This window comes from Corynebacterium sp. ACRQK (assembly GCF_022345965.1).
In the GTDB taxonomy this organism is placed as follows: Bacteria; Actinomycetota; Actinomycetes; order Mycobacteriales; family Mycobacteriaceae; genus Corynebacterium.
Genome location: NZ_JAKRMU010000004.1, coordinates 115,344 through 173,014, shown reverse-complemented (window position 1 = coordinate 173,014; position 57,671 = coordinate 115,344). Strand labels below are relative to the sequence as shown.

45 protein-coding genes and 3 pseudogenes (2 of these 48 cut by a window edge) are annotated in these 57,671 nt (G+C 61.4%); 22 read left to right on the top strand and 26 right to left on the bottom strand.

Features of this window, described 5'->3' with window-relative positions:
* Positions 1–87 carry the 3' end of an N-acetyltransferase gene (locus tag MHX63_RS06210; RefSeq protein WP_239387716.1) on the top strand. It extends 546 nt beyond the left edge of the window, so 87 of the gene's 633 nt are visible here — the last part of the coding sequence; its start codon lies off the left edge, out of view; the stop codon is at positions 85–87.
* Positions 88–104: 17 nt separating this feature from the next.
* Here MHX63_RS06210 and metF read toward each other — a convergent pair whose 3' ends face one another.
* Positions 105–1,073, bottom strand: a complete 969-nt coding sequence (metF, locus tag MHX63_RS06205; protein WP_239387715.1) for a methylenetetrahydrofolate reductase [NAD(P)H] — start codon at positions 1,071–1,073, stop codon at positions 105–107.
* A gap of 186 nt (positions 1,074–1,259) precedes the next feature.
* Here metF and MHX63_RS06200 point away from each other — a divergent pair, with 186 nt between their 5' ends.
* Genes MHX63_RS06200 through MHX63_RS06190 form a run of 3 tightly spaced genes read left to right on the top strand, consistent with a single transcriptional unit; the run spans position 1,260 to position 5,863 of the window.
* Complete coding sequence (locus tag MHX63_RS06200; protein ID WP_239387714.1) at positions 1,260–2,429, top strand: polyprenyl synthetase family protein; 1,170 nt, start codon at positions 1,260–1,262, stop codon at positions 2,427–2,429.
* Positions 2,430–4,196, top strand: a complete 1,767-nt coding sequence (gene crtI, locus MHX63_RS06195; RefSeq protein WP_239387713.1) for a phytoene desaturase family protein — start codon at positions 2,430–2,432, stop codon at positions 4,194–4,196.
* The gene (locus tag MHX63_RS06190; protein ID WP_239387712.1) at positions 4,193–5,863 is read left to right on the top strand and encodes an alpha-(1->6)-mannopyranosyltransferase A; all 1,671 of its coding nucleotides are present in this window, start codon (positions 4,193–4,195) and stop codon (positions 5,861–5,863) included. Before crtI ends, MHX63_RS06190 begins: the two co-directional genes overlap by 4 nt.
* Here the strand turns inward: MHX63_RS06190 and MHX63_RS06185 are convergent.
* Positions 5,763–6,113 carry an Rv2175c family DNA-binding protein gene (locus MHX63_RS06185; RefSeq protein WP_239387796.1) on the bottom strand — a complete coding sequence of 117 codons (351 nt, stop codon included), beginning with the start codon at positions 6,111–6,113 and terminating at the stop codon, positions 5,763–5,765. The two genes, MHX63_RS06190 and MHX63_RS06185, sit on opposite strands and share 101 nt — an antisense overlap.
* Positions 6,114–6,405: 292 nt before the next feature.
* Between MHX63_RS06185 and pknB the strand changes: the two genes are divergently transcribed.
* Complete coding sequence (gene pknB / locus MHX63_RS06180; protein ID WP_239387711.1) at positions 6,406–8,664, top strand: Stk1 family PASTA domain-containing Ser/Thr kinase; 2,259 nt, start codon at positions 6,406–6,408, stop codon at positions 8,662–8,664.
* Between the two features lie 87 nt (positions 8,665–8,751).
* Here pknB and MHX63_RS06175 read toward each other — a convergent pair whose 3' ends face one another.
* The 8 genes from MHX63_RS06175 to MHX63_RS06140 form a co-directional block, all read right to left on the bottom strand.
* The gene (locus tag MHX63_RS06175; RefSeq protein ID WP_239387710.1) at positions 8,752–10,140 is read right to left on the bottom strand and encodes a class II 3-deoxy-7-phosphoheptulonate synthase; all 1,389 of its coding nucleotides are present in this window, start codon (positions 10,138–10,140) and stop codon (positions 8,752–8,754) included.
* Positions 10,141–10,249: 109 nt separating this feature from the next.
* Entirely contained in the window at positions 10,250–10,762 is a 513-nt protein-coding gene (locus MHX63_RS06170) for a polyadenylate-specific 3'-exoribonuclease AS (RefSeq protein ID WP_239387709.1), read from the bottom strand.
* 31 nt (positions 10,763–10,793) lie between these two features.
* A complete protein-coding gene (locus tag MHX63_RS06165) occupies positions 10,794–11,888 on the bottom strand; it encodes an acyltransferase family protein (RefSeq protein WP_239387708.1) in 1,095 nt (364 codons plus the stop codon).
* A 95-nt stretch (positions 11,889–11,983) separates the two neighbouring features.
* Complete coding sequence (locus MHX63_RS06160) at positions 11,984–12,712, bottom strand: 1-acyl-sn-glycerol-3-phosphate acyltransferase (RefSeq protein ID WP_239387707.1); 729 nt, start codon at positions 12,710–12,712, stop codon at positions 11,984–11,986.
* A 32-nt stretch (positions 12,713–12,744) separates the two neighbouring features.
* Complete coding sequence (locus MHX63_RS06155; RefSeq protein WP_239387706.1) at positions 12,745–13,713, bottom strand: ROK family protein; 969 nt, start codon at positions 13,711–13,713, stop codon at positions 12,745–12,747.
* Positions 13,714–13,838: 125 nt separating this feature from the next.
* The gene (locus MHX63_RS06150) at positions 13,839–15,041 is read right to left on the bottom strand and encodes a glycosyltransferase family 4 protein (protein ID WP_239387705.1); all 1,203 of its coding nucleotides are present in this window, start codon (positions 15,039–15,041) and stop codon (positions 13,839–13,841) included.
* A gap of 41 nt (positions 15,042–15,082) precedes the next feature.
* Positions 15,083–16,285, bottom strand: a complete 1,203-nt coding sequence (locus MHX63_RS06145) for an NlpC/P60 family protein (RefSeq protein WP_239387704.1) — start codon at positions 16,283–16,285, stop codon at positions 15,083–15,085.
* 223 nt (positions 16,286–16,508) lie between these two features.
* Positions 16,509–17,126, bottom strand: a complete 618-nt coding sequence (locus MHX63_RS06140) for a C40 family peptidase (protein ID WP_239387703.1) — start codon at positions 17,124–17,126, stop codon at positions 16,509–16,511.
* Between the two features lie 471 nt (positions 17,127–17,597).
* On the opposite strand from MHX63_RS06140, the gene MHX63_RS06135 reads away from it, so the two are divergent.
* The gene (locus MHX63_RS06135; RefSeq protein ID WP_239387702.1) at positions 17,598–18,278 is read left to right on the top strand and encodes a 3'-5' exonuclease; all 681 of its coding nucleotides are present in this window, start codon (positions 17,598–17,600) and stop codon (positions 18,276–18,278) included.
* A gap of 133 nt (positions 18,279–18,411) precedes the next feature.
* Here the strand turns inward: MHX63_RS06135 and MHX63_RS06130 are convergent, their stop codons facing one another.
* From MHX63_RS06130 to MHX63_RS06115, 4 genes are all read right to left on the bottom strand, one after another.
* Positions 18,412–20,046 carry a cytochrome bc complex cytochrome b subunit gene (locus MHX63_RS06130; protein ID WP_239387701.1) on the bottom strand — a complete coding sequence of 545 codons (1,635 nt, stop codon included), beginning with the start codon at positions 20,044–20,046 and terminating at the stop codon, positions 18,412–18,414.
* Entirely contained in the window at positions 20,043–21,248 is a 1,206-nt protein-coding gene (locus MHX63_RS06125; RefSeq protein ID WP_239387700.1) for a ubiquinol-cytochrome c reductase iron-sulfur subunit, read from the bottom strand. Before MHX63_RS06125 ends, MHX63_RS06130 begins: the two co-directional genes overlap by 4 nt.
* Entirely contained in the window at positions 21,245–22,144 is a 900-nt protein-coding gene (locus MHX63_RS06120; RefSeq protein WP_239387699.1) for a c-type cytochrome, read from the bottom strand. Before MHX63_RS06120 ends, MHX63_RS06125 begins: the two co-directional genes overlap by 4 nt.
* An 85-nt stretch (positions 22,145–22,229) precedes the next feature.
* Positions 22,230–22,841: a heme-copper oxidase subunit III gene (locus MHX63_RS06115; protein ID WP_034965190.1), complete on the bottom strand. Its 612-nt coding sequence runs from the start codon at positions 22,839–22,841 to the stop codon at positions 22,230–22,232.
* 407 nt (positions 22,842–23,248) lie between these two features.
* Here MHX63_RS06115 and trpD point away from each other — a divergent pair, with 407 nt between their 5' ends.
* Positions 23,249–24,352, top strand: a complete 1,104-nt coding sequence (trpD, locus tag MHX63_RS06110) for an anthranilate phosphoribosyltransferase (protein WP_239387698.1) — start codon at positions 23,249–23,251, stop codon at positions 24,350–24,352.
* Positions 24,353–24,449: 97 nt separating this feature from the next.
* Here trpD and MHX63_RS06105 read toward each other — a convergent pair whose 3' ends face one another.
* The 3 genes from MHX63_RS06105 to MHX63_RS06095 form a co-directional block, all read right to left on the bottom strand.
* Positions 24,450–24,881 carry a cytochrome c oxidase subunit 4 gene (locus MHX63_RS06105; RefSeq protein ID WP_239387697.1) on the bottom strand — a complete coding sequence of 144 codons (432 nt, stop codon included), beginning with the start codon at positions 24,879–24,881 and terminating at the stop codon, positions 24,450–24,452.
* A gap of 41 nt (positions 24,882–24,922) precedes the next feature.
* Positions 24,923–26,032: a cytochrome c oxidase subunit II gene (locus tag MHX63_RS06100; RefSeq protein ID WP_239387696.1), complete on the bottom strand. Its 1,110-nt coding sequence runs from the start codon at positions 26,030–26,032 to the stop codon at positions 24,923–24,925.
* Positions 26,033–26,325: 293 nt separating this feature from the next.
* Positions 26,326–28,086, bottom strand: coding sequence for a pyruvate dehydrogenase (locus MHX63_RS06095; protein ID WP_239387695.1), 1,761 nt, complete (start codon positions 28,084–28,086; stop codon positions 26,326–26,328).
* A 190-nt stretch (positions 28,087–28,276) separates the two neighbouring features.
* On the opposite strand from MHX63_RS06095, the gene asnB reads away from it, so the two are divergent.
* Positions 28,277–30,214 carry an asparagine synthase (glutamine-hydrolyzing) gene (asnB, locus tag MHX63_RS06090; RefSeq protein ID WP_239387694.1) on the top strand — a complete coding sequence of 646 codons (1,938 nt, stop codon included), beginning with the start codon at positions 28,277–28,279 and terminating at the stop codon, positions 30,212–30,214.
* A gap of 118 nt (positions 30,215–30,332) precedes the next feature.
* Here asnB and MHX63_RS06085 read toward each other — a convergent pair whose 3' ends face one another.
* Positions 30,333–30,677 carry an iron-sulfur cluster assembly accessory protein gene (locus MHX63_RS06085; RefSeq protein ID WP_034972061.1) on the bottom strand — a complete coding sequence of 115 codons (345 nt, stop codon included), beginning with the start codon at positions 30,675–30,677 and terminating at the stop codon, positions 30,333–30,335.
* Positions 30,678–30,861: 184 nt separating this feature from the next.
* Here MHX63_RS06085 and MHX63_RS06080 point away from each other — a divergent pair, with 184 nt between their 5' ends.
* A complete protein-coding gene (locus MHX63_RS06080; protein WP_239387693.1) occupies positions 30,862–31,590 on the top strand; it encodes a DUF3043 domain-containing protein in 729 nt (242 codons plus the stop codon).
* Between the two features lie 25 nt (positions 31,591–31,615).
* Positions 31,616–32,620 carry a nicotinate-nucleotide--dimethylbenzimidazole phosphoribosyltransferase gene (locus tag MHX63_RS06075; protein ID WP_239387692.1) on the top strand — a complete coding sequence of 335 codons (1,005 nt, stop codon included), beginning with the start codon at positions 31,616–31,618 and terminating at the stop codon, positions 32,618–32,620.
* On the opposite strand, the gene MHX63_RS06070 is transcribed toward MHX63_RS06075, so the two are convergent.
* Positions 32,587–33,762: a branched-chain amino acid aminotransferase gene (locus MHX63_RS06070; protein WP_239387691.1), complete on the bottom strand. Its 1,176-nt coding sequence runs from the start codon at positions 33,760–33,762 to the stop codon at positions 32,587–32,589. The two genes, MHX63_RS06075 and MHX63_RS06070, sit on opposite strands and share 34 nt — an antisense overlap.
* 198 nt (positions 33,763–33,960) lie before the next feature.
* Here MHX63_RS06070 and MHX63_RS06065 point away from each other — a divergent pair, with 198 nt between their 5' ends.
* Positions 33,961–35,664, top strand: a complete 1,704-nt coding sequence (locus MHX63_RS06065) for a leucyl aminopeptidase (RefSeq protein WP_239387690.1) — start codon at positions 33,961–33,963, stop codon at positions 35,662–35,664.
* Between the two features lie 66 nt (positions 35,665–35,730).
* Here MHX63_RS06065 and MHX63_RS06060 read toward each other — a convergent pair whose 3' ends face one another.
* Complete coding sequence (locus MHX63_RS06060; protein WP_239387689.1) at positions 35,731–36,126, bottom strand: oxidoreductase; 396 nt, start codon at positions 36,124–36,126, stop codon at positions 35,731–35,733.
* A gap of 197 nt (positions 36,127–36,323) precedes the next feature.
* Between MHX63_RS06060 and sucB the strand changes: the two genes are divergently transcribed.
* The 4 genes from sucB (at position 36,324) to MHX63_RS06040 (ending at position 41,387) form a co-directional block, all read left to right on the top strand.
* Positions 36,324–38,138 (top strand): 2-oxoglutarate dehydrogenase, E2 component, dihydrolipoamide succinyltransferase, encoded by a 1,815-nt coding sequence (gene sucB, locus MHX63_RS06055; protein WP_239387688.1) that lies wholly within the window; start codon positions 36,324–36,326, stop codon positions 38,136–38,138.
* A 538-nt stretch (positions 38,139–38,676) separates the two neighbouring features.
* A complete protein-coding gene (gene lipB / locus MHX63_RS06050; RefSeq protein WP_239387687.1) occupies positions 38,677–39,432 on the top strand; it encodes a lipoyl(octanoyl) transferase LipB in 756 nt (251 codons plus the stop codon).
* Between the two features lie 74 nt (positions 39,433–39,506).
* The gene (lipA, locus tag MHX63_RS06045) at positions 39,507–40,556 is read left to right on the top strand and encodes a lipoyl synthase (RefSeq protein ID WP_239387686.1); all 1,050 of its coding nucleotides are present in this window, start codon (positions 39,507–39,509) and stop codon (positions 40,554–40,556) included.
* Between the two features lie 51 nt (positions 40,557–40,607).
* Positions 40,608–41,387: a DUF4191 domain-containing protein gene (locus tag MHX63_RS06040; RefSeq protein WP_239387685.1), complete on the top strand. Its 780-nt coding sequence runs from the start codon at positions 40,608–40,610 to the stop codon at positions 41,385–41,387.
* 3 nt (positions 41,388–41,390) lie between these two features.
* On the opposite strand, the gene MHX63_RS06035 is transcribed toward MHX63_RS06040, so the two are convergent.
* Entirely contained in the window at positions 41,391–41,867 is a 477-nt protein-coding gene (locus MHX63_RS06035) for an RDD family protein (protein ID WP_239387684.1), read from the bottom strand.
* Positions 41,868–42,020: 153 nt separating this feature from the next.
* Here MHX63_RS06035 and glnA point away from each other — a divergent pair, with 153 nt between their 5' ends.
* Together glnA and MHX63_RS06025 are read left to right on the top strand one after the other, a co-directional pair.
* Positions 42,021–43,457: a type I glutamate--ammonia ligase gene (glnA, locus tag MHX63_RS06030; protein WP_239387683.1), complete on the top strand. Its 1,437-nt coding sequence runs from the start codon at positions 42,021–42,023 to the stop codon at positions 43,455–43,457.
* A 293-nt stretch (positions 43,458–43,750) separates the two neighbouring features.
* Positions 43,751–44,278: a hypothetical protein gene (locus MHX63_RS06025; RefSeq protein ID WP_239387682.1), complete on the top strand. Its 528-nt coding sequence runs from the start codon at positions 43,751–43,753 to the stop codon at positions 44,276–44,278.
* 48 nt (positions 44,279–44,326) lie between these two features.
* Here MHX63_RS06025 and MHX63_RS10505 read toward each other — a convergent pair whose 3' ends face one another.
* The 4 genes and pseudogenes from MHX63_RS10505 to MHX63_RS06005 all read right to left on the bottom strand — a co-directional run bounded on the left by MHX63_RS10505 (position 44,327) and on the right by MHX63_RS06005 (position 50,993).
* Entirely contained in the window at positions 44,327–44,878 is a 552-nt protein-coding gene (locus MHX63_RS10505; RefSeq protein WP_239387795.1) for a restriction endonuclease, read from the bottom strand.
* A 111-nt stretch (positions 44,879–44,989) separates the two neighbouring features.
* Positions 44,990–45,247, bottom strand: a pseudogene (locus tag MHX63_RS10500) (winged helix-turn-helix domain-containing protein); the annotation flags it as partial.
* A 15-nt stretch (positions 45,248–45,262) separates the two neighbouring features.
* Positions 45,263–50,239: a DEAD/DEAH box helicase gene (locus MHX63_RS06010; RefSeq protein WP_239387681.1), complete on the bottom strand. Its 4,977-nt coding sequence runs from the start codon at positions 50,237–50,239 to the stop codon at positions 45,263–45,265.
* Between the two features lie 96 nt (positions 50,240–50,335).
* A pseudogene (locus MHX63_RS06005) lies at positions 50,336–50,993 on the bottom strand (VIT1/CCC1 transporter family protein).
* A gap of 146 nt (positions 50,994–51,139) precedes the next feature.
* Between MHX63_RS06005 and MHX63_RS06000 the strand changes: the two are divergent.
* Positions 51,140–51,415: pseudogene (locus MHX63_RS06000) on the top strand (carboxymuconolactone decarboxylase family protein); the annotation flags it as partial.
* Positions 51,416–51,462: 47 nt separating this feature from the next.
* On the opposite strand, the gene MHX63_RS05995 reads toward MHX63_RS06000, so the two are convergent.
* Entirely contained in the window at positions 51,463–53,388 is a 1,926-nt protein-coding gene (locus MHX63_RS05995) for a DUF5133 domain-containing protein (RefSeq protein WP_239387680.1), read from the bottom strand.
* Between the two features lie 194 nt (positions 53,389–53,582).
* Between MHX63_RS05995 and MHX63_RS05990 the strand changes: the two genes are divergently transcribed.
* The 4 genes from MHX63_RS05990 to MHX63_RS05975 all read left to right on the top strand — a co-directional run.
* Positions 53,583–55,109, top strand: coding sequence for an MFS transporter (locus MHX63_RS05990; RefSeq protein ID WP_239387679.1), 1,527 nt, complete (start codon positions 53,583–53,585; stop codon positions 55,107–55,109).
* 220 nt (positions 55,110–55,329) lie between these two features.
* Positions 55,330–55,950 carry a VIT1/CCC1 transporter family protein gene (locus MHX63_RS05985; protein WP_239387794.1) on the top strand — a complete coding sequence of 207 codons (621 nt, stop codon included), beginning with the start codon at positions 55,330–55,332 and terminating at the stop codon, positions 55,948–55,950.
* 191 nt (positions 55,951–56,141) lie between these two features.
* Positions 56,142–56,966 carry an ATP-binding cassette domain-containing protein gene (locus MHX63_RS05980; RefSeq protein WP_239387678.1) on the top strand — a complete coding sequence of 275 codons (825 nt, stop codon included), beginning with the start codon at positions 56,142–56,144 and terminating at the stop codon, positions 56,964–56,966.
* Positions 56,966–57,671 carry the 5' end (the start) of a YhgE/Pip domain-containing protein gene (locus MHX63_RS05975; RefSeq protein WP_239387677.1) on the top strand. The gene runs 1,427 nt beyond the window's last position, so 706 of the gene's 2,133 nt are visible here — the first part of the coding sequence; it begins with the start codon at positions 56,966–56,968; its stop codon lies off the right edge, out of view. The genes MHX63_RS05980 and MHX63_RS05975 overlap by 1 nt, the downstream gene beginning before the upstream one ends.

The following is a 57,671-nucleotide window of genomic DNA, read 5'->3' as shown; positions in this document are numbered from 1 at the left end:
AAGGCCGGGTTTACGGATGTGCTGCGGAATTTTAAGTTCCCGGCGGACCCCCGGCCGTTCGGGATCCTGCAGCGCACGCGCAGCTAACACACCAATCCTGGCAGCTAACGCACCATGTCGTGCCCCAACCCCGGCCCCCATGCCGGAGCCATGCCTAGGTTATGCAGGACCTCCTGGGTGGCGCGCACGTTGTTCATCGTCATGAAGTGCAGGTCCGGAACCCCCTCGGCGATGAGGCGTTCGGCCATCTCGGTTGTTACCTCAATGCCGACCTCGCGGATGGCATCGCGGTTGGCCACCTCGTCTCCGGCTGCGGCATCCAGCAGACGCTTCTCCAACTTCGGCGGCAGCGCGGCTCCGGCCAGCTCCATCTGACGGTGCACGCTCCGCAGCGAGGTAATCGGCATCAGCCCCGGGATGATCGGCTTCTGGCCGTGCTCCGGATCCGCCTTCGCCAGGCGATCGCGCAGGCGCAGGTAGTGATCCACGTCGAAGAACATCTGCGTAATCGAGTACTGCGCCCCGGCGCGCAGCTTGGCCAGGGTGTATTCCGTGTCCTGCTCCAAAGAGCCCGTGCGGTAATGACCTTCGGGAAAGCTGGCGATGCCGATGTCGAAGTCGGCGCATTCGGGCATGTCGCGGATCATTTCGATCAGCTCGCTGGCGTAGTTCAAGCCACCGGGGGTGGGCACCCATTCGGCGTTCGGATCCCCCGGCGGGTCGCCGCGCAGCGCCAGCAGGTTCGTCAGCCCCAGCGAGGCATAGGTGCGCAGCATGTCTTGCAGCTCTTCCTTAGTGTGCTGCACCAGGGTCATGTGCACCAGGGTTGTTAGCGGCTTCGTGCCCAGGCGTTCGGCGACACGCAGGGTGCGTTCGCGCGTGCTGCCGCCAGCTCCGTAAGTCACCGAGGCGAAGCTCACGCCGAGGTCGTGGAATGCCTCGGCTGCGTTCCACAGGCGCTCTTCGGCCGCATCGTCGCGCGGCGGCATGAACTCCACGGAGAACGGCACACGCCCCGGAGTGTAGAGCGAAAGGGACTGGGATACGGCAACCTGCCTGCGGATACTAGCCATACCCAAAGATCATATAGACAGAGCTGTCCATTTCAAGGCTTTGGCCTACATTCGGCATTTTCTCTGCGCGCGGTCACCCCCGCGGGCTGTCCGTGCGTTGCCCCGTGCCGCCCGCCTGCCACGGTGGCGTCACCCCAGCACTACCGTTGTTCGCACTTGTCGCGCTAGCCCTTAGAATAGAGAGCCATGAGTACCGATGAGCTGGCCGCGCACCCCTGGCACCTCGATTCCCCGCTGTCCGCAGTTCCGACCGCCGTCGATGCCCAACTAAAGGAGTACCTGAGCCGCTCCCAGGAGGAGTTCTCCCATATCGGCTCCCTCGTCGGCGGCGCTATCACGGTGCTACGCGACTTTATCGTCAATGGAGGCAAGCGCGTCCGCCCGACCTTCGCTTGGGCCGGCATCCGCGCGGCGCTCGAAGGCGGCGGCGGGTCGCCGGATGCTCTTTGGGGAAAGGGAGGTGACGCCACGTCGTCCTCCACCGCAGATTTCAATCAAGGCGCCATACTGAATGCGCTGTCTGCCTTCGAGTTCATCCAGGCCTGCGCCCTCATCCACGACGACATCATCGACCACTCCGATACCCGGCGCGGCTTCCCCACCGCCCACCGCACTTTCGAATCGAAGCACCGCGAACGCGGCTGGCTTGGCTCCTCCGAGCACTATGGGGTCAGCCAGGCAATCCTCATCGGCGACCTCGCCTTCGCTTGGGCGGATGACCTGTACAACGGCTCAGGGTTGAGCACCACAGCGCTACAGCGTGCACGCCCGGCCTGGCGGGCCATGCGCACCGAGGTGATCGCCGGCCAGATCCTGGACATCGCCCTGGAAGCCAACGGCAGCGAGGACGTTGCGGATTCCTTTGCCGTAATCAAATACAAGACTGCCTCCTACACTGTCGCCCGCCCACTGCACATTGGTGCCGCGCTGGCGGGTGCCAATGAACCGACTCAGACCTTGCTCCGCAACGTGGGTCAGGACATTGGCGAAGCCTTTCAGCTGCGCGACGATCAGCTGGGAGTATTCGGCGACCCGGAGGTCACCGGCAAGCCTTCCGGCGATGATCTGCGCACCGGCAAGCGCACTACCCTCATCAACGAGGCGTTGCAGCGGGGCGACGAATCCCAGGCCGCAGCCCTACGCGAGGGGCTGGGCAAGGGCGAAGAGTCCGCAGAGGCGGAGATCGAGCGCCTCCGCGACATCATCTACGACACTGGCGCGCAGGCCGAGGTGGAAACGCTGATCGAGGCGCGCACTCAGCGGGCCATCGAGTCCCTGCAAGCGGGTGGTCTGGGCGCCGACATCACTGCAGAGCTGACCCAGCTGGCGGAAGAACTAACGCACCGGAGGTTTTAAATGCAGCTATCCACCCGCTCTGCCGACGGTCGCCGTCACCTGAGCCTGCCGAGCCCCTTGGTACCCATGACGCGCCCCACGTTGCGCCAGCGCCTGCCCGGCAACGGCGAGCGCGTAGTTGTGATCGGCGCCGGTTTGGCCGGGCTGTCCGCCGCCCTGCGGTTGCGTTCCGCCGGGAGGGAAGTCACTGTCGTTGAGGCCGCCGACGCTGTAGGCGGCCGCTGCCGTAGCGAGCAGCTGACCAGCGCACACGGGAACTTCGTGGCCGATACCGGTGCCACCGTACTGACGATGCCCGGCCTAGTCGAATCCGCCGTGGCCTCCGTCGGCATCGACTTGCGCTCCGAGGGCGCTGCCAAGCAGCTGGGCCTAGAGCGCCCGTGGGCTCCCCGGCGCCTGGCTCCGGCCTATCACGCACAGTTCGCCAGCGGCCGCCATGCTGAAGTCTTCGCCGACCGCGATGCGATGGTGGCAGAGATCCGCCGCTTCGCGGATTCCAAGGGCTTGGATCGCGTTGCCACCGACGAGCTGGCCGCCGGTTATCTGACCCACCGCGAATGGTCGCAGAATGTCTTCAGCGCCAGCTTCGAGAACTTCCTAGCCGCCGACTTCGACGGTGCGCTGGATTTGCTGTCCACGCCCGCTGCGGCGTCCGACCTTGGCCACCTCGGCTCCCTCGGCGCCTTCGGCAGCCTCGGCAAGACCGCGGCACGGCACATCCCCGACGCAGAACTACAGCGGTTGTTTACCTTCCAGGCGCTGTATGCGGGTGTGGCGCCGAAGAATGCGCGTGCCGTCTACACCGTCATTTCGCACATGGATACCTCCATGGGCGTGTTCTACCCCGGCTTTTCCATGAGCGAGGTGCCGGAGGTCATGGCCGCGGCACTGCGGGCCGCCGGCGGGCGCATCATCACATCGGACGCGGTCGAGCACGTGGACTTCTCGGAGGACCTCATTACGGGCGTGCGCACCAGCTCCGGCGAATACATCGACTGCGACGCGGTCGTGGCCACCCCGGATCTGCCGGTGGTGGGCGAACTTCTCACCCGTTCCGGCCGGGAAAGCGCGCTAATTTCCCGTTCCTTCGCCCGCCGAGTGTGGCGCAAGGTCGCCCCGCTGCGCTGGTCCCCCTCTGCCGTGGTAATTCACGGCAGCATTCCAACGGAAGTGTCCGGCCGGTGGGAGTCGCAGCGCCACCACACCATCAGCTTCGGCGAGGCGTGGGACGAAACCTTCCGCGAGATCACCGCCCCGCACGGTCGTGGCAAGCTAATGAGCGACCCATCGTTGCTGCTTACTCGCCCAGCGCGTACCGTTGCCGACCGTACTTTCGGCGATGTTGTCGGGGATGACGCCACGTCTCCTACCGCCGGCACCTACGAACCGATGAGCATCCTCGCCCCGGCCCCAAACCTGCGTTCGGCGAATATCGACTGGGAGAACGTCACGGACCCGTACGTCCAGGAGCTTCTGGGGGTACTGGAGGCCCGCGGCTACACGGGCATTGCCGAGCACTTCCGCGCCGCCCGGGTGGATACCCCAGCCTCGTGGCAGGCCGACCACGGTTTCGGCGCGGGCAGCCCGTTCGCGTTGGCGCACTCCTTCACCCAGACCGGCCCTTTCCGGCCCCGCAATGCCCGCGCGTTTGGTGTGGATAACCTGGTGCTCGCCGGCTCCTCGACCACGCCAGGCGTAGGTGTGCCGACCGTCATCCTCTCCGGCGCTCTGGCCGCCCGCCGCATCACCGGCGGTGGTGTGTTATGACGGCCGCTACGGAAAGTTTTGGGGACAAGACTCGTTCCTGGCTGCAGTCGGTGGGCTACCGCCGCGCTGTCTGGCTGGGGCTAGTCGGCAGCATCGTCTTGACGATCACCTCCCACAGCGTCGGCGCCGTGCGCTCGCGCGGCGGCATCATGCAGGTCATCGGCCTGAGCTCCTTCACCTTTGGCCACGCCGCAGGCATGGTGACGGTTGTAATGTGGTTCGCCCTGGCGGCGATGGTGCTCAGTTGGATTATCGTCGGGCGGCACATCCTCGTACACGGTGAGCCGCTGCGGCGCTCCGTCATCGCCGCCTGGATCGGACCATTGGTTCTAGCCGGGCCGCTGATGTCAAGGGATATTTACTCCTACCTCATGCAAGGCACCCTCGCCCGCGATGGCTTCAATGCCTATGAGGTCGGCGCTGCGGCCAACCCCGGCCCCCTGCTGTTCGAGGTCAGCGCCGACTGGCGAAACACCACCACACCCTATGGCCCGCTGCACATGGGAGTGGGGCATGCCGTCACTTCCATCACCGGCGACAACATCACCGCTGGCACCCTCGCCTTTAAGTTGCTCTCCATCGCATCCGTGCTGGTAATGGCCTGGGCGGTAGCGAAACTCGCTACGCATCTGGGCATCCGGCCTGACGTGGCCGTCTGGCTGGGAGTGTTCAACCCACTGAGTGTGCTGCACTTGGTGGGCGGCATGCACACCGAGAGCATGATGATGGCGCTGGTGCTTCTCGGCTGCCTGTGTGCGGTGAAGCTATCGCCGGTTCGGGGTGGTCTGGCCGCATCGGCTCTGATCGGGGTGGCGACTGCGCTGAAGGCCACGGCGTTTATCGCCCTGCCTTTCGTCGTGTGGATCATGGTTGCACGACTGGCAGGCCCGCTCCCCTACTCGGAAGGAAAGGCCCGCTGGCTGCGCCTTGCCGATACGTGGCGCCGCTTCGGCACACTGGTGTGGACTGGCCTGGTCAGTGTGCTGACCTGTGTTGGTTTGCTGGCGCTCGTGACCGTCCTGACCAATCAGACGTGGGGCTGGGTAACGGAGGTCACCGGCAACTCCAAGGTCATCAATCCCCTGGCGCTGCCGTCCTTCCTCGCATCCTCGGTAGAGCCGGTGCTGTCGCGTATCAACGACGACCTGACTTTCAACGTGCTGGTGGATGCAATCCGTCCGGTCAGCAGCGCCCTGATGATCCTCGGGCTGGTTGCCACCTGGTGGCTGTTCCGCCACGACGAGCGCACTGCGTTTACCGGCATGGCCGTCGCCTACGCGATCACCTGTGTGCTCAACACCGTGACGCTGCCGTGGTACTACACCGCACCCCTAGCGCTGGTGGTACTAGCCAGCCAATCGCGCATGGTCTTTTACCTCACCAGTGTGTTCTGCATGTGGGTTACCTTCATGTTCGACGGTGGCGGCAACAACCGCTTGTACGCCCTGTGGTGGGTACTCGGCTTCGCTGTGATCTTCGCCTGGGTGGTCCAGGCATGTCTGGAATTCCCACGCCGCCACCAGCAGGGGCAGCAGGACCAGCAGAGCCAGCAGCAGGTGCAGTGGGCTATAGAATTGCCATCGCCTGCGCCCGACGCATCACCTCGCGGGCGAGATGACCGTGCAGGGCGTCCACTGGGCGCCCCGGCAGAGAGTCATCTTCAGTAAAGAGGTAATCCAGAATCTCCGCGTCGGAGTAGCCACCGTCGCTAAGCAGGGCGATCGCCCCGGGGACAAAGCGGTTCAGCTGCCCGTCCTCGTCCAGGAAGCGGGCAGGCACGTGCCGCACGCGGTCGAGCTCGACGGCCAGCAGCTGCTTCTTGCCCAGCATGTCCATGACCTTGGTGACGACCAAGTTCATTCGCTCCGCTACTTCTGGTAGGGTCAAAACCTCTTCACCAGCGGGAACTCCGCTCACCGACTCCGCGAGTACGCACCCCTGCCCCTCCTCGCCAGAGCGTGCGCCAGAGTGTGTAAAGGTGCCGTGATCTTCTGCGTGCTTGTTTTCTTTACTCACGGTGGCCACTGTAGCGCGTGGGCGTCAATAAGAGTCAATAGGAAACGAGTAGGGCGCGCACCAGGCTAAACGTATAATGACACGAGTACCACTAGAATAATTGCGCAACACTGAACACAACTACGCACAAGAGCATCTCTTATACCCCCCCAGTGACCGAGAAACCCATTAGAAAACGAGGCTGAAACTAGACGTGAGCGAGCTACACCCCGGAGACCTACTGGAGTGGCGCTACCGCATCGGCGCCCAGATCGCCCGCGGTGGCATGTCCACAGTCTATGCAGCTATCGATACGCGCCTGGACCGCGAAGTAGCGGTCAAGGTGATGGATCCGACGCTCGCCCGCGAGCCTGCCTTCCGCACCCGTTTCGAGCGCGAGGCCCGCGCGGTGGCGAAGCTCAGCGACCCGTCGCTGGTGAACGTATTCGACCAGGGTGTAGACGACGAGTACGTCTTCCTCGTAATGGAACTAGTCGAAGGCGGATCGCTCCGCGAACTGCTGAAAGAGCGCGGGCCCATGCCACCCCACGCCGCGATCGCAGTGATGCGACCTGTACTCACCGCACTGTCGATCGCCCATGCCAAAGGCATGATCCACCGCGACATCAAGCCAGACAACGTACTGATCAGCGACCGTAATCAGGTCAAGCTCGCCGACTTCGGACTGGTGCGCGCCATCAACAAGGCGATGGGCGACCCCACGAACGCCACCACCTCCGTCAACGGGCAGGTCATCGGCACCGTCGGTTACCTCTCCCCAGAGCAGGTGCGCGGCGAGAACCTGACCCAAGCCAGCGACGTGTACTCCGCCGGCATTCTGCTATTCGAGCTGCTCACCGGACGCACGCCGTTTAAGGGCGGCGCTCCCATCGAGACGGCCATGGCGCGCATCAACCGCCCTGTACCCGCTCCCAGCACGCTGATGCCGGACATCCCGCCGAAGATCGACGAGCTGGTTTTGCGCGCCTGCCATCGCGACCCCACGCAGCGCTTCGTAGACGGCGCCGAGTTTCTGGAAGCCGTGGAGCAGGCCGCCGAGGACCTCGACGTTCCCGATTTCCAGGTGCCTGCTCCCACCGAATCCGCCGTGCGTAGCGCACTGGCCGGAACCGACTTCGGCGAGCGCACCCCGTGGGACGACGAATCCATGTCCACGCGCGCAGTCGTCCTGCCTAAGGATGATCGCACCCGACCGGAAACGCACCACACCGCCGTTACGCAACACCAGCCGCCGTACGCACCCCACAGCCCGTCTCCACACAGCCCGGCACCCCACAGCCCGTCGCCGCAGGGGCCAGCGCATCCTGGTCCACACCATCCCGCGCCGCACCGATCTGCACCGCACCAGCCGACTCCCGCACGGCAAGCACCGAAGCTCAGCAACAAGTCCCCTGTGGCGACGGTTTTCTGGATCGTCCTCCTCATCGCACTGGTGATTGGCATGGCCTTGGGCGGATGGTGGTTCACCACGGGCCGCTACGGCGAAATCCCTACTGTCATCGGCATGGATAAAGCCACCGCGCAGGCTACTGTCGAGGAAGCTGGTTTCAGTTCCACCTTGGACGAGCGCTACGACAATCAGGCAGAGAAGAACACCGTGATGGGTACTGATCCCGTCAAGGGGCAAAAGGCCGTGCGGGGTTCCGAAGTGGCAGTGCTGCTCTCACTGGGCAAGCCGACGGTGCCGGACCCGGGCACCAACTCGAGCCTGCAGTACTACACAAGTAAACTCACCGACCGCACGCTCAAGGTGAAGAAGGGCGATGATGTCTACTCCGACGAGATCGCAAAAGGCCATGTCGCGGAGGTTCAACCCGCCGCCGGAACCGAAGTAAACACCGGCTCCACCGTCGAGGTGCGGATGAGTAAGGGCAAGCGCCCCGTCACCGTGCCGGGCGTGAAGGGGCAGGACCGCGAGCGGGCGAAGAAGACCCTGGAGAAGGCTGGGCTGCAGGTCGCCGAGGAAACCGAGGAGTTCAACAAGGACATCCCCGCCGGTCAGGCCATCCGCACTGACCCGAAGGAGGGCGTGGAGGTCGAGTCCGGCACGGAGGTGACTCTGGTGCTCTCGAACGCGATCGAGGTGCCGGACGTGCAGGGTCTTTCTGTTGATGACGCCCGTAAGGCTCTGCGGAAGGCCGGCCTCAACCCGGTCGATGGCGCCCCTGTGGAGGACTCTTCCGAGGATGCCGGCGACGTGGCGGAACAGTCGCCTGGCGCGGGTGAACTGGTGGACCCGTCGAGGAACACGGACGTGGAGATCCGCGAGTCCACATCCCAGCGCGTGCCTTGGGTTTTGGGGCTCACTGCGGAAAAGGCTCGAAAGAAATTGGAGGGTGCGGGCTTCGAGGTGGAGATCAAGGGGGATCCCAATGGCTTGGTTCTGGGGCAATCCCCCGGCCCCAGCTCTCGGAGCCACCGCGGTGCCGTGGTCACGCTGACCACGGTCTAGAGGCTCGCGTGGGCCGGCGCTTGCGGCGCCAGCTGGGCGCTGGCTTAGGGCGCGCGCGAGCCTAGCCCCCCAGGCGCGCTTAGAACTTTAGTTGCGCAGCATCTCCGCAACCAGGAACGCCAGCTCCAGCGACTGTTGGGTGTTCAGGCGCGGGTCAACGGTGGTGGCGTAGCGCTCCGGCAGGTCCAGGTCTGTGATGGACTGGCCGCCACCGACAACCTCGGTAACATCCTCGCCGGTCAGCTCCACGTGGATGCCGCCCGGGTGCGAGCCGATCTTGCGGTGCACCTCGAAGAAGCCCTGAACCTCGTCGATGATGCGGTCGAAGTCCCGGGTCTTGTAACCGTTGTTGGAGGTGTAGGTGTTGCCGTGCATCGGGTCGCACTGCCAGATGACCTTGTGGCCGGTGGCCTCCACTGCCCCGACGATGGGCGGCAGAGCCGTGCGGATTTTGTCGTAGCCCATGCGGGTGATCAAGGTCAGGCGACCCGGGGTGTTGTTCGGATCCAGCTGGCGGACGTAACCGACGGCCTCCTCCGGGGTGGTTGTCGGGCCGATCTTCACGCCCACCGGGTTGGCGATCAGGGAGGCGAAGCGGATGTGCGCGTCGTCCAGGCCGCGGGTGCGCTCGCCGATCCACACCTGGTGTGCAGAAAGGTTGTACAGCGCGTCGTTGCCCTCTTCGTCGTGGGCCAGGCGCAGCATTGCGCGCTCGTAATCCAGCACCAGCGCCTCGTGGGAGGCGAAGATGTCCGCGGACCGCAGGCTCTCAGAGGTCACACCACATGCGGACATGAACTCCAGGCCGCGGTCGATCTCCGTGGCCAGGGCTTCGTAGCGGGCACCAGCCGGGGAGTTCGTCACGAACTCGCGGTTCCACTCGTGCAGCTTGTACAGGTCGGCAGTGCCGGAGTTAGTCAGCGCGCGAACCAGGTTCATCGCCGCGGAGGAGTTTGCGTAAGCGCGCACCATGCGGGATGGGTCGTGGGCACGGGCTTCCTCGGTGGCTTCCACGCCGTTGACCAGGTCGCCACGGTAGTTGAGCAGGCCGTTAGAGTCGCGGTCCGCGGAGCGCGGCTTTGCGTACTGACCGGCGATGCGGCCCATCTTCACCACAGGGGTGGAAGCACCGTAGGTCAGCACGACCGCCATCTGCAGCAGAGTCTTAACGTTGCCGCGCAGGTGCGGTTCGGTGTTCGTCTCGAAAGTTTCGGCGCAGTCGCCGCCCTGCAGCAGGAAGGCCTTGCCCATGGCCACGTCGGCTAGTTGCTTCTTCAGCTTCTTAACTTCTGGGGCCACGACGATCGGCGGCACAGATTCCAGGATCTTGCGCACGCGGCCCGCGTGGTCCGCGTCCCAGCTGGGCTGCTGCTTTGCGTCGCGGGACAGCGCGTCTTCTAACTTTTCCGCCATGTCCGCGGGCAGCGGCGGCAGATCGGGCAGTTCATCTAACGGTGCATCAATAGTCCAAGCCATAGGCAGATCATACTGTATGTGGCCTGTTCTATTGCCATTTAGGTCTCTTTCAGCTGCGCGGGCGCCACGGCTGCGGGCTTAGCTCTACTCTGGACCCCCGACTGCGCGTTTAGGACTGCAGGGCTTCCATAGACAAGCGGTACTTCACCACGTTGAAGCGGGCGTCCGCCAGCGCATCGTGCGCATTGCTCGGGCTCTCGGGGAGCCGGGGGCGGCCAGCCATCTCCCACAGCTGCTTGAGCTCGTGGGTAAAGCGCGGCAGGTCAGAGGGCAGACTCGTCATGTCGCCCCACAGTTGCGCCAGTGCGACGTGGTCGTAGGCGCCCACCCAAGCCCACAGTTCGGGTCGGTCGCTGGGCTTAGTGCGGCTCCGGGTGGCGCGTTCGGGAACTAGGAATTCATGCAATTTGGTGCGCAGCGTCGCGCGATCCATCCACGCCTTGTCGGAGCGCGGAGGCAGCAGCGGCAGCACGTTCTTCTTCACCCACTGCCCCGCCCGGTGTTCGTTGAATTCGGTGGAGACCGCGTAGAACTCGCGGCCGTCCTCTGCCACCACGCCGATGGAGATAAGGTCGATCGTGGAGCCGTCTTCGATGAATTCTGTGTCGTAGAAGTAGCGCACGGTTGTCCAGTTTAGATCCCTTTACCCCGGACTAAGCGGACGGGGCACAGTCACCGCCAGTGCGTGCGGTGTTGTGGGATTGTTGCTGCTGTTCTTGGGGACGCCGCAGTGCCGGTGGGAACAGCACCCAGCCCAGGTAGGGAGTCTTGCTGATCGCATAGCCGACTGCAGAGGCCACCACGCAGGCGCCGATGCCCCACCACAGCTGACCGGCCAAGGTGCCCAGGAAGGAGAGGGTATCCGGGTGTGCCTCGGCAAGCGATACGGCCATCCCGCCGAGCAGAAACAGGCCCAAGGGGTGGAAGACGTAGACCTGCAGGGTATTGCGGCCGACGAACAGGAACAGGCGGTTTACAACTGGGATGGCGCATATCCAGACGGAAACCACAATGGCAAACGGCAGAGCAGCCAGGGAACTGACGAAGCCCGTGCCCAGGGTCTGGGCCGCAACTGTGGGCGTCCAGTCACTAAAGATTGTCTTGGACAGCGTGCGCGTCAAGAACTCGGAGCCGAAGAACAACGCTGCGCTGCCGATAACCACCCAGGGGCGGAATGCCTCGCGGGCGAGACGGAAGAAGAAATCGCGGCAGTGCAGGCCGATGAAGAACATCGGGGCGTACGTCAGCACCTGGCGGAAGAAAAGGTTTTCGCCGCCTCCCAGGAAAGCTCCGATAACCAGCGGAATACAGGAAGCCAGGATTGCCAGCCATGGCGGCTGCTTACGCAGCGTCCAGGCGAAGATGTTGTAGAGCATCAGTGCGTAGAGGAACCAGAGCCCCACGTTGCCCAGCACCATGGCTTTGACCAGGCCGATCCAGGAGAAGTTGTTATCGATGCTCATGCGCGTCAGCGCGTGGAACGGGTTGAAGACCAAATAGGGCACCAGCAGGAACCATAGTCGGCGGTACCACAGGTCAGCGAAGGAACGTTCCAGGATGCGGTGCGCGAAAAGTCCGGAGACCAGGAAGAACAGTGGCATCCGCAGCGGGTCGAGGAAGCTGGAGAATTGGCCGAGAGCCGTTTCCCTGCCACCGGGAACACCAGTGACGACGTGCATGATGCACACGCCAATGATGGACAAACCCTTGGCTGCATCAGCCCATTCGACTCTCGCTTTAGTTGCCATAATTCTTATAACAGAATCAGGTTCACACCTGTGAAGTCAAACCGCTACGGGGCGCAAACGCCTGGTGAAAGCCCTATCGAATAGATGGCGAATAGCTAGCTGCGCGGTTCGGAGCCCGGCGGGTAGGCCTTGCCGGCCTCGAGGGACTTCTTTACATCGGCGGCGTAGAAGTCCTTTACGTACTCCTGGCCGGATAGCTCGTGCAGGGCTTCCATAATCGCGTCGGTTAGGGCTCTGGCCTGCGCGTAGTCATCGCCTGCATCGCGGAAATCATCCGGGTCGATCGGGTCTCCGACGTACACGCCGCAGCGGACGGGGCGCGGGATCCAGGTGCCGATCGGGTTGGCCTTGTTCGTGTTGATCATGGCCACCGGGTAGACCTTCTCACCGGATTCCAGGGCGATGCGCGCCAGACCGGTCTTGCCGCGGTACAGGCGCCCATCCGGGGAGCGCGTGCCCTCCGGGTATATGCCCAGCAGATCCCCGCGCTCCAGTACCTTTAGGGCGGTTCTCATTGCGGCGTTTTGGGATTCCCTATCCTCGCGGTCGATCGGCACCTGGCCGGCAGAGCTGAAGAAGAACTTCTGGATGCCACCGACCAGGCCTGGGGTGGTGAAGTACTCCTTCTTAGCCAGAAAGGTCAGCTGGCGCTTGGACACCAGTGGTAGGTAAAACGAGTCCATTACCGCCAAGTGGTTGGAGGCCAGGATGCCCGCCCCCTCCTTCGGCAATTTCTCCAACCCCTTGGTGAAGGGGCGGTTGTACACACGCAGCCACGGGCCGATGAGGATGTACTTAAAAAACCAATACGCCTTATTCTGCATGTTCTAAAACTTACCGTCCCTTGGTGGCTTCCTTATTCAGCGCCACGCTCAAGCTGCTTGCGCGCCAGCAGCGCCACGCCGATCATACCGGCATCACCACCTAGCTGCGCGGTTTTCACCTCTGCGACCGGGCGGTGGCCTGCGCCGACGATGCTGTAATTCATCATCGATTCCGCCTGGTCCAGGAATAGGTCCGCGTCGGAGCTGACTCCCCCGCCGATGACGATCAGCTCCGGGTCCAACACGTCCTGCACCAGGGACAGGCCGCGCCCCAGCCACAGGCCCATGTCCTCGATGGCGGCGCGGGCCAGCGGGTCGCCTTCCCGGGCCAAGCGCACGATGGCACGGCCCGAGATCTCCTCTGGATGCTGAGCATACTCGCGGGTGATGGCGGAATCCGGGTAGCGGCCAGTCGCGATCAAGTCCTGAGCCGTCAGCGCCAGCGCCGAGCCGGAGCAGTAGCGCTCCAGGCATCCCTGCTTGCCGCACGGGCACGCCCGCCCGCCGGGCATGACGGTCAGGTGGCCAAACTCCGGGGCGGTGCCGAATGCTCCGCGGTAGATTTCCCCATCCACCATCACGGCACCACCGATGCCGGTACCCAGGGCGAACAGAACCCACGTCCGTGCGTTCTGTGCGGCACCCAGGTAGTACTCCCCCAGCGCCGCCGAGTTGGCGTCGTGCTCCAGCTCCACCGGCAGCCCCAGCTTCGCGCTCAGCCGCTCGGTAACTTTCGCATTCCGCCACGGCAGGTGCGGGGCGAAGCGCACCGTATCGCGTTGGGAATTAATGAACCCCGCCACAGCCAGACCCACCGCAGCGATACCCTCATTGCGGCGTTGCAAGCAGCCTATTGCATGCACCAACGCGGTCTCCAGTGCGTACACGTTAGAGGGCGTGGGCAGCTTCTCGATGTCCAGGATCTGCCCGTCCGCGTCCACTACGGCAGCGCGCAGGTTCGTGCCACCGATGTCCACGCCCACGGTTAGGGTCCCAGTCACTAGGCGTTCCACCTTCTCTTCTTCTGTACTTGTCTGCGCTCTTCTGTACCGATCAACCCCCTTATTCTAGCCAGCCAGGCAGCGCATAAAAATTTTGCGGCTGCAGTCTCCGGCCAGCCGGGGTGTCAGGCGAAGCTGTGGCGCGGCGGAATCCCGCCCGTTCCCGCCATCACTGTGCGGCACTGGTGGCCGAGGACATCCCAGGTCCACTTCCCCGTCACATACTCCCTCGCTGCGGTCGATAGCCGCTGGCGCGTGGGGGCGTCACCAAGCAAAGAACAGATACGCTCCACAACGTCGTTCGGGTTCCGGGAGTCCACGACCAGCCCGGTCTCCCCGTTAATCACCGTCTCGGGAGCACCGCCACCGTTGCCGGCGACAGTAGCCACGCCGGCGGCCTGTGCCTCCAGAAACACGATGCCGAGGCCCTCCACCGACAGTCCGCCCAGCTGCGTGCGCACCGGCAGCGCAAATACGTCGCCGGCCACGAAATGCCCCGGTAGCTCCTCTACATCGACGGCGCCGGTAAATGTTGTGTTCTTTAGGACGCCCAACCGACGCGCCAGCTTCTCCAATTTCCCGCGGTACGTGCCGGGTCCGACGATCAGCAGGTGCGCATCCGGGTGCTCGCGCAGGATGGCGGGCAGAGCTCTGACCAGCGTGTCTTGACCCTTGCGCGGAACCAGGCGGGAAACGGCGACGATAGCCTTCTTGTCCTCCAGGCCGTAGCGGGCGCGCAGGGCTTGCCGCATAGCAGGGTCCGGGCGGAACAGGTCGGTGTTTACCCCGCCGGGCATGGGCTCCCAGGCAACGGCGGGGCCGAACGCGGCGGCCATGCGGTTGCGGGCGTAATGGGAAACATAGGTGAGGCAGTCCACGGTGTCGCCGATGCGCCGTAGCACCTGGCGGGAGCCGGGGAACATGGACCAGCCGACTTCATGGCCGTGCGTGGAGGCGACCACGCGGCGTGCCCCCGCCGCACGCGCAGCCTTTGCCATCAGTGCCAGAGGCGCGGCGGCGCCGAACCAGACGGTGTGAATGTTGTGCTCGCGGATCAGCTGCTGCATTTTCCGCGCGGTGGCCGGGGTGGGCAGCATTACGCTGCGCGGCCAGCGAACCACCCGGTAGGACTGCTGCGCATCGAAGGCGCGGGCATCCTCCGTGTTCTGCGTGGAGGCGAAGACAACGACGCTCTCCGGGTTCAGCGTGGAGAGGTAGTCGCGCACGTACGTCTGAATCCCGCCGAGGGTCGGCGGGAAGTCGTTCGTTACAACAAGGACACGCGGGTGGCTCTGCCGGTGTTCCTTGGGCTGATCTTCCTTTGACATACGCAAGGATGCTACCGCACGCGCCGTTACAGGCAGGTGCCTTAGTAGCGAGCCGCGCCCTGGATCGGCATGGAGTCCACCGGAACGACCTGGACGGGGATGCCGTAGTCGGAGGCGTGGACGATCTTACCGTCGCCGATGTACATGCCAACGTGGGTCACTCCCGGGTAGTAGCCGACGATGTCGCCCGGCTGCAGGTCGTTGACGGAAACGGACTGGCCGCCGGCGATCTGGGCGGAGGAGGTACGCGGAATGGACTTGCCCTCCTGCTGGTATGCCCAGAACATGAGGCCCGAGCAGTCAAAGGCGCTGGGGCCGGTGGCACCCCAGGAGTACGGGGAGCCCAGCTTGGACATGGCGGCCGCAACCACGCCGGTGGCGTTGACCGGGCCGTCGGAGCCGACCTTCTTCTTCAGGTCCCCGAGGAACTGCTCAACATCCACGTCGATCGGGCCATTGCGGTCGACCCAGCGGCGACGATCCTCCGGGCTCAGTCCGTCGACGGCCTTCATGACCTTGTCCTTCAGCGCATCCAACTGCTCGTTGCGCTCGTCCAGATCCTTTTTGCGATCGTTCAGGGTGCGCAGCTGGAAGTTGGCAGTGGCCTTTGAGCGGCTGGCATTGCTCTTTTCGCTGGCGGCGTCCTTGAGCTGTCGGCTCAGTGCGGTCACGGTATCGGCGCGCTGGTCGCCGATGGATGCCAGGTAGGAGGAGCGCTCAACTGCTGCTTGCGGCCCCTGCGAGCCAGCGAAGGCGGAGACCGGGTCCACGGTTGCGCCGCGGTACATGGCCTGGGACACGCCAGTGACGTTCTCGCGGGATGCCTTTACGTCGGTGTTGAGCTTGTCGGCCTTCTTCTGCGCGTCATCAGCGGACTTGTTGGCCTTGTCCAGGTTCCCCTGTGCCTGGTCGATATCGATCTTAAGCTGCTCGACCTCGTCGGAGGTTTCAGAGGCGTAGCCGGAGATCTTATCCACGTGAGCTAGCAGTCCGTCCACGTCCTTCGGGATCGGCGCGTCCAGCAGACGGCGGATCTCCTCGGCGCGCTTCTGCTCGGCCTTCTTGTCGTCCTTCTGCTCGTTACGTTGCTGCGGGTTGCCCTGCTGCTGATCCTGTTGCGGGTCCGCCGCCGCCTGCGGGAGGGACGCTCCAACGGCGAGGGTTAGCAGAACCGCGGTTGCGGTCTTTGCGACGGTGCGGGTGCCGACGAGGCGATCACGGGAAGAAGAAGACAACACGTTCACAACTGGACTTTCTTTAATTCTCACTAATTCTGGGCCGCCAAACGGCCAGACAACGTTTATCAACGTTTGATAACGATAGATATTCTGCCACAAGAAAGGGCAAAAGTGGGACTGGCCCCAACCGGGTTCCAGCCCCACTTAATCACATGCTCACCAGCTGTAACACCAGCCCCCATTGCATCTGTCGAGCTGGCGAAACGCCGGGTGGGCGTCACTAAAAAATTTAGAAACGCACCGCGTTGTAAACCGGCATCATGTGCAGGTTGTCGATACGCACCGGGTTGGAGGAGTTCAGTGCGTGGACGATCTTGCCGTTGCCGATGTAGATAGCAACGTGGGAAGGGCCGCCGTAGTAGGAGATGACATCGCCCGGCTGTAGAGCATTCAGGGAAACCTTCGTGCCTGCGGAAGCCTGTGCGGAGGAGGTACGCGGGATGTTCTTGCCAACCTGGCGGTGAGCCCAGGAGGTCAGGCCGGAGCAGTCGAAAGCGTTCGGGCCGGAAGCGCCCCAGGAGTACGGAGCGCCAACCTTGGACTTCGCAATGTTAGCGATACGCTGGCCCACAGAGGAAGCGGCTGGCTTCTTCTTAGCGGCCGGCTTGATAGCGGGCTTAGTCGCAGCATTCTTCTGGCCACCGGCGGTCAGGTTTGCCTGCTTGAAGTAAGGCTTGATAGTCGGCAGCAGGTGATCCGGAACATCAACGGTGACGCCGGACGGGGTGTGGGTAACCGGAGCAGCCTGGGCTGCAGCGGGGTTGAGTACAGCGGCTCCCACACCGACAGCGGCAATCATTGCTGCGTTGCGGGGTGCGTTGTTCTTCTTCAGGCTGTGCTTGCCCATATTGGTCCTCAATTACCTTTCAATCCGTTGTCTAGGGTTCGGAACTCTTCCTTCTCCCCTCGCCCGGTAGCCTCTGTGCGCTACCGCGGTGCGGTGAACTCTTTGTCGCTCACCTTCAAGGTCTCGAAAAGATTACGAAATGAACACAAGACATGTCCAGCTCTTCGCCAAAATTCCAGCAATTCAGCCCCCCGACGTGCCGTTGTTATGGAACTGAGATTTTCTAAACCCTCAAGAAGAGGGTGAAAGTTACCAAAGCTTTATAACCCTTTGACCTGCACCTTTAGAAAAACCGCCCCAGACAACTGACAGCGAACCCCCTTTAAGGAATTCTAAGGAAGCCGCATTTGTGACCCTTGTCACATGCAGTGTTTTTGGCGTGTTTTTGTTCTGTTCTTGACGCCCCCTACGGCCCCGCAGCACGCTACTTCAGCTCACCGCTGTCATACCCGCCCGCTAGACTTACTCCCCGTGTTCCCTATCGAGCCTTATTCTCCAGATGAAGCATCAGGTCTAAACAGTAGAAAGCTGCGCTTAGATCTGCAGCAAACCCTAGAGAACTGCATTGTCATCGACATCGAAACCACGGGGCTGCAGCCGCAGAATGAGCGCATCATTGAAGTCGCCGCCTTGCGAATCTGCAAAGGCAAGCTACAGGATCAGTTCACTACTCTTCTCAACCCGCGGCGCAGCGTTCCTCAGGCAATTACAGACCTCACAGGCATTTCCGACGGCCTGTTGGCGGACAAGCCCAGCTTCGCCGACGTAATGCCTGAGCTGCTTAGCTTCCTCCGGGATACGTCGAGCCCAAGTACAGCGGGGATACCGCGCCTTGTGGACACTCCACGTCTTGTAGGGCACAACGTCTCCTTTGACTTCTCCTTCCTCCAACACGAAATCCTCCGCGCTCAGCTGGGCGATGGGGCCGAAACTAGCCTGGCAAACCCAGCAGAGCTCACCACTCAGCCTTATACCCCGCGCCTGGTGTGCACTGCGGAGGCTTCCCGCACACTCATTGCTAGAAAGTCGGTGGGGCGCTACCGGCTGGGAAACGTGGCGTCATACCTCAAGGTCCCCCATCGCCCGCTACACCGCGCAATGAGCGACGCACTAGCCACCTACGACGTCCTCCGGGCGCTATCGGCGCAATAGGCCCTCTCTGCGCTGCAAGAGACCGATTAACGCTTAACTCTTAAGTTGGAACAGCAAAAATCCCGCCCACCGGGTGGTGGACGGGATCTTCTCGAGCCTTATGTGAGAGCAGTTGAGTCAGCTCGAGTGGAGACTACTGGTCGAGCTCCTCGTGACGACGACGGTTCTCCTCGTTCAGTCGCTCGAACATCTCCTTCTGCTCCGCGTGGTTAGCCTCCTCGATACGCTCGGCCTTCTCCACGATCTCCGGGGAATCCGGGCTGAAGAAGCTACCGCGACCAGGCTGCCCAGCTGCGCCGAGCTCGTTCATGGTCTTCGGAACGTATGCACCCTGGTACTCCAGCGGGATCGGGTGGCCGTGCTCGTCGACCGGACCCAGCGGCTGGTGGACCTCGATGAAGCCACCGGAAGGCAGCTGGCGGATGGTGCCGGTTTCGATACCGTGTTCCAGAACCTCTCGATCGTTGCGCTGCAGGGAGATGCACAGGTGGTAGGTGATGAAGTACGCGATCGGCGGCAGCAGCACCAGGCCGATACGGCCAACCCAGGTCATCAGGTTCAGCGAGATCGTGAAGTGCAGTGCAACCAGGTCGTTACCACCGGAGATGGTCAGCAGCACGTAGAAGACCAGTGCCATGACGCCCAGTGCGGTACGAACCGGTACGTCGCGCGGACGCTGCAGCAGGTTGTGGTGGGCGCTATCGCCCGTCATCTTCTGCTCGATCCACGGGTAAGCGAACAGCAGCACAACCAAGAGACCCAGCAGCAAAGCTACCCAGAACACAGCCGGGATGGTGTAGTTACCGAGGTAGAGCTCCCATGCAGGCATGACACGTGCGGCACCGTCAGTCCACAGCATGTAGATATCCGGCTGGGAACCAGCGGAGACCTGAGACGGGTTGTACGGGCCGAGGTTCCAGATTGCGTTGATCTGGAAAAGACCAGCCATCAGGGCGACGACACCGAAGGTGATCAGGCCGAAGGAAGCAGCCTTCAGACCGAACACCGGGAGAATACGGACGCCGACAACGTTGTTCTCGGTACGACCCGGCCCAGGGAACTGGGTGTGCTTCTGGTACCAAACCAGTGCCAGGTGAGCGGCGATCAGAGCCAGCAGGATGCCCGGGATCAGCAGCACGTGGGCGATGTACAGGCGAGGAATGATGATCTCGCCCGGGAAGTCGCCAGCGAACATGATCCAGTGCAGCCAGGTACCGATGATCGGCAGGCCAACGATGATGGCGGACATAATACGCAGACCAACACCGGAGAGCAGGTCGTCCGGCAGGGAGTAACCCATGAAGCCCTCTGCCACGGACAGCAGCAGCAGGACACAGCCGATGACCCAGTTAGCCTCACGGGGCTTGCGGAATGCACCGGTGAAGAAGATGCGCATCATGTGAACCATGATGGACACTGCGAACAGCAGTGCAGCCCAGTGGTGCACCTGGCGGATAAACAGACCACCGCGAACCTCGAACGAGATGTCCAAGGCAGTGTGGTAGGCGGCGGACATCTCCACACCGTTGAGCGGTGCGTAAGCGCCGTCGTAGATCACCTTCGACATGGACGGATCGAAGAACAGCGTCAGGTAGACACCGGACAGGATCAGGATGATGAAGGAGTACAGCGCGATCTCACCGAGCATGAAGGACCAGTGAGTCGGGAATACCTTGTTAATTTGCGGGCGGATCAGGCCGGAGGCAGTGTACCGCTCGTCGATGTTGTTGGCCGCTTTAGCAGCGCGGCTCTGTTGTTTAGTGGTCATGAACGACGCTCCCAGAATGCCGGGCCGACAGGCTCGATGAAGTTACGGTCGGCGTACATGTATCCCTCTTCGTCCACCGAGATCGACAGCTCAGGTAGTGCGCGGGCTGCCGGTCCGAAGATCGGCTTACCGTACTGCAGTGCATCGAACTGAGATTGGTGGCACGGGCAGAGGATGCGGTTAGTTTGCTGCTCATACAGGGACGTAGGGCAACCGATGTGGGTACAAATCTTCGAGTAAGCGAAGTAGTCGCCGTAGTGGAAGTCCTCCTGTCCTTCGCGCAGGATGGCCTTATCGCCATCCTCCGGGCGCAGGCGGATCAACATGACGGCGTTGCGCGAGCCGTGGATGGAGTGCATGTGCTCCTCGTAGACATCGCGGTCCTTGTCGAACTTGTCGCCATCGTTGACCATGTCCTCGGTCAGCGGGAAGACGGTCTCCATGGAAGCTGCGTCCAGATCCTCCGGGCGCATGCGAATCAGGCGAGACACGCCCTTGGTGCTGAAGTGACCGTCGTGCTCCTCGGCGATAGCGCCGGTGTCGCGGCCCAGGTAGACCTTCTCGCCCTGCTCCACCAGCGTCCAGCCGGTAGTCCAGAGCGTACCGTCGCCCTGAATGCCCATTGCCTTGGCCTTCCAGGGGTTCTTGACGATGCCGCCCAGCGGCAGAGCGATAACCAGGCCAGCTAGAACCGCACCGGTACCGGCCAGACCGGCGATAACCGGGCGGCGACCCAGAGTGGAGGTCTTCCAAGAGTCGTTCAGCAGAGCGACCAGGGTGCGGCGGTCAACTTCCTCAGACGGGCCGTCGTGACGGGTCTGAACCGAAATCTCTTCCGGAACAAAGTTCTTGGTGTAGGCAACGATGGCCGCGCCGAGCAGGGTGATGCTCAGACCGGACGTGATGCCCAACAGCGGGGTGTAGATCGAGTACAGCCACAGGCCGTCCTCTTCCAGACCCTTGTGCTCCCAAGGCCAGAACAGGTAGACACCGATAAAAGCGATACCGAACAGGATCGACAGGGCCAGCAGAATGGTGACCTTGCTGCTCGCACGCTTCTCAGCGGGATCGTTGGCGATCGGGAAGCGTTCCTTGCGGTATGCAACCGTCACGCCGTCGAGCTCGGTACCCAGGCGGGCGAGCTCGTCGTTATTCATCTTCGACAGCTCTTCGTTGCTGTACTTCTTGTTGTTCTCACTCATGACCGCGATCCAATCCACATAGCGAAGGCAACGAGAACCACGATGCCGATAAACCACATGACCATGCCCTCAGTCACCGGGCCGATACCGCCCAAACCAAAGCCACCCGGGTTCGGCGATTCCTCAGCCGACTTGATGTAAGCAATGATGTCCTTCTTCTCGTCAGCAGTCAGCTGGCGATCGGAGAACTTAGGCATGTTCTGCGGGCCGGTCAGCATGGCCTGGTAGATCTCCTGCTCGTTGGCCGGAGCCAGCGGCGGAGCGTACTTACCACTGGACAGTGCGCCACCCTTACCCGTGAAGTTGTGGCAAGATGCACAGTTCAGGCGGAACAGATCGGAACCGCGAGCAACGTCAGCCGGGTCGATCTTGCCGTCCTTGTTGTTAGCGCCACGCAGGGACTCCATAGCGATCTCACCGTTGGCGTCGCGGACGATGCCCGGGCCACCACCGTTAGCGTTAACGTATGCGGCCAGCGCCAGTGCCTGCTGCTCGGAGTAACGCGGAGGCTTGCGTCCTGCCTGTGCCTCGTTGCGCAGCATCGGCATGCGGCCGGAGTGTACCTGGAAGTACACAGAGCCTTCGCCGACGCCGATCAGGGAAGGACCGCGATCCTTCACGCCCTGCAGGTTTGCACCGTGGCAGGTAATACAAGCAACCTCGTAGATTTCCTTACCCTGCTGTGCCAGATCTTCCGCGTTCTGCTCGGCAACGGCGTTCTGTGCATCGGGGGTCAATGCGTTGGCGAGGAAGCCCGCGCCCGTGAGCGCGAACAGCAAAGCCAACGCGCCGGCGAAGGCCTTGCGGACCTTCCGGCGGCGGCGTGCCTTAGCGGCACTGCCCTTCGAACCACTGGAGGCTTGCTCCGTGGTTGCGTTGGTGGAGTTGATATCCATCTTGTTCCCTTATTTGTTAGTCAATGGAATTGCGATGGGCTGTAGGCCGACTCTCTTCTTAAAGAGAAGAACCGACCTGGCCGGCCTACTGAATGAAGTAAATGGTGATCCACAGGCCGATCCACACGACGTCGACGAAGTGCCAGTAGTAGGACACAACGACAGCGGCGGTGGCCTGTGCCGGGGTGAACTTCGACTTCGCGGTCCTTAGCAGCACCACGAGGAAGGCGATAACACCGGCGAGCACGTGCGCACCGTGGAAGCCTGTCGTGATGAAGAAGACCGATCCGTAGACGGATCCAGGGATGGTGGTTCCGTGCTGCACCAAGTGAACGTACTCGTAGCCCTGGCCGATGAGGAAGATAGTTCCCAGCAGTGCGGACAGTGCGTACCACTTGCGTAGCGCGAAGACGTCACCCCTCTCCGCCGCGAAGACGCCCCACTGAGCAGTGAACGAAGAACTGATCAGGATGACCGTAATCGTTGCCGCAAACGGCACGTTCAGCTCGGTGGGCTCGGACGGCCAATTGCCGCCAGAGTTGGCCTTGGACACGAAGTACATCGCGAACAGGCCAGCGAAAAACATCAATTCCTGAGACAGGAACACAATCGTGCCGACACTGACCATGTTGGGTCGGTTCAGTGTCGCAACACGTTGTGGTGCTGCCATACCTGGGTTTTCAACTGCGCTCGTCACGCATAACAGTATGGCCGTTTCGAGCCCGATAGTCGATTCACCTCAGCGGTTTTCTGGAAGCAATCTGTAAAATCGCAGGTGAAACCTTGGATAAACCTGAAAGCCAACCCCGTTAGGGGCTAGTGGGAACTTTTCTGCCCCCACATCCGACGAGTTACATAACGACAGGTCAAATGCCACTTTCGTCAAGGGCTGACACACCGACCACCCCACTATGGGGCTAACCGCCCCGTCATCCCCCGGTGCTCCCCCAACGGCCTTTTCTACGGATTCGATCTCTAGGGGCGCGCCTCCCCAAAGGCGTCCGCGCCCCCACGCACCTAATAGACTGGGTAGTGCAGTATGTATTTACTCAGTGTGCCGATGCGTGGCACAGGTTCCTGACAGGAAGGTGCGTCGAAGCAGCTATGTCCCCCACTACCCCACGTTCCGTAGAAACCAGCGGCCTTAGCCCAGAACAGCTACCACCCAGCTACTTCACGTGGCCGGGCCTGCTTGGGCGGCTAGGCAAGGGCCAGGAGCTTAGCGAGGCTCAGGTTCGCTGGGCGATGAACGAGATTATGGAGGGCAACGCTACCGACGCGCAGATCGCCGCTTTTGCCTTCGGCATCCGCGTGCGTGGCATCACCGCCGCCGAGCTGGCCGCCGCGGCCGAGACGATGACTAGCTTCGCCACGTCGGTCGACTTCTCCGACGTCCCGAACTGCGTGGACATCGTGGGTACGGGCGGCGACGGCCACCACACAGTCAATATCTCCACCATGGCTTCTTTCGTAGTCAGCGCCGCGGGCGTGCCGGTGGTTAAGCACGGCAACCGCGCCGCTAGTTCCAAGTGCGGTGGAGCGGACATGCTGGAGGCCCTGGGTCTGGACATCGAGCGCTCCCCCGAAGGGATCCGCCAGGATGCGCACGACACGGGCTTCGCCTTCATGTTTGCCAAGACCTACCACCCGGCGATGCGTTTCGCCGGCCCCGTCCGTAGCCAGCTGGGCGCCCCCACCATCTTTAACCTGCTGGGCCCCATGACAAACCCCGCCTACCCCAAGTTCGGCCTGATCGGCTGTGCCTTCAAGGAGTTCATGCCCATCATGGGTGGCGCATTCGCCCGCCAGGGAAGCCGCGTTCTCGTGGTGCGGGGCATGGACGGTATGGACGAGATCTCTGTGTGCACCCCTACCGAGGTCGTTACTGTTGACGCCAACGGCCGCACCGGCGAGGAAGTTATTAACCCTCGCAACGTCGGCCTCGACTTCTACGAGGATGGCAGTCTGGCGGGTGGCGACGCTGAGTACAACGCGGACGTAGCCGTGCGCCTGATGAAGGGCGAAATCTCGGGCGCTATCAAGGATGCTGTCTTGATCAACGCTGCCGGCGCCTTGACGGCCGTGCAGGGCTGGGAGGAGAAGGGGTTCCAGGAAGCCCTTCGCGAGCAGGTGCAGGTTGCCCGCGAGGCTCTGGAATCCGGTGCCGCCCTCAAGCAGATGGAAAAGATCATCGGCAAGGAGTTTTGATCCGGTGGCGCCTGAGGGCGTCACCAAATAAAAGAACTCCCCCTCCGAGTTAGTCCTAAAGACTGGCGGAGGGGGAGTTTTTAGTGAAGTGTGAAGTTTAGTGCTTTTCCGGCGGCAGGCCGTACTGCAGGTTCAGCATCGTGGCTGCCCAGATCAGCATGACCGCGCCGAAGGCAACCAGCCAGAGGTGCCACCAGGCCAGACCAGCACCCATCACGACGATGGAGACGGTCATCCAGAACGGCCAGATGGAGCTTGCGGAGAAGAAGCCCAGCACGCCAGCGCCGTCTTCGATCTCTGCCTCTTCCCAGTCGTCCGGGCCGATGTCGGTCTTGGAGGCGGTCAGGTGAAGGTAACCACCGAGCATGAAGGATAGCAGGGTGGCCATGACCAGGCCGGTGCCACCAGCCCACTCAACGCCCATGATGTTGCCGGCATCATCCACGGAGGAGGTGACGATGAAGTAGAACACCGTAACCACAATGAAGAAGGTACCGACGCTGTAGAAAAGCTTTGCACCAGAGTTCATTTGCTTATCTCTCTTCCTTAATTAACCTTGCGCTCCGCTTCTTAAGCGGCGTTGCGGTCCTTGTAGTTCTCGTTCGGAGTACGAGTGCCGGTGCGGTCGGACTCGAACGGGTGGGTGGAGGTTGCGTAGCCTTCCTCACCGATGGCCTTCAGAGCCTCAGAGTTCGGAGCCTCCGGGTTGTCCTTGCGGAACTGGATGTACTGCTCGAACTTCTCCGGGGAGACAACGCGCAGCTCGAAGTTCATCATTGCGTGGTAGGTACCGCACATTTCAGCACAGCGGCCCACGAATGCGCCTTCCTCGTCGATGGACTCAACCTGGAAGCGACGCTCGGAGCGGTTCTCGCTCGGGTGCGGGAACACGTCGCGCTTGAACAGGAACTCCGGGATCCAGAAGGAGTGAACAACGTCAGCGGAAGCCAGATCGAACTCGATCGGGGTGCCGGACGGAACGACCAGAACCGGGATCTCCTGGGTGGTGCCCACGGTCTCGATCTTGTTGTAGTTCAGGTAGCTGAGGTCATCCTTGGAGTTGCCGTGGATCGGGCCCGGGATCTGGTTGCCGTGCTCGTCCAGGTTCTCTGCAGGCTTCTTGGAGTCCTCTGCACGAGCCTGAGCCTTCTCGTCTACGCCCTTGTACTCCTGGCCGCCGTTCAGCTCGGAGGCGATCTCCCTGTAGCCGAACTTCCAGTTCCACTGGTAGCCGGTCACGTCAACGACCACCTTCGGGTCCTTATCCAGGGCCGTTGCGCGGTCCTGCGCCTGAATGTTGAAGAAGAACAGGCCACAGACGATCAGAACCGGCAGGGTGGTCAGAACCAGCTCCAGCGGAACGTTGTAGCCGGTCTGGCGCGGGAACTCGTCCTCGCCGCGCTTCTCGGCCTTCTTAGCGCTAGACCTACCCACGTTCACAAACAGCAGCACCCACATGATGATGCCGATGATCCAGGCGACGACCCAGACCCACACCCACAGGTTGCCCATTTCCTTGGACTCCGGGGTGATGCCCTTCGGCCAGCCCATGCGCAAGAAGTTAAAGAAACCGTTCTCCGGCGGGGCGACAGTACAGCCGGAAAGAACCAGGCCAGCTAGACCCAGTACACCGGCGAGGCCAATACGGCGAGTCAAACCGTGCTTATTTCGCTGTTCCACGCGAGTTTGCCTTCCTCATTCACACGTCACTTTGCGTTGTAGGCCTTGAGGTCTACCCCGCGCCTGCAGTTCGCGCGCGATAGATAGACCTACAACCACTTCACTTAAAGAACCTTAGACCATTAACAGGACATTGCCACCATCGCGGAACGGGATTTTCCCTTTTCGGGGGTTGGCGGCTACCCACATTGCCCCCACACGGGTTAGGCGGGAGCCTGCGCAGTGCATGGCTCCCGCCGTTGTGGAGGTTTTTTGGGGTGCTCTCCCCTAGTCCCCTAGCACCCTAAAGCGCCCTAGAACTTATTCATCTCGATCACTCCGGCTCCGCCGATGTTGCGCAGGTTTGCGCGGGCCAGGTCGACCATGCGCCCCACTCCGCCCTCAAATACGGTGCGCGTTGCAGAGCGGGAGAAGCCCATCATCATTTCCCAAGTGATGTTCGGCGGTAGGCTCAGTGCGTTCGGGTCGGTAACAACGTCCACCAGCACCGGGCCGTCGTAGGCCAGCGCTTCCTTAATGCCACTCTCCACGTCCGCCGGATCCTCGATGCGGATCGCCTTGATGCCGATGGCGTCTGCGATCTTGGCGAAGTTCACGTGCTCGTGGTCAGTTTCGTGCTCGGGCAGGCCGGCGACCATCATCTCCAGCTTCACCATGCCCAGCGAGGAGTTATTAAAGACCACAATGTTGACTGGCAGGTCGTGCAGCTTGGCGGTCAGCAGCTCGCCCATGAGCATCCCCAGGCCGCCGTCGCCGGAGAAGGAGATCACCTGACGGTCGCGGTCTGCGGCCTGCGCCCCCAGTGCCTGCGGCAGCGCATTGGCCATGGTGCCGTGGCGGAAGGAGCCGATTTCTTCACGCTTGCCGTTCGGCGTGATGTAGCGGGCACCCCAGACGTTGCACATGCCGGTATCGATGGTGAAGATGGCATCCTCGGCCGCCAAGCGGTCGATCGTATCGGCAACGTACTCAGGGTGGATAGGCTTCGACTTGCCTGCCTTCTTGGTGTAGGCGTCCACCACGTGGTTCAGCGCCCGCGCGTGGTTGCGCAGCTGCTTATCCAGGAAGCTGCGGTCGGTCTTTACCTCGATGTGTGGCAGGATCGTGTCGATCACCGCACCGACGTCGCCGACCACTGGGTAGTCGATGGTGGTGCGGCGGCCGATGTGGGAGCCGTCGATGTCCACCTGCGCCACGTTGCCGGTGGGCAGGAAGTCGGTGTACGGGAAGTCGGTGCCCAGCAGGATAAGCAGGTCAGCGTCGTACATCGCCTCGCGCGCCGCACCGTAGCCCAGCAGGCCGGACATGCCGACGTCGAATGGGTTGTCGTACTGGATGTGCATCTTGCCGCCGAAGGCGTGGCCGACCGGAGATTTAATCTTCTCTGCCAGCTTGAGCACTTGCTCTCGAGAGTTTTTGACGCCCTCACCGCAGAACAAAGTGACGGTCTCGGCATCGTTGATCGCCTTGGCCAGGCGGGCTGCTTCCTCGGCATCCGGGTACAGCACGGGGCGCCCCTTGGCGTACACCGAGTCGATGAAGCCTTCCTCCTCGATTTCCTGGGAGGATACGTCGCCGGGGATGACCAGCACGCTAACACCGTTGCCGGCCAGCGTGGACTGGATGGCGTGGTGCAGCACCTTTGGCCCCTGTGCTGCGGAGTTCACCATCTCGCAGTAACCGGAGCACTCCTGGAATATCTGCTCCGGGTGGGTCTCCTGGAAGAACTGGCTGCCGATCTGCACGCTCGGGATGTGGGAGGCAATGGCCAGCACCTTCGCACCGTTGCGGTGGGAATCATAAAGCCCCTGAATCAAGTGGGTATTGCCCGGGCCGCAGGAAGCGGCGCACACGGCTAGTTCGCCGGTGACGAGGGATTCCGCGCCGGCGGCGAAAGCCGCGGCTTCCTCGTTGCGCACGTGGATCCATTCAATGGAGGACTGGCGAACCTCGTCAACGATCGGGTTCAGGCTATCGCCCACCAGCCCGAAGATCCGCTTAACGCCTTGCTTTTCTAGAGTCTTTACCAGCTGAGATGCGAAGTTTTTAGCCATGCCTCCAAGGCTACGCGGGGCTTAACGTCAGCGCATGGATCGCTAGACAGTCTCACAGAAGTGAATTCATGTAATGCACATCACTCAGGCACTAGATAACCCCTGTGCTCAATGACTCAGTTTTAAAACGCTCTCCGCCCCGCCGTGGCAACTAGCCCACCTCTACCCCACCCGCGTAAAGTCAGGACGCATGTGTGGATTGCTTGGAATCATTGCGGCGAACAGCGCCGCGGAAAATTTCGTTGAGGCTGTAGAGGGCGCACTCCCCTGCATGCACCACCGAGGCCCGGACGATAGCGGCACGTGGCACGACCGAGATGTTGTGTTCGGCTTCAACCGACTATCCATCATCGACTTGGAGCACTCGCACCAGCCTCTGCAGTGGGGCCCGGAGGGCGAGGAAGACCGCTACGCACTGACGTTCAACGGCGAGATCTACAACTACGTCGAGCTGCGCGAGGAGCTCAAGGAAGCTGGCTATACCTTTAATACTGAGGGCGACGGCGAGACCATCGTGGTGGGCTTCCACCATTGGGGCGCCGACGTGGTGAACCACCTGCGCGGCATGTTCGCTTTTGCCGTGTGGGATTCCAAGGAAAAGAAGCTGTTCCTGGCCCGCGACCAGTTCGGCATCAAGCCGATGTACATCGCCACCACCGAGGCAGGCACCGTCTTCGCCTCGGAGAAGAAGTGCATCCTGTCGATGGCAGAAGCTCTGGGTCTGAACCTGGACCTGGATATCCGTGCCATCGCGCACTACACGGATCTGCAGTACGTCCCGGAGCCGGAGAGCCTGCACAAGCACATCCGCCGCCTGGAATCCGGCAGCTACGGTTTCGTAACCCCCGGCGGGAAGATCGAGGAAACTCGCTGGTTCGAGCCGCGCTTCCCGGTCAAGAAGGTCGCGGCCGGCGACGAGGAGGCCGTGTTCCAGCGCATCGCCGAGGCCTTAGAGGACTCTGTAGCCAAACACATGCGTGCGGATGTCACTGTCGGCTCCTTCCTCTCCGGCGGCATCGACTCCACCGCCATCGCAGCGCTGGCTAAGCGCCACAACCCGGATCTTCTGACCTTCACCACCGGCTTCGAACGCGAGGGCTACTCCGAGGTCGACGTGGCCGCGGAGTCCGCCGCCGCCATCGGCGCCGAGCACATCGTGAAGGTGGTCAGCCCGGAGGAGTACGCCGAGGCGATCCCGAAGATCATCTGGTACCTGGACGATCCGGTGGCCGACCCGTCACTGGTTCCGCTGTACTTCGTCGCACAGGAGGCCCGCAAGCACGTCAAGGTGGTGCTCTCCGGCGAAGGCGCCGACGAGCTCTTCGGCGGCTACACCATTTACAAGGAACCGTTGAGCCTGGCGCCTTTCGACAAGATCCCCTCCCCGCTGAAGCGCGTGCTGTCCAGCGTTGGCAACGCGCTGCCCGAGGGCATGCGTGGCAAGTCCCTGCTGCAGCGCGGCACCATGCCAATGGAGGATCGCTACTACGGCAATGCGCGTTCCTTTAACTACCAGCAGCTGGAGCGCGTGCTGCGCGAGATCCGCCCTGAGTGGGATCACCGCGAGGTCACGGCGCCGATCTACGCGAAGTCCAAGGACATGGACCCGGTTGCGCGGATGCAGCACCTGGACCTGTTCACCTGGATGCGCGGCGACATCCTGGTGAAGGCCGACAAGATCAACATGGCAAACTCCCTGGAGCTGCGCGTGCCGTTCCTGGATAAGGTCGTCTTCGACGTGGCGGAAACCCTCCCCCACGAGCTCAAGATCTCGCACGGCACCACCAAGTACGCGCTGCGTAAGGCGCTGGAGCGCATCGTCCCGCCGCATGTTTTGCACCGCAAGAAGCTGGGCTTCCCGGTACCGATGCGCCATTGGCTGGCCGGCGACGAGCTCTACGGCTGGGCGAAGGAGAACATCGAGGCCTCGCAGACCGACCACATCTTCAACAAGGCGGAGGTGCTGAAGATTCTGGACGAGCACCGCGTAGCGATGAACACCGGCTCCGGCCCGGACCACTCCCGCCGGCTGTGGACCGTCATCGCTTTCATGGTCTGGCACGGCATTTTCGTCGAGGATCGTATCGATCCGCAGATCGACCAGCGCCAGTACCCGGTCGACCTCTAGCACCTCTAGAGCTCGCCGCCCCGCTCTAGACGCTAAAGACCCGAAAACGCCCCCGAGGGAATTCATCCCTAGGGGGCGTCATTAATAAGAGCAGCTAGAACTCGAACAGACCGGCCGCTTAGCTGAAGGAGTCGCCACAGGCACAGGAGCCGGAAGCGTTCGGGTTGTCGATGGTGAAGCCCTGGGACTCGATGGTGTCCGCGAAGTCGATCTTCGCGCCCATCAGGTACGGGGAGGACATGCGGTCCACAACCAGGTTCACGCCCTCGTACTCGTCCACCAGATCGCCATCCAGGGAGCGATCATCGAAAAACAGCTGGTAGCGCAGGCCCGCACAACCGCCCGGCTGCACTGCGATGCGCAGGGAAAGATCGTCGCGGCCTTCCTGTGCCAGCAGGGCGCTGGCCTTCTGCTGGGCAGCCTCGGTCAGCTCCACACCGGTGACCTTCTCTGGAGCAGTCATGTTGGTCCTCCTCAATAAATGACCGAATTTTTGAATTGGCTTTGCTCACAAGCTACGCCTCATTGTTCCACAACGCCACTGCCCTCTAGGGTTATTCCCGCGACAGCGATATTTCTCCGCGTTCCCGCGCTAGTGTTTTGGTTTTGTTCCCCTGCCCTCCTGCTCTAGCCTGTTACATGTGAAAATGCCATGGAAGAAGCAGGAAAAGGTCGCCGACTCAGCCGAGGATCAGGTCTCGCCACAGGATGCGGATACGTCGACTGAGGTAGACAGCGACGCAGACGGTGGCGTCACTCAGGAAAAGAACTCCAAGGCCTTTACACCGAAGAAGGGCAAGGCCACCCCGAAGCGCAACGAGCAGGAGCGCAAGCACGGCGTGCGCCGCAGCGCCTACACCGCCCCCGCCACCCCGAGCGAGGCGCGCAAGCAGCGCAAGGAGCTCAAGGCCTCCATGTCCAAGGAAGAATACAAGGCCATGAAGCAGCGCCAGAAGGACGAGGCGAACCGCGAGCGGCGCCGCGCCAACCAGCGCATGATGGCCGGCGACGAGGATTACCTCATGGACCGCGACAAGGGACCGGAGAAGCGCTTCGTCCGCGACTGGATCGATTCCCGCCGCTACATGATGAATTTCTTCCTGCCGCTGGCGCTGCTGGTCATCGTCATCATGATCTTCGGCATGTCCAACCCGAACATCGCCAACCTGGCTTCGCTGGTGATGATGATCGTGTTCCTCATCATGATCGGCGAGGGCATTTGGCTTGGTCGCCGCATCAATCGCGAGGTCAACGAGCGCTTCCCGGACAACCCGCACGGCAAGTTCAGCCTGGGTCTGTATGCGTTCACCCGCGCCACGATGATCCGCCGCCTGCGCACCCCTGCCCCGCAGAAGCAAATCGGCGACAGCGTATAGGCCGACAGCGTTTAGACTGAAACCCATGGCTTCTACGACCTCCGCCCCGAACTTCCCGCCTATCGTCCCGCCGGACGAGGCCACGCGCAGTCGAGCCGAGCAGCTCCGTAACACTGCGCCGACGAAGGCCGGCATTCCGGCTGGTTCGCTGGGCAGACTGGAGGGTGTCGCCTCCTGGATCGCCGCCTGCCAAGGTTCCGCCCCCGCCGAGGCCTTGAAAACGGCGCGGCTGGTTATAGTGACCGGCGAGCACGGGGTGGCCGAGGAGCACCCGGAGATCTCCGCCCTGCCGAACGACTTTAATGCCCAGGTGCGGCAGAACCTGGCCGATGCGACTGCCCCGATTGTGGATGCCTGCAGGTCGGCACGAGTTTCTCTTTCTATTCTGGACGCCACGTTGGGTTCTCCCTCCGGTGCCATCGACACCACGGACGCGTTGAGCCCCGAGGATTATGTCAGGCACCTGCGGCGCGGCATGCGTTTCGCCGACGAGGAGGCGGACAAGGGCACACAGTTGTTGCTCTTGGGTGACATGGGGCGGGGGCTGACCACGGTAGCCGCTGCGGTGATCGGCAGCGTGTGCAGCGTGGAGCCGGTGAAGATCATCGGCCGGGGTTCCGGCATCGACGACGAGGCGTGGAAGTCAAAGGTGGCGGTGATCCGCGATGCGATGTTCCGCGTGCGCGACGACAAGGCGGTGGCCGCGCGGGTACTGCAGCAGATCGGCTCGGCCGACCTGGTGGTGATGGCGGGGATTCTGGCACAGTCGGCGGTGCGCCGCACTCCCGTGATCTTCGACGGCGTGGGCGCTGCTGCGGCGGCACTGTGCGCGGAGATGCTGGCACCGGGGGCCGCCGCGTGGTGGCTGGCGGCTTCGGCAGGTACGGAGCCCGCTGCCCTCCCGGCGCTCAATGCGCTGGGCTTGGAACCACTGCTGGATTTGCAGCTCGGCACCGGCCAGGGGCTGGGCGCCGTCCTGGCCTTGCCGATGGTGCGTTACGCGGTGGCTGCCTGCTCCACCAGCGTGTAGAGCCAGCCGTGGTTGTCGGCGACGCGGCCGTTCTGGATGCCCGTCAGCTGCTCGCGCAGGCGCATGGTCACCGGACCGGTCTGGCCGCCGTTGACCTGGAATTCGCCGGATTCGTCCTTCACAGTGCCGACCGGGGTGACAACGGCTGCGGTGCCGCAGGCGAAGGCCTCCGTCATGGCACCGGACTTTGCGGCTTCCTTCCACTCGTCGGTGGAGATGCGACGCTCCTCTACCTTGTAGCCCAGGTCGCGGGCCAGCTCCAGCAGGGAAAGGCGGGTAACGCCCGGCAGTAGCGAGCCGGACAGTTCAGGCGTGACCAGCGTGACGTTGCCTTCGCCGCCGTCCTCGCTGCCGAAGACGAACGCCAGGTTCATGCCGCCCATCTCTTCGATGTACTTGTGCTCGGTTGCGTCCAGCCATACCACCTGGTCGCAGCCTTCCTTTTGCGCGGAGGCCTGCGCTGCCAGGGAGGCCGCATAGTTACCGGCGAACTTCGCCGCGCCGGTGCCGCCGGGGGCAGCGCGAGTGTATTCGGTAGAAAGCCACACGCTGACCGGGTTGATGCCGCCGGAGAAGTAGGCGCCTGCCGGGGAGGCGATCACGAAGAAGGTGTAGCTGCTGGCTGGGTGCACACCTAGGCCGACTTCGCGGGAGATCATGAACGGGCGCAGGTACAGGGATTCTTCGCCACCGCCCTGCGGAACCCAGCGCTGGTCGATGTCCACGATCTGGCGAAGGGATTCCAGGAACAGCTCCTCCGGCAGCTCCGGCATGGCCATTCGGGCGGCGGAGTTCTGGAAGCGGCGGGCATTCTGCTCCGGGCGGAAGGTGACGATCTTGCCACCTTCACCGCGGTATGCCTTCAGGCCCTCAAAGATGGCCTGGCCGTAGTGGAACACACTGGATGCTGGGTCCATCTGGACCTGCTGGTAGGGCTCAACGCGGGCGTTGTGCCAGCCCTCTTCTGTGTTCCAGTCGATGGCGACCATGTGGTCAGTGAAGTACTTGCCGAAGCCGGGTGCAGAGAGAATCTCGGCGATCTTGTCGTCGGTCACCGGGTTCTCGGTGCGGGTGACGGTGAACTCCACCTGGAAGCTCTGCTGGGCCTTTGGGGTCTGGGGGTTTGCCTCTGGAGTAGTCATGTGTCCCAGACTACTCTGCCGTTCCACAAAAGTGTGAGGGGGCTAACAATTTCTGGGAGGTCCCTCCCACCGATCTACCGTCAGGCGATTCTGGGTAAAGTGAAAGCAGCGAACAACGATTTTAGAAGAACCTGCAAGACTCATATTCATTCGTATTCATTCATATTCATAAGGACATAAGGAGTAGTCGATCCCCCTATGACCGCCACCAACTCTTCCTCCCCCATCACCGGCCTGCCATCCCGCGGTTTCGTCCCGCAGATGTCGCTGGTCCACACCGATTCCACTCTCGAGGACAACGGCACCGCCACCCCATCGGTCATCGACACGCTGGTCATCCCGGTCTTCGAAGGTGAGGCTGGTCTGGAGCTTACTGGTGCTCCTATTGACGCCCTCACGGCCGAGCAGCAGCTGGAAATGTGGAAGCTGCTTATTTCCGTCGGCGCCAAGGGCACTGCTGGCGAGGTCACAGTAATCCCCAACCTCTCGGCCGAGCGCCGTAGCGAGGTCGTCTCGACCGGCAACCTGTCCGCTCAAGTGCAGGAATCCACCGTCGAGCCAGAGACTGCAGAAGGTCTTGTTGAAGCCGGCGCTGGAGCTACCGGCCCGGAGAAGATCCTGGCAATCGGTATGGGGCCGGCCGATGAGGTGTCTGCAGAGGACGTCCGCGTGGCCGCAGGCGTGTCGTCCCGAAGCATCAAGAAGCCCGAACAACAAGAGGGCCAAGAAAAGGCCGCGGCGCGTGGCGCGCGAGTGGTGAGTGCCCTGGGCCTGCTGGGCGCAGAAGCCGCACTGGTCGGCCACGCGCTGGGAGCCTACGAGTACCGGGGGCTGAAGACGGCCGAGCACACGCCCGCGATCGAATCGATTGAGGTGCTGACCGGCGAGGATCCGGCGGACACCCTGGAGCACGCGCAGGCCACCGTGCGGGCAGTGGCGCTGGCACGTGACCTAGTGAACACCCCGTCGAACGTGCTGTACCCGGAAAGCTACGCGGGCATCATCGCCGAGGCGGCAAAGCACACGGACGTGACGGTGGAGGTGCTGGACGAGGCCGCTCTGGAGGAGCAGGGCTTCGGCGGCATTCTGGGCGTTGGCCAGGGTTCGGCGCGCGGGCCGCGTCTGGTGCGTCTGGACTACAACCCGGACAAGATCGCTGAGGATTCCCCGCACGTGGCGCTGGTCGGCAAGGGCATCACTTTCGATACCGGCGGCATTTCCCTGAAGCCGCCGGCGAAGATGTGGAACATGATCTCCGACATGGGTGGCTCCGCGGCCGTCGTTGCAGCGGTGATCGCCGCAGCTGAGCTGAACATTCCGGTGCGGGTGACGGCCACCGTTCCGTTGGCGGAGAACATGCCCGGCGGGGAGGCCACCCGCCCCGGCGACGTGCTGCGCCACTACGGCGGCACCACCACCGAGGTGCTGAACACCGACGCAGAGGGCCGCCTGGTGCTGGCCGATGCCATCGTCCGCGCCTGCGAGGACAACCCGGACTACCTGATTGAAACCGCCACCCTGACGGGTGCGCAGATGGTGGCGCTGGGCGACCGCACGCCGGGCATCATGGGCTCGATGGATTTCCGCGACCGCGTGGCTATCATCTCCCAGCGCGTGGGCGATGCCGGCTGGCCGATGCCGCTGCCTGCGGAGCTGGGCGAGGCGCTGAAGTCGGACGTGGCGGACATCAAGAACATCTCCGGCAACCGCTGGGGCGGCATGTCCGTGGCGGGCCACTACCTGAAGAACTTCGTGGCCGAGGGCGTGCAGTGGGTGCACATTGACGTCGCTGGCCCGGCCTACAACGACGGTGCAGCATACGGCTACACCCCGAAGCGGGCAACAGGCTCGCCGGTGCGCACCATCATCGCCGCGTTGGAAGATATTGCGCTGAAGGGCTAGGCAGGCCGCGGCTAGGCGCTAGCCCGCGGGTCGCGCGCACCTGCGCGGGCGCGCCGGGGCTAGGCGTTAGTCCCCCTTCTCGGCGCGGCGCTGCTCAAATTGCGCGCGCCGTTCGCGCTGCTCCAGCCGCTTCTTGATCAACCGATCCCGCTCGATGCGATCACGCATGCGCTGCGGGTATCCGGTTTCCTCCGCGAAGTACAGGGGAATGCCAACAGACTGGGCTACCTTGTCTATGCCCTTCGGCCCGCCGATGCGGCGGCGCGTCCACTCCCCCTCGCTGTCGACCAGCACCACGGACATCTCGTTGACGATGGTTTCCGGCTCCACAAAACCCTCCACGCCCTTGCGGGTTCCGGCCCACTGCTGCAGGTAGGTCAGGTCCTTGGGGCGGATGGTCTCCTCCGGCGCACGCGGCGGTCGGGTGGAAGTATTTTTGTTCCGGCCGAAAAGATTGAACACGTTAGCCGATTCTAGTTCACATACCCGGCGGTTCCCCAAAGGTGCGCGGAGGCGGTGAGGGGGCGTCATGAAAAAGGAACGGAGGTAAAGGGCGAGGGGGCGCTCGGCGGAGCGGAGTCAAGGCGCGTAGACTTAGGTAGTATTTCAACCAAATAACCACAGCTGATTTCCGTTTAGCTTGAGGAGCTTCAAACACCATGGCGTACTCCGTCGAAATGCCCGAACTGGGCGAGTCCGTAACCGAGGGCACCGTTACTCAGTGGCTGAAGAAGGTCGGAGACAAGGTCTCCGTCGACGAACCGTTGCTGGAGGTATCGACCGACAAGGTTGATACGGAGATCCCGTCCCCCGCAAGTGGTGTGCTGCTGAAGATCATCGCCGAGGAAGACGACACTGTGGACGTCGGCGCCGTCATCGCCGAGATCGGTGAGGAGGGCGAAGAGCCTTCTGGTTCTGACGCCGACAGCTCCAGCGACGACGATTCCAGCGACGCTGCTGAGGAGTCCGGCGAGTCTGGTTCTGAGGAGTCTGAGTCCGCTTCTAGCTCCGACAACTCTGAGTCTGAGTCCTCTGACGACTCTGGTTCTGAGTCCGGTTCCGGTTCTGGTTCTGGCGAGGCCGAGGACGTCACCATGCCGGAGCTCGGCGAGTCCGTCACCGAGGGCACGATTACCCAGTGGCTGAAGAGCGTCGGCGACAAGGTTGAGGTCGACGAGCCACTGCTCGAGGTCTCCACCGACAAGGTCGACACCGAGATCCCGTCCCCAGTCGCCGGCACCCTGGTGGAGATCCTGGCCAACGAGGATGACACCGTAGACGTCGGCGAGGTCATCGCCCGCATCGGCGACGAGAGCGCAGCCAAGTCCGGTTCCTCCGATTCCTCTGACTCCGACTCCGACGAGAAGTCTGAGAAGTCCGAGGACAAGGCCGAGCCGAAGGCGGAGGAAAAGAAGGCTGAGGCTAAGGAGGCCGAGGAGAAGGCTGAAGAGAAGACCGAAGCCAAGACTGAGGCAAAGTCCGAGACCGAGTCCAAGTCCTCCAAGCCGGCTGCAAAGCAGTCGAAGCCTGCCGAGGGCAACCTCCCCTACGTCACTCCGCTGGTCCGCAAGCTGGCTGAGAAGCATGGCGTCGATCTGTCGAGCGTCGAGGGAACCGGGGTCGGCGGCCGTATCCGCAAGCAGGACATCCTGGCCGCAGCAGAAGGCACTTCCGCTTCGGGCTCCTCCGCTAAGTCCGCTTCTCCGGCTGGCCCGCGCGCTTCCTCCTACAAGGTGGACCCGTCCAAGCAGGAGCTGCGCGGCACCGTCAAGAAGGTAAACCGTATCCGCGAGATCACTGCGAAGACCACCCTGGATTCCCTGCACGCTGCAGCTCAGCTGACGCAGGTCCACGAGGTCGACATGACTCGCGTTGCCGAACTGCGCAAGGCCAACAAGCAGGCCTTCGCCGATAAGCACGGTGTGAACCTGACCTACCTGCCGTTCTTCGCAAAGGCAGCGGTCGAGGCTCTGATCTCCCACCCGAACGTCAACGCTTCCTACAACGCGAAGACCAAGGAGATGACCTACCACGAGCAGGTCAACCTGGGCATTGCTGTCGACACGGAGGCTGGCCTGCTGAGCCCGGTTATCCACAATGCGCAGGACATGTCCCTGCCGGAGCTGGCTCAGGCCATCGTGGACATTGCTGACCGCGCGCGCAACAAGAAGCTGAAGCCGAACGACCTGTCCGGCGGTACCTTCACCATCACCAACATCGGTTCCGAGGGCGCGCTGACCGACACCCCGATTCTGGTTCCGCCGCAGGCTGCCATGATCGGCACTGGCGCCATTGTGAAGCGCCCGGTGGTGCTGAGTGAGGACGAGGGCGAGGCTATCGCCATCCGCCAGATGGTCTTCCTGCCGATGACCTACGACCACCAGGTCATCGACGGCGCCGACGCAGGCCGCTTCATGTCCACCCTGCGTGACCGCCTGGAGAACTCGGACTTCACCGAGGACCTGGAGCTCTAAGCTAGGTTCTAGCTGACTAGGCAAGACGCCGGCCCCGCTACCCGCGGGGTCGGCGTTTTCTGTTTGGTGCCCCCTGGGGGATCCCCTCCTTCATCCTTTGTCTCAAGCCCGGCTTCGTAGCCCCTTCCCCGGCTCAAAATCCCCCTCCAGCGACCCCCGGAGCCCTTAAATGTCGGAAAAGTTGCAGTTTGTTAATGCTATCGGTTTTCGAATATACAAATGTGCAGGTCAAGAAGCTTTTAGGGAAGTGGAAACCAATCCCGATTTGAAGAAATGCAACTTTTGCGACATTTTGCGACATTTTGCGGCATTTAGTGGCTTTCAGGAGGCGCCAACCACCGGAGGCACCAGCATCAACGTCACCACCTGACATATGCAGCAACATCAGAATCTGCAGCCTCACTACAGACAGAATCTGGCGCCAGCGGGACAGCACCTAGCAAAACCCAGCGCCTACAGAACAGCTTCCAGCGGAACTTGGCGCCAGCGGGGACAGCACCCAGCAGCACCGCAGAACCACTGGAGTATCATCGCCACCATGGGATTCCAGCAAGGCAGCATCCGCAAAGTAAACATTGGCGCCGCCGGCACTGACAACCGCAGCGCCGGTGCCCGCGCCAGCGCAACCACTGCCACCGACATCGACATCCGCGACCTCGGCACCGTGGACTACGAGGACACTTGGCACCTCCAGGCAGACCTCGCTGCCCAGCGCGCCGAAGAAAAAATCCCAGACACCATCCTCCTACTCCAACACCCGCCGACGTACACTGCCGGCAAGCGCACCGAGGATTCCGACCGCCCCACCAACGGCCTGCCAGTAGTCGACGTCGACCGCGGAGGCCGCATCACCTGGCATGGGCCTGGCCAGCTGGTCGCATACCCCATCATCAAGCTGGCCGACCCAGTGGACGTGGTCGATTATGTCCGCCGCCTGGAGCAGGCGCTGATCCAGACTTGTGAAGATCTTGGCCTGCACGGCACCGGCCGCGTAGAGGGGCGTTCGGGCGTGTGGCTACCTGCGGGCGTTATTAATGGCGAGCTTAAGCCCGCACGTAAGATCGCCGCGATCGGCATCCGCGTGACGCGCGGTGTGACCATGCACGGAGTGTCCCTGAATTGCGACAACACCATGGAGTATTACGACCACATTGTGCCTTGTGGGCTGGCGGATGCGGGAGTCACGACGCTCACCGAGGAGCTGGGGCACGACGTTAGTGTTTCTGACGCCTACTCGTCCCTCGCCAGCAACCTCGTTGACGCTTTGAACGGTGATTTGCCGGTGCATTCCTAAGGGAGATTCCCACCCAGCGCCCGCGAGAATACCGAGGTGGATTCCTATGCGGCACCCAGCGTAGGCTAGTCGGCATGAGTGTGACCGCAGATGGACGCCGGATGCTCCGCATCGAGGCGAAAAACGCCGAAACCCCCATCGAGTCGAAGCCTCGGTGGATCCGCACGACCGCGAAGGTCGGCCCGGAGTATCGGGATATGAAGAATCGCGTGAAGGGCGCTGGTCTGCACACCGTGTGCCAGGAGGCTGGCTGCCCGAATATCAACGAGTGCTGGGAGGACCGCGAGGCGACGTTCCTCATCGGCGGCGATACGTGTTCCCGCCGCTGTGACTTCTGCCAGATTAAGTCCGGCCGCCCGTCCCCGCTGGACCGGGACGAGCCGCGCCGCGTAGCGGAGAATGTCCGCGAGATGGGTCTGCGCTACGCCACCATCACTGGTGTGACGCGCGATGACCTGGATGATGAGGGCGCGTGGCTGTATGCCGAGGTTGTGAAGAAGATTCACGAGCTGAACCCGAACACGGGTGTGGAGAATCTGACGCCCGATTTTTCCAACCGCCCGGAGCTGCTGAAGGTCGTCTTTGATTCTCAGCCGGAGGTGTTTGCCCACAACCTGGAAACGGTTCCGCGCATCTTTAAGCGGATCCGCCCGGCCTTCAAGTACGACCGTTCCCTGGAGGTTATTCAGGCTGCGCACGATTATGGCCTGGTGACGAAGTCCAACCTGATCCTGGGCATGGGTGAAAAGAAGGATGAGGTTCGCGCTGCCATTAAGGACCTGGCGGACGCGGGCACCGACATCCTGACGATTACGCAGTACCTGCGCCCGTCCTCCATGCACCACCCGATTGAGCGTTGGGTGAAGCCGGAGGAGTTCATGGAGCACTCCGACGCGGCTTACGAGTTGGGTATCAAGGCTGTTATGTCCGGCCCGTTGGTGCGTTCCTCTTACCGCGCCGGTCGCCTGTACGCGCAGGCGAAGCAGGCGCGTGGCGAGGCTATTCCGGAGAACCTGAAGCACCTGGAGGAGACTCTGGATTCCACCACGTCGCAGGAGGCCTCTACCCTGCTGGAGCGTTACGGCGCTTCGGAGGACACGCCAGTCACCGCATCGCGCCGCTAACGCGGCGGGGCACTTTCGCCCCGCCTTTATTCATGCCTTATTGTTGAATCCATGGCGAAGGATAAAAAGGACGTAAGGGTCAAGGAAGAAAAGAAGGCCGCAAAGGCAGCGAAGAAGGAGCAGCGCAAACAGACGCGCTCCCAGCTGTGGCAGGCATTCAAGCTGCAGAAGGGCCGGGATAAGAAGCTTATCCCGTACATGGTTCTGGCTTTCCTGATTCCCGTTGTGCTGTTGCTGCTGCTCAGCCTGGTTTTCGGCTGGTGGTGGCTGAACCTGATCGTGGGCATCATCATCGGCGCAATGGCGGCGATGTGGGTATTCTCCCGCCGCTTGCAGTCCGGCGTGTATGACCAGATTGAGGGCGAGGCTGGTGCCGCCGCATGGGCTTTGTCCAACATGCGTGATGGCGTAGGCATGAAGTGGATTACGGAGAACGGCGTGGCGTCCAACACCCACATGGACGCAGTGCACCGCGTGGTAGGTACTCCCGGCATTGTGCTGGTCGGCGAGGGCGCACCGCACCGCCTGAAACCGATGATGGCGCAGGAGCGCAAGAAGCTTGCGCGCATTGTGGGCAAGACCCCGATCTACGACGTGATCGTTGGCGACGGCGAAGGCCAGGTGCCGGTGAAGAAGCTGCAGAACCACCTGATGCGCCTGCCGCGTAACGTCAAGAAGAATGAGGTGGACGCCCTTAACTCCAAGGTCGAGTCGATCTCGCGGCTAAGCAACCCGAACAACAACATGCCGAAGGGTCCGATGCCGAAGGGCGCGAAGATGTCGGGCATGAACCGCCGCGCCCGCCGTGCGGCACAGCGCGGAAAGAAGTAACGCTTAGCGGCTGCGGATAACGGCCGTGCCGGTGGCGCGATCGTGCATTCCACGGCCGTCAGTGTCTTGAATAATTGGGGGGAAGAGGAAGACCGTCAGCAGCGTGCGGACGACCGAGCGCCACAGGCCCACGCGCTCGTCGGGCTTGTCGATGCGCGCCACGCCGATGCCCACGATGGCGTGACCCGGGGACTGGGCGAATAGCCAGACGGTCAGGATGCGCCAAATGATGAAGAAGATCATCGAGGCGCTGGCGGAATCGCCCAGCACGTCCGTCGTGGACGTGACGAACCAGGCCAGGCCGTAACAGGCCAACCAGTCGATCAGTAGTGCACCCAGCCGGGGGAACAAGGGGGACAGTGAGCCCGGGCCGTCTTTGGGCAACCCCAAGCGGGCGCCGGGGTATGGACTGAGGTCGGCGAGGTCTTCGTTTTCGCCTGGTACAAGGGGGCCTTCAAGCCAGCTACGCGATTCACTCATGATGGTCTAGAGCCTAGCTGGCTGTTAGTTTGTGGCACAATTTTGTAAATTTTTACCTGAATCGGCGCCCAGTATGCGTAGGATCGATTGTGTTGCTTTTATATATTGTCGCAACAGTTTGAGATTCCAACTGCAAGGAACGGAAGAAATACAGTGTCATTTAAGACCGCAGAAGAAGTTGCCAAGTACATCAAGGACAACGACGTCGAGTTTGTGGACGTTCGCTTTACCGATGTGCCCGGTATCGAGCAGCACTTCAGCATCCCGGCTTCGGAATTCGATGAGGACGCTATGGAGGAGGGCCTGGCTTTCGACGGCTCGTCCATCCGTGGCTTTACCACCATTGAAGAGTCGGATATGAACCTGCTGCCGGACCTGGCGACCGCCAAGATCGATCCGTTCCGCAAGGCCAAGACCCTGAACGTGAAGTTCTTCGTTCACGATCCGTTCACCCGCGAGCCGTTTTCCCGCGATCCGCGTAACGTTGCCCGCAAGGCGGAGCAGTATCTGGCCTCCACGGGAATTGCGGATACCTGCTTCTTCGGTGCGGAGGCAGAGTTCTACCTCTTCGACTCCGTCCGCTACGAGGCAGAGACCAACCGCGCTTTCTACGAGCTGGATTCCGTCGAGGGCTGGTGGAACCGTGGCGCAGAGGTCAACCCGGATGGCTCCACCAACCTGGGCTACAAGACCCGCATGAAGGGCGGCTACTTCCCCGTCGCGCCGTACGACCACTTCCAGGACCTGCGCGACGATATGGCTCGCAACCTGGCGAACGCTGGCTTCAAGCTGGAGCGCGCGCACCACGAGGTCGGCACCGGCGGCCAGCAGGAGATCAACTACGAGTTCAACACTCTGCTGCACGCTGCGGATGACCTGCAGTCCTTCAAGTACATCATCAAGAACACTGCTTGGCAGGCCGGCAAGTCCGCGACCTTCATGCCGAAGCCGCTGGCGGGCGACAATGGTTCGGGTATGCACGCTCACCAGTCCCTGTGGAAGGATGGCGAGCCGCTGTTCTACGACGAGTCCGGTTACGCCGGCCTGTCCGACATCGCCCGCTACTACATCGGCGGCATCCTGAAGCACGCTGGCGCTGTGCTGGCCTTCACTAACCCGACGCTGAACTCCTACCACCGTCTGGTTCCGGGCTTCGAGGCTCCGATTAACCTGGTGTACTCGCAGCGTAACCGCTCTGCCGCAGTGCGTATCCCGATCACGGGCTCCAACGCGAAGGCGAAGCGCATTGAGTTCCGCGCTCCGGACCCGAGTGGTAACCCGTACTTCGGCTTCGCCGCAATGATGCTGGCTGGCCTGGATGGTGTGAAGAACCGCATCGAGCCGCACGCTCCGGTCGACAAGGACCTGTACGAGCTGCCGCCGGAGGAGGCTAAGGACATCCCGCAGGCTCCGACCAGCCTGGAGGCTTCCCTGAAGGCTCTGGAGGAGGACAACGAGTTCCTGACCGAGGGCGGCGTGTTCACCGACGACCTGATCGACACCTACATCGCCTACAAGTACGACAACGAGATTGCACCGGTTCGCCTGCGCCCGACGCCGCAGGAGTTCGAGATGTACTACGACTGCTAAGGGCTGCTCTAAGCTGCTCTAGCTGTTTGACGCCGCGGGCTGTTCTTTGGCCGGTGGTGCAAGTAAGCGGTGATGACCTGCTAGTCCGCAGGTTGTCACCGTTTTTGTTTTTTTATGACGCCACCTTGTGGATGTCGTTCGAGGGATGTTATTCGCTCGCCCTCTCCCCTGCTTAACAGAACAGGTTGGTTTGAAAGCCTCGGCGAGGGACCGATTCCGTCGAACTGAAAATCAAGATGAGAAGTGGTAGGTGTGACTTTAAACTGTGGTTGTCACTCAACGAAAGGCACCACGTGATCACCACTCGTCGTCGCACACTCCTCGCTCCAGTTTTTGTGCTCAGCCTCATCAGCGTTTTCGGCCTCACCGCTTGCGGCAGTGAGGACACACCCGCTGAACCGTCCACCACTACTGTCACCAGCGCTCCTTCTGGCGAGTCCGAGAGCTCAGAACCAGAGACCGCCACGGTCACCAGTGCTCCCGAGGACACACCGCCCCCGCCGACCACAGTCACCAGTACGCCGGAGCCCGCGCAGCAGAGTAGCCCTGCTGCCGAGGAAAACACACCGCCAGAGCAGCAGGCTCCAGCTAATCAGCCCACAGCCGCTTCTCCAGTGCAGAAGGAACCACCGATGGGTAATCAGGGAGCAAGCCCCGACTGCCCCGCCCACCTCTGCGGCTACGGCACTGCTCCTAATGGGGCGCCGAACTTGACCAGTGGCGAGACGCAACTGCTCGCTCTCTGCAACTCCGGCGAGTACAACGCTCCCCAGGTCTGTGCGAATCTGCGGCTCAAGGCCCAGCGGGCGGGACATAACTAACTCGACATAGCGCCCGATACCCTCCCTCGCTGCAGGTGCCTCCGTGAGTTACTCGAAGAAATCCTCATCGATCTCGACGATCTGAACCGTCCGCTTCGTCTGGACGCCAACGCCGTACTTGATCATCAGCTTGGCAAGTAGAGCACCGTCGATAAGCACCACTCGGGACTGGACGGAGTTCGCATAGCTGATTGCCCCGGAACTAAACGACGCGGTAGTGAGGAAAACTCCCTGGGATGCCTGTGCTCCGTGGAGAGCACCGACGAATGCCTGCACATCCGGGCGACCGATGGCTTTAGACAACTCGTAGCGTTTCGCCTGCACGTAGATGCGAGAAAGGCCAAGAGCGTCTTGGTCGATCACACCGTCGATGCCGCCATCATTGGATAGCTGTGTTCGCGTGGCGCTGCCGAAGGAACCTCCGTAGCCCATAGCCATGAGCAAGTCCAGAACTGCTTGCTCGAAAAAGGCAGGCTCGCGTTGGTGCAAGCGCTTGAGTAGCTCTTCGGCCACCATTTCTTCATTGCGCCGCTGCCCCTCCTCCACTTGCTCGAGTGGGGTTAGCTCGGATTCAGTCTGCTCTGGCTCTACGCTAGGCACTGCAGGATCATGCTGTCTGGGGGTATGGGATCGGAACTTCCGATAAAGCTCCCCGCTTTCAGAACTCAACTCGGCTTCGGTCATGCCGTTCGGATACTTCGCCAGTAGACTGCGCCCTTTATCGGTAATTTTCCAGTGCGCTCTTGCAGGGGAGGAAATCGCTTCTGCTTTGGAAAGGTGGGTGATCGCCCAATTTCCACGATTAAGGTAACGAGCTTCACCCGATGAAATGGTTATTGCTCGTTCCTCGTCACTGATCTTCATATTGTCGGCAGCCGCCAAGAGGATCTCCCTCCGCTGACGGATTTCTCCATTCGCTAGCACCGACAAACAGGGGGTCAGAAACTCATCCCAAGTTCTCGATTTCATTCTTGTTACTCTCCCCTATTTCTCATTCAATGAGTCGACGATGCGTACTGTCTCCATCGCCACACGTGTTACACGGCCTATGAGGTCCACGATGTAACGCGGGTTGCCGACTTCGTCCGCCCAGTCATTCGGATCGTTGACGATGCCGGAGGCCTTATCCTTCTTCACCTGGTAACGGTCGATCAGCCAGGCAATTGCAGAGCGAGAGCCCAGCATGTACTCATCAGCTTCCGCTGGGATACCGCTAATGGTGACCTGCTTGTTGTAGATCAGTTTTGTGACATCGTTGATTTTCTTGCCGGTCTCCGGGTCTTTGCGCTTAGCCCACTTCATCTTGAGCACCCGCCAGGTCTCGCGATCAGATTCATCCCCCTTAACTTGGACATCCAATGGCCATGGCTCGACATCCTCGTAGTTAACGTGCAGGTTCATGAGTTTCTGCCCTGCTCCAGCAAACTTGTCGAACTCAGCGCGGGAGCTTGGAGTCTCGATATGTGGAAGCATCTTCTTCAGATCCGCCGCATAGTTCGTGCGGTACTCCGGGTCGTGCAGTTTGCCGTAGACAAAGTGGAAGACGTCATCACCCGTAATGTCTGTACCCAATGCATCACGGTAGACTTTCTTGATCTCGTCGGTGATGTTGTCCACGCGTACGTAACCATCAAGAATCTCGCCGACCTGACCGTAGATGCTGTTTTCACTCTCCTCGACAATGCTACCTTTCGAGAACAACGTTCCATATCCGTCCCGGACAGCGGACCAGGTGAAACGGGGAAAGTATTGTCCCGAACCAGAACCGCTCAGGCACAGATCGGGTAGTAGATCGGTTGCTTGAGCGTTAAACTCTCGAGCAGCACTACTAGCAGCAGGAATATAAAACCCGATGTTTCGGTGTTCAGGGGTAGGGAACATCGACGGGAGCTGCGACCTCTCGTGGTTCAACAACTCGTCATAGTAGACATGCTGTGAGCAGAATGGCCGATAATAACCCTTCACCAGTTTCCCGACGTCGAGCTTGAACTGCTCATTGCGGTACACAGAGGTTCTCAATGAACGAGTCCATTTAATCTGCCGAGCATCAGAAAATGAAGGGTGTTTTTTCAAAAAGTCATTAACCAGTACATCTCCCTTCCCTTTACCAGGAGATTCTTCGTTCTGGTATGCGATACGGGCATGCTCGTAGGTTTCTTCCAATCTTGACAGTTGGGTTTCAAGCTGAACCTGGTCGAATGCGTAAACCCAAGTATCCCGACCAGTTTCCAACCCACGAGTTAGAGTTTTAAAAATTCTCGCCGAGTTTCCTTTCTTTTCGCCGAGCACTGGCCAGGTCGCGAATTCTTCCGAGCGCTGGTTCACCCAGTCACCGTGAGAATTCGGGGTGATGGTCTCCCAATCGGTGGATTCGACAGTCGAAGAATCAACGATTTTCAGCTTCTCCTCTGCCGTCAGATAGTCCCCAATATCCCGGTAGTGCAGAGCAAAACCGGACTTTGTGGGGTCCTTGATACCAATGGTGATAGCTACGGTATTCCGCGAACCCGCACCGAAGACTTTTCCGCCTTCTCTGCGGGACTGTTCGCCAGCGGTGCGCTGATTCCCACGAAGGTTGAATACATAAAGGTCCGTGAAGTCCTCAGCCATGGACAAACGCACGCCATCACCGGTATTGCCATCGATCCAGCCACCATTAGAGACGAATGCCACCGCGCCCTGGTCACCAATGCGGTCGGTAGCCCAACGGAAGGCCCGCAGGTAGGAGTCATAAAGAGAGTTCTTATTCGTCGCCGTGGACTTCTCCGCGTAGGTTTCCGCGATGCGCTTGTCCAAGCTCGGGTATTTCAGGTTCGCATTGAGGTCATTCGCAGACTTCTGACCAGCAGAGTACGGCGGGTTACCGATCACAACGTTGATGGGCGCGTTCTTCTGACGCTCGATGGTGGCGTTATTCTCCTGGAAAATGTGCAAATCCGGGATGTCGCCGTCCTCGTGGATCTGAAAAGTATCGGCCAGCGCGATATTGCTGAACGGAACATACTCCGGAACCGGCTCACCGTTGCGTTGCGCGGCTTCCTCGCGCAGGGCGTTGTAGGTGGTCTCGATGTTCACAGCGGAGACGTAGTAGGCCAGCAGCATGATTTCCGTGGCGAAAAGCTCGCTGGCGTACTTGCGGGCGAGATCCTCCGGTTTGATTAGGCCAGATTGCAGGAGACGGACGGTGAACGTGGAAGTTCCAGCGAATGGGTCGAGGATGCACACACCTTCGTCGGAAAGCCCCTTACCGAAGTGCTTCTGCGAAACCTCATCCGCAGCGCGCAGGATGAAGTCCACGATCTCAACCGGGGTGTAGACGATGCCCAGGGACTCCGCCTGCTTCTTAAAAGCCTTCTGGAAGAAGCGCTCGTAGAGCTCCTTAATCACCTGCTGCTTTCCGGAAGCGCTAGAGACCTCCGACGCACGCACCCGAACCGAGTCGTAGAACCTTTCCAGAGACTCGGTCTCCGTATCGAGGTTCTCCCGGGACAGAGCCGCGACCATCTTCTCCATCACCTGGGCAACCGGGTTGTGAGTGATGAAGTCGTGGTTTTCAAAGAGCGCGTTGAACACGGGCGCGGTAATGAGGTGCTGGGATAGCATCGAGATGGCGTCATCTTCGGTGATCCCCTCGTTGAGGTTATTGCGCAGGCCCTCGACGAACTTCTCGAACTCCTTGCGCAACTTCCTGTCTGCACCGTCCAGCAGAGCCCGAATGCGGGTAATTTGGTTTTCGGCGATGGTCGCTACATCGTCAGCCCAGTCCTCCCAATAGGTGCGAGTGCCGACCTTATCTACCAGTTTGGTGTACATCGCCTCCTGCCACCGTTCCAGGGAAAATAGGGCGACCTGCTGAGCCATTTCCTGGTTCAATTCTGCAGGCTCCGCTTGAGACTTGGCTTCCGCCCGATCCAGCTTTTCCTTGGCATTCGGGACGTGATCGACAGATAGCGGAAGTTCGTCCACCGCGCCCTCATTCAGCGCTATAGAGTTCACCTTCGCATTAAAACGGTCATCATGGGCGCGGAGCGCATTGAGGATCTGCCACACAACCTTGAAACGCTGATTATCGTTCAAGGCCTGTGCCGGCGGCACATTCGGGGACACCGCGACCGGCAGAATAATATAGCCATAATCTTTACCCTCGGATTTACGCATGACGCGACCCACGGACTGCACCACGTCCACCATGGAATTGCGAGGATTGAAGAAAATCACCGAATCCAAGGCCGGGACGTCCACGCCCTCGGAGAGACAGCGGGCATTGGTGAGCACGCGAGTCTGATCTTCGTCGGGAGTGGATTCCAACCAAGTGAGCTTTGAACCGCGCTCCATCGCGTTCATTGCCCCGTCCACGTGCTGGGATGCGATGCGCAGATCCACGTTGTGCAGGGAGACATCCCCCAATACCGAGGCCTCCCGGAGCTGCTGCTGGTAGGTAGAAATCAGGGAAGGGAAGGACTCAGCAATCTGCTTCGAGGTCTTGATGTCCTGGGCGAAAGCGACCGCGCGCTGCATCGGAGCAGCATCAATATCAAAGCCACCCTTCTGCCCCTGCAGATTACCGGATCGCTTTGCCAAACCATTCCAGGCGCCGATCATCGCCGAGGCCAAAGACAGGTTCAACTGGCCACCCTCGCCGCGGGCCATGGCATCAGCGGCAACGGCCTCGTCCACCGTCATCACGAGCACGCGGTAATCGGTGAGCAGCCCTTTATCCACTGCCTCGCCGAAGCCCAAACGGTAGAACTCCGGCCCGTACACAGCCTCATCATCCATGGAGGCGAGCTCGGCGGAGTGCTCCGCAGCCTTGCCCTTGACCTGGTCGTCGAACAGACGCGGCGTCGCCGTCATATATAACCGCTTCGCCGAACGGATGTAATCCGCATCGTGGATGCGCACGAAATTGGAGGCGTCCTCCCCTGCCAAGGTCACGCCCGTGGTGCGGTGAGCCTCATCGCAAATCACCAGGTCGAAATCGTCCAAGCCCTGCTGCTGCGCGTCGTGGACCGCAGGTAGGGACTGGTAGGTGGAAAAGACCACATGCAGACCCTTTGCCCGCTTACCGGATGCGAAACGCTCCGCGATCTGAGCGCCGTCCGTGGACACCGGAACCTCGAGATCATAAGTAGCGATGTCCTCTGCGCTGCGGGAAACCTTGGAATCCGAACACACCGCGAAAGTGCGCATATCCAACCGAGCCTGGGCGGTCCATTCCTTGAGCGTCTGCGAAAGCAGGGAAATCGATGGCACCAGGAACAGCACCCGTGCCTTACCGCCAGTATTTTCCGCAACCTTCTCAGCCAACCGCAGCGCAGTAAAAGTCTTACCCGTGCCACAAGCCATGATTAATTTGCCACGATCATAGGTGGTGAAGCCAGCAATGGCTCGATCGATAGCTTCCTGCTGGTGCGGGCGAGGTTCGAACGTTTCGCGGCGGGAGAGGTTGATCTGGATAGCGCTATCCCCCATCGCTGCACCCGGGAAAGCTATATCCCAGTTGATTGGGGACTCAGAGATCGCAGCCACACCGATTCGGCTAGTGGGGATCACCTGATTGGCCAACATCTCCTCCGCGTTGGAAGACCACCGATCAGTTGTCGAAATGATCAGGCGACTGCCAAAGTGCTGCACTCCATCTTCCGTCTCGAAAGTCCGGCCCGAGGCCTCAAAGAAGGAATCCAGGTTCGCCTTTTGGATGCGGGTCGTCGGCTTATAAAACTTGCACTGGATAGCCGTCCACGAAACATCATCCGCACGACGGGCAACCAAGTCGATGCCCGTATCCGCTTTGCCCCCGTTGTAACGCCAATCAGCCCATCGGTACACCTCATCGAACTGTGCTTTCAGCGTTGGGTCTGTGCGAAAGTAATTAACCATCAGCTTTTCGAAGGCGATGCCGTACTTCGCCTTCGGCTGATTCTCGCGCAGTTGGGTAAGAACCTCGGAAAACTTCGCCATGGAGACATTATGCCCCGTGCCTGTCCTCACTCAGTGTCCGGCACACCCCCTCACTGGGGCCAATGCCCCTCGATCCTCCTCGAAGTTGCGTGCCCCTTAGGCCACGCCACCAAACAGCGCGCCCGCGCCATAAGTCAGTGTCTGGCCCAGGCCACCACCGATGACCAGGCGGACCACTGAGCGAGCCACGCTCGTGCCGGCGATCTTCGCCGAGATTAGACCAGTTAGCGCCAACGAGAACATCGTCACTGTGGTGGCCCCCCAGGCTTGTGTGCCTGCTAGAGCCAGGAACACCGCAGCCATCGGCTGTGCCGCGCCAGCCAGGAAGGACAGCGCGGAGAAGAACGCTGCGGCCCATGCACTGGTCAGCTCGTTTTTCATCAATGCCTAATTCCAGCTGCAGGTGGGCGCGCAGGGCATCCTCCTTATGAATTTCCTGCGCAGCTTCCAGGGCAGTATCCCGGTTGATGCCGTAGCCGGAAAGAATCCCCGCGACCTCCTCCAGCTCCTCTTCCGGAGCCTCCCGTAATTCCTGTCTCTCCTTAGCAACCCAGAACTGCTCGGAGTCCCGCTGAGCGGACACGGACACAAACTCCCCCAAAGCCATGGACACCGCACCTGCGATGGTGGCAGCCAGGCCCGCCATCAAGATGGCCTTATCACCCGCGCCGGTGGCAATCACGCCGATAAGCAGGGCAGCAACGGAAACAATACCGTCGTTGACGCCCAAAACTCCTGCGCGTAGCGAGTTCATCTTCGCCGCATCGCCGGCGTCGTGCGGCTCCTAGTGAGCGCCAGGAACAACATGCTTGCTGGATCTACTCATGAATGAAATCATAGCCAAACTCAATGGCACCGCAGCATCATATTGTGGGCTAGCCTCGGGTTAGGCCGCCCCCGCCCAGCGCGTTTGACTGGGTTGTCGGGGCCGTCTTCGGCGGAACCTACCAGCGCGAAGGCATCACCCTCCGCGACCGCCAGATGCTGAATATAGCTGCCCTAGCTGCGATGGGTGGCGTGGAGCCGCAACTCACCGGCCACATCAAGAACGCTGTGGACGTCACGGGCATCAGCCCAGAGGAGGTGGCCGAATGCTTCGTGCACCTCATGCCTTACGTCGGCGTGCCGAAAACCTTGGCCGCGATGCGCTGCATGAAGGCCGCGCTGGAGAGCTAATGCTGCCAGGGGAGGCCTGGGCGCTTAGTAGCGCTTGGCAGTCGAGATCAACTCGACTGTTTCTTTCTCCGTTGACGGCGCGAGAAGTACGTCACCGCGGATATAACAACAATGGCCACCAGGCAAACAATGAAAACCCACCACTGTCCAACAGCGGGTAGAAGCGCAAAAAGGCTTGGGATGGCCAGAACTGCGGCTGCTAACGCAATTAATTCATTGCGTTCGTCACGCCGTTCCTGTTTACGCTTATGAGCGTCTGCCTCGATTCCATCAAGCCTGATACGTGCGAAGTTGTACTGGGTTGTGTAAACGTTTTCACGTATCTCAAGTTCGCCGACGATGTCCTCGAAGTCACCCCTCGCCCCCGTCTTTTCCAGCATATGCTGCAGAATGGTGGTCGCTACGTCACGTCCGGGGACTCGCTCGTACCAGAGGTGATCGCGCACATAGACTAGTTCCGCTTGTATCTTTGCGAACTTCCGGAGACTGCCCTGCAGCTTTTGGTCCGCGCCCCTTATCTTCTCGAGGGTTCCAGCATTGCCCTCAGAGCCGGAGCTTTCCAAGACATTGAGAGCTTCCGGACCGAAAGATAGTTGGCGAAGTTGTTCGCTAATGCGCCCCAGATAATTATCTGCTCTAAGCGCTAAAATAGCCAGGTCTACAAAGCGAGTCCCAGCCAGCATAAAGAAATTATTTTGCGAGTTTTCTAGCGGTGCCCGGCGCACTACTGCCAAACCCTCCTCGCAGGAGTGAATAGTCCAGTCACGATAGCGGGACACAAGGCTTCTGTTTATAGAGCCATCACGAAAATACGGGATCTCTGTTGTGTACCGGTCGAAACGAGAAGCAAAATACCATGCCCATTGGTCGTGGAGCATCCAATTCTCCCCCGACTCCTCAGATGCATCCGCGATGGGAGTTGGTAGGGCAATGTCTGTACGGCCCGGGATAGCCATCGTGACGCAATAAGGCTTGGGAGATTGGCGACCGCGGTTCGCTTTTGTACCCCTACCGGGGTTTTTGAAGTATCCGCCCTTGGTGAGATCCCACGGAATGTGAGTTTCCGAGCCAACGAATAGCTGCTTTTCCACAACCTTCACGGCAGCCTCCAATAGGCAAACACTAGCCTCGTTGTTAGCCAGTGGTGAACCAGTGAGTTCTTGAAGTAGCTCTCTTTGTCTCGCCTCTCCGTCGCCTCCCTCCGCAATCAGGGTCATTTTTTCTCGTGGCTTAGTCAACGACGCAGTAACTTCCTCCAGTGCTTTTCCGGAGCAATTTTCCGCGACGGCATGGATGACGAGAAAATTCTGTTCGAAGTTACTGGGTTCGCCACTTTCAAGGTCATAAAGGCACGGCCCGGAGTATTGCAGGTACTCGGCACATACAAACTTCAAGGTCGCATAGGGGTGCCCAGTGTCATCCAAAGCAAAACGCAGCGGATATGTCTCCATTTCTGGCGCCCACTGCTTACCCTCCGTCGTAAGGTCGGGCTCAAACACGAGTCGATGTGCGACGACCTTGGCAGGATTAGTAGATGCATCCGAGATCCACTCCGCGGGATCCCCACCAAACGTCGGTACAGCATCAACCGCACTCGCTCCCATGGAACTGGCTAGGGGCTCACGGAAATACGACCCAGCACTCTTATGGAAAACGCGAGGTACATATTTGTAATCAATCTTATTACCCCAGTTATTACCCCAGAACTGGCGAACGAAGTCCCCTTCCTCATCCCGCTCTGCGAACTCAATCTTCTTTATCCCGCGAAAACGGCCGGGTACCCAGGCCTCGGGCCAATCAAAAGCCTCCGGTAATTCGGGCACTGGAAGAACCACCGCGAAATGCGCAAGGCGCCACTCCGGCTGAGAGCCGCAGACATAACCCTCCGGAAGATGAAACTCCGCTCCCTGGATTTGATACCAGTTGGAATTCCGAGCATTGTTCGCCTCGGTGAACTCGTCGTTTATCCCCATAACACAAAGCCTCCGTGATCTTCGAACCGCCTGCACCCCAGGCTACAACAGCACTTCAGAAGCCTATCCACTTTGAAACCATCCCACCCCCTTGAAATAAGGACACCCTTAGTAACGGTATGCTTCTCTAGAAGGAGCTACGCGCCAGCGCGCAGACCTACACACAGGCTATCCGAAGGAGGGCACGCTCCACCGTGGCTGACAAGAGCACACAGGCCGCAAACCCCCGCCGCGGCGCGTCGGAGGCCACGATCCACTCCCCCGGCACCTATCCCCCGGGTGAGGATCCGCGCCGCTGGAAAGTTCTGGGCGTCATCCTCACGACGATCTTCATGTCGCTGATCAGCGTGTCCATCATCAACGTCGCCCTGCCCTCCATCCAGCAGGGGCTGGGCGCCACCGAATCGGACATCCAGTGGGTGCTCTCCGGCTACACGCTGACGTTCGGCGTGGTTCTCGTCGCCGCGGGCCGCGCCGGCGACCTGCTCGGCCGGGGCGGGATGTACCTCATCGGCTTGAGCGTCTACACCCTGGCCGCCATCACCGCTGGCTTTGCCCCCACCGCGGAAGCCTTAAATGTCACCCGCTTCATTCAAGGCGTGGGCGCTGGCCTGCTCAATCCGCAGGCCGTGGGCATGATCCAGCAGTTCTTCCGCGGCAAGGAGCGCGGCCGGGCCTTCGGCTGGTTCGGCACGGTCGTGGGCGTGGCCGTGGCCATCGGCCCCACCCTGGGTGGCTTCCTCATTCGCGTCGGCGGCCCGGAGCACGGCTGGCGCTGGACTTTCCTGGTCAACGTTCCCTTCGGGCTTCTCGCCTTCGTCCTCGCACTCCTGTGGTTCCCGCGCCCGCTGATGGGCCGGGTTAAGGATCCCGTCACCGGCCGTAACGTGGGCGTCATCCGCGCGGTGCGCAGCCTCGACCCCTTCGGCTCCCTCCTGCTGGGCTTGGCCGTCCTGGCCTTCCTCTTCCCGTTCGTGGAATCCTCCGGCAGTGCGCGCACCTTTCTGCTACTCCCCGTCGCCGTCGCCCTTCTGGCCGGATGGTTGGCGTGGGAGCGCCATGTGAAAAAGTCGAAGCCCTTCGACCCGATGGTGGACATGCAGATCTTCCGCTTCTCCAGCTTCCGCCTGGGCACCATGCTGGCGGGAGTGTACTTCATGGGCATAACCAGCATTTGGGTGCTCGTGGCCCTGTACTTCCAAAATGGCCTGGGTTACAGCGCGCTCGTCGCCGGTAGCGTTGGCATTCCTGCCGCGATCAGCAGCTCTTTCGCCGCCAACTGGGCCGGCAAGAGGGTCGCCGACCGGGGTCGTCGCGTCGTCATCGACGGCATCACCGTGGCGCTGACCGGCATCGTGCTGACCATCCTCGCCCTTGTGCTGCACCACGTTACGGGCCTTTCGGAGTGGTGGATGGTCCTCACCCTCTTCCTCGTCGGCACCGGCCAAGGCGCGGTTATCGGCCCGAACCAAACTCTCACGCTCGCGGACGTGCCCCTCAACTACGCGGGCAGCTCTGGCGCGGTCTTGCAGACTGCACAACGCATCGGTACTGCCATGGGGCTCGCGCTGATCACCGCGATCGTCTTCGCCAGCTCGCGCGCCATCAACTGGCCCCTCGGCACCGCCATCGGCTTCGGCACCATCGGCTCGCTCATGGCCGTCGCCCTCGTCATCGCGCTCTACGACAATCGCCTGCGCGCCCGCCGAGCCGCCCGTTAGTTACTGACGCCACCACGCCTCCCCAACCCCAACCTCACCTAACAAAAAGTACCCTGACCTGCGTAAAGGTAGCCTTTCAATGCTTGCGGAAGGTTTCAAACCCGGCGATACTTGAGTCATGAGCACTTCAGTATCTTGCCCCTGCGATCGCAACTACGACGGCAGCTGCACTGCCGTGGCTACATGCGAACGCGGGATTATCACCATCCCGACGGCTGAAGTGACCGCACACGCAGAGGTTCCGCCAGCTACCCAGGCCGAACACACGCCGACCGCTTCAGCCGAACACCCCGAGCTCGCTGAAAGCGCCGAGCTCGCTGCCCCAGCTGAGCCCGCCGACGTCGATGACAACCACGGCGAGAGCCTTAACCGCCTCCGCGCGGCCGTCCTCGGCGCGAACGACGGCATCGTCTCCACCGCTGCGGTCCTCGTCGGCGTGGCCGGCGCGACCAGCAACCCGCAGACCATCGCAATGTCCGGCCTGGCCGCCGTCATCGGCGGTGCCGTTTCCATGGCGCTCGGCGAATACGTCTCTGTCTCCTCGCAGCGCGATTCCGAGCGCGCCATGGGCATGAGCCAGCTGGTGAACCCGTGGTCGGCGGGCATCGCATCCTTTATTTCCTTTATTCTGGGTGCCGCTCTGCCGTTTGCCGCCGCCCTGTTCGCCCCCGTGGCCGTGATCTTCGGCGTGACCTTCGTAGCCTTGGCGCTCACTGGCGCCCTGTCGGCTCACCTCAGTAACGTACCGAAGACCCGCGCGGTGCTGCGCATCGTGATCGGTGGCATGGCGGCTCTGGCGGTCACCTTCGCCGTCGGCTCTGTATTCGGGGCGGGGATATAGCCTCCCTTCCCCAATAGCGCTGCAGCTTCCCGACTAGATTCCTTGTAGATTCGGGTGCTGTAGCGCTATTTTGCCGCGCCACCGCAGCACACCGCGAAGGAAATTGACGAAATCGTCAAAATCTACAAGAATATCCAGGGTGTCCGTTGAAATAGACCGAGCTTCCCTACCCACAGAAATCAGGTAAAGCCATGTCTTCCCTAGCAGTAGAAGCCCAGGATCTCGAACTTAAAGGTGACGAGGGCCGAGTGTTCGGCCCTCTTTCTTTCGCTATCCCCAACCAGGGGCTAACCAACCTGCTTGGCAAGGGTGGCTCCGGCCGCACTGCCCTGGCTCTGATCCTTTCTGGCCGAATGAAGCCCACCGGCGGCTCGCTGCGCGTCCTCGGCGAATCCAAGCCGAAGCTCATCCGCTCCCGCGTAGCCATCGCCGGTGTCGAGCAGATCGACCTGCTGGAGCGTTCCGTCACGGTCCAGGACGTTCTCACCGAGTCCATGTCCTGGTCGAAACCGTGGTTCATGCCGATGCGCAAGGCCTCGCAAGAGGATCTGGAGCGCTTCTGCAACTACGTCTACGGCGACCGCGACCTGCCTCCTCTGGATGCCTACATCTCTCAACTGGACAACCTGGACAAGATCATGCTGCGCATCAGCCTGGCCCTGTCGCCCGCCGACAACAAGCCCATCGAGCTGCTGATCATGGACGACCTCGAGCAGGTACACGAGAACGACGACCGTGCGATTCTGTTGCAGGTACTAGAGCGCCTTGCGCAAGACATTCCTGTGATCGTGAACTCGTCGAACCCGATTGTCGGCCCTGTGGAGCCCCACAAAGTTATTGAAATTGACGCCAACGCTGGCCACGCGCACCCGATTCATACGGGACTGCGCGAATACCCTGACCCGGCTGAAGTGGAATCAGACCAATACGACCCCGAACTCGATGATCCAGAACTCGACGACCTAGACATCCCCGAAGACCACAACACCACCGCAGAGCAGAAGGAGAACCGTTAATGCTTGCCGGTTTCAAACTCAACAGCGAAATCCGCAGTTTCAAGCGCAACCGGCTCACCCGAGCCGCACTTGTCATCCTTGTGCTTATGCCGCTGCTGTACTCCGCCCTGTACCTCTGGGCATTCTGGAACCCCTTCGGGAACCTGAACAGCCTGCCTGTCGCACTGGTTAACAGTGACAAGGGAACCAACGTTGAGGGCGAGGAACTGCGCGCCGGCGACACGGTAATCGAAGGATTAAAGGACAACGACCAGATCAGCTGGATCGAAACGGATGCCGAAGATGCCCGCAAGGGCGTGGAATCCGGCCAATACTACTTCTCCCTCGAACTGCCGGAAAACTTCTCCGAAGCGGTGGCTTCCCCCACCTCCGATAACCCGGAGAAGGCCAACCTCATCAGCACTTACAACGACGCGAACGGCTACCTGTCCACCATGATCGGCCAGAACGTCATGCGTGAGGTCATCAGCGTGGTCGGCGACAAGATCAGCGCAGAGGCTGTGGACAAGGTCCTCCTCGGCGTCGTGGACGCCGGCTCCGGCATGCAGAAGGCCGCCATCGGCGCCGGCAAGCTCGCCGACGGCACCGCCGAACTGAAGGACGGGTCTATCCAATTGGACGACGGCGCCAACGAGCTCGCCGACGGCCTGGCCACCGCCAAGGACGGTTCCGGCAAGCTGCGCAAGGGCGCAACCGATCTGGATG

Coding starts and splice junctions, on each gene's coding strand:
- metF (WP_239387715.1), bottom strand. CDS start 1,073: ATGGCTAGTATCCGCAGGCAGGTTGCCGTATCCCAGTCCCTTTCGCTC.
- MHX63_RS06200 (WP_239387714.1), top strand. CDS start 1,260: ATGAGTACCGATGAGCTGGCCGCGCACCCCTGGCACCTCGATTCCCCG.
- crtI (WP_239387713.1), top strand. CDS start 2,430: ATGCAGCTATCCACCCGCTCTGCCGACGGTCGCCGTCACCTGAGCCTG.
- MHX63_RS06190 (WP_239387712.1), top strand. CDS start 4,193: ATGACGGCCGCTACGGAAAGTTTTGGGGACAAGACTCGTTCCTGGCTG.
- MHX63_RS06175 (WP_239387710.1), bottom strand. CDS start 10,140: ATGGCTTGGACTATTGATGCACCGTTAGATGAACTGCCCGATCTGCCG.
- MHX63_RS06165 (WP_239387708.1), bottom strand. CDS start 11,888: ATGGCAACTAAAGCGAGAGTCGAATGGGCTGATGCAGCCAAGGGTTTG.
- MHX63_RS06160 (WP_239387707.1), bottom strand. CDS start 12,712: ATGCAGAATAAGGCGTATTGGTTTTTTAAGTACATCCTCATCGGCCCG.
- MHX63_RS06150 (WP_239387705.1), bottom strand. CDS start 15,041: ATGTCAAAGGAAGATCAGCCCAAGGAACACCGGCAGAGCCACCCGCGT.
- MHX63_RS06140 (WP_239387703.1), bottom strand. CDS start 17,126: ATGGGCAAGCACAGCCTGAAGAAGAACAACGCACCCCGCAACGCAGCA.
- MHX63_RS06130 (WP_239387701.1), bottom strand. CDS start 20,046: ATGACCACTAAACAACAGAGCCGCGCTGCTAAAGCGGCCAACAACATC.
- MHX63_RS06125 (WP_239387700.1), bottom strand. CDS start 21,248: ATGAGTGAGAACAACAAGAAGTACAGCAACGAAGAGCTGTCGAAGATG.
- MHX63_RS06120 (WP_239387699.1), bottom strand. CDS start 22,144: ATGGATATCAACTCCACCAACGCAACCACGGAGCAAGCCTCCAGTGGT.
- trpD (WP_239387698.1), top strand. CDS start 23,249: ATGTCCCCCACTACCCCACGTTCCGTAGAAACCAGCGGCCTTAGCCCA.
- MHX63_RS06105 (WP_239387697.1), bottom strand. CDS start 24,881: ATGAACTCTGGTGCAAAGCTTTTCTACAGCGTCGGTACCTTCTTCATT.
- MHX63_RS06095 (WP_239387695.1), bottom strand. CDS start 28,086: ATGGCTAAAAACTTCGCATCTCAGCTGGTAAAGACTCTAGAAAAGCAA.
- asnB (WP_239387694.1), top strand. CDS start 28,277: ATGTGTGGATTGCTTGGAATCATTGCGGCGAACAGCGCCGCGGAAAAT.
- MHX63_RS06085 (WP_034972061.1), bottom strand. CDS start 30,677: ATGACTGCTCCAGAGAAGGTCACCGGTGTGGAGCTGACCGAGGCTGCC.
- MHX63_RS06080 (WP_239387693.1), top strand. CDS start 30,862: ATGCCATGGAAGAAGCAGGAAAAGGTCGCCGACTCAGCCGAGGATCAG.
- MHX63_RS06075 (WP_239387692.1), top strand. CDS start 31,616: ATGGCTTCTACGACCTCCGCCCCGAACTTCCCGCCTATCGTCCCGCCG.
- MHX63_RS06070 (WP_239387691.1), bottom strand. CDS start 33,762: ATGACTACTCCAGAGGCAAACCCCCAGACCCCAAAGGCCCAGCAGAGC.
- MHX63_RS06065 (WP_239387690.1), top strand. CDS start 33,961: ATGACCGCCACCAACTCTTCCTCCCCCATCACCGGCCTGCCATCCCGC.
- sucB (WP_239387688.1), top strand. CDS start 36,324: ATGGCGTACTCCGTCGAAATGCCCGAACTGGGCGAGTCCGTAACCGAG.
- lipB (WP_239387687.1), top strand. CDS start 38,677: ATGGGATTCCAGCAAGGCAGCATCCGCAAAGTAAACATTGGCGCCGCC.
- lipA (WP_239387686.1), top strand. CDS start 39,507: ATGAGTGTGACCGCAGATGGACGCCGGATGCTCCGCATCGAGGCGAAA.
- MHX63_RS06040 (WP_239387685.1), top strand. CDS start 40,608: ATGGCGAAGGATAAAAAGGACGTAAGGGTCAAGGAAGAAAAGAAGGCC.
- MHX63_RS06035 (WP_239387684.1), bottom strand. CDS start 41,867: ATGAGTGAATCGCGTAGCTGGCTTGAAGGCCCCCTTGTACCAGGCGAA.
- MHX63_RS06010 (WP_239387681.1), bottom strand. CDS start 50,239: ATGGCGAAGTTTTCCGAGGTTCTTACCCAACTGCGCGAGAATCAGCCG.
- MHX63_RS05995 (WP_239387680.1), bottom strand. CDS start 53,388: ATGGGGATAAACGACGAGTTCACCGAGGCGAACAATGCTCGGAATTCC.
- MHX63_RS05980 (WP_239387678.1), top strand. CDS start 56,142: ATGTCTTCCCTAGCAGTAGAAGCCCAGGATCTCGAACTTAAAGGTGAC.